General features: G+C 64.2%; 48 protein-coding genes, 2 tRNA genes and 5 pseudogenes (2 of these 55 running past the window's edge). 30 read left to right on the top strand and 25 right to left on the bottom strand.

The window, feature by feature from the left end:
• From BMIN_RS02095 to BMIN_RS09150, 4 genes are all read left to right on the top strand, one after another.
• Positions 1–1,444, top strand: the 3' portion of a protein-coding gene (locus BMIN_RS02095; RefSeq protein WP_022861293.1) for a PucR family transcriptional regulator. The gene continues 245 nt to the left of window position 1, outside the view; only the last 1,444 of its 1,689 coding nucleotides appear in the window; its start codon lies off the left edge, out of view; its stop codon occupies positions 1,442–1,444.
• Between the two features lie 399 nt (positions 1,445–1,843).
• On the top strand, positions 1,844–3,328 hold the full coding sequence (locus BMIN_RS02090; RefSeq protein WP_202961040.1) for a purine-cytosine permease family protein: 1,485 nt from the start codon (positions 1,844–1,846) through the stop codon (positions 3,326–3,328).
• 123 nt (positions 3,329–3,451) lie between these two features.
• Positions 3,452–4,702 (top strand): cytosine deaminase, encoded by a 1,251-nt coding sequence (gene codA / locus BMIN_RS02085; RefSeq protein WP_022861291.1) that lies wholly within the window; start codon positions 3,452–3,454, stop codon positions 4,700–4,702.
• 911 nt (positions 4,703–5,613) lie between these two features.
• Positions 5,614–5,997: a hypothetical protein gene (locus BMIN_RS09150; RefSeq protein WP_022861290.1), complete on the top strand. Its 384-nt coding sequence runs from the start codon at positions 5,614–5,616 to the stop codon at positions 5,995–5,997.
• A 169-nt stretch (positions 5,998–6,166) separates the two neighbouring features.
• On the opposite strand, the gene pgi is transcribed toward BMIN_RS09150, so the two are convergent.
• Both pgi and BMIN_RS02070 read right to left on the bottom strand, forming a co-directional pair.
• Positions 6,167–7,864 (bottom strand): glucose-6-phosphate isomerase, encoded by a 1,698-nt coding sequence (gene pgi / locus BMIN_RS02075; RefSeq protein ID WP_022861289.1) that lies wholly within the window; start codon positions 7,862–7,864, stop codon positions 6,167–6,169.
• Between the two features lie 198 nt (positions 7,865–8,062).
• Entirely contained in the window at positions 8,063–9,304 is a 1,242-nt protein-coding gene (locus BMIN_RS02070) for a mannose-1-phosphate guanylyltransferase (RefSeq protein WP_420796709.1), read from the bottom strand.
• Positions 9,305–9,496: 192 nt separating this feature from the next.
• On the opposite strand from BMIN_RS02070, the gene BMIN_RS02060 reads away from it, so the two are divergent.
• Both BMIN_RS02060 and BMIN_RS02055 read left to right on the top strand, forming a co-directional pair.
• Positions 9,497–9,572 (top strand) — tRNA-Thr (locus tag BMIN_RS02060).
• Between the two features lie 243 nt (positions 9,573–9,815).
• Positions 9,816–10,562 (top strand): TetR/AcrR family transcriptional regulator, encoded by a 747-nt coding sequence (locus BMIN_RS02055; RefSeq protein ID WP_022861287.1) that lies wholly within the window; start codon positions 9,816–9,818, stop codon positions 10,560–10,562.
• 226 nt (positions 10,563–10,788) lie between these two features.
• On the opposite strand, the gene BMIN_RS02050 is transcribed toward BMIN_RS02055, so the two are convergent.
• A tRNA-Leu gene (locus BMIN_RS02050) sits at positions 10,789–10,870 on the bottom strand.
• A 307-nt stretch (positions 10,871–11,177) separates the two neighbouring features.
• On the opposite strand from BMIN_RS02050, the gene BMIN_RS02045 reads away from it, so the two are divergent.
• Entirely contained in the window at positions 11,178–11,579 is a 402-nt protein-coding gene (locus BMIN_RS02045; protein ID WP_022861286.1) for an AEC family transporter, read from the top strand.
• Positions 11,580–11,657: 78 nt separating this feature from the next.
• Here BMIN_RS02045 and BMIN_RS02040 read toward each other — a convergent pair whose 3' ends face one another.
• The 3 genes from BMIN_RS02040 to BMIN_RS02030 are packed head-to-tail and all read right to left on the bottom strand — an operon-like array spanning position 11,658 to position 13,869.
• Positions 11,658–12,368, bottom strand: coding sequence for a non-canonical purine NTP pyrophosphatase (locus tag BMIN_RS02040; RefSeq protein ID WP_022861285.1), 711 nt, complete (start codon positions 12,366–12,368; stop codon positions 11,658–11,660).
• A 35-nt stretch (positions 12,369–12,403) separates the two neighbouring features.
• Positions 12,404–13,168: a ribonuclease PH gene (gene rph, locus BMIN_RS02035; RefSeq protein WP_022861284.1), complete on the bottom strand. Its 765-nt coding sequence runs from the start codon at positions 13,166–13,168 to the stop codon at positions 12,404–12,406.
• Between the two features lie 38 nt (positions 13,169–13,206).
• Complete coding sequence (locus BMIN_RS02030) at positions 13,207–13,869, bottom strand: Pr6Pr family membrane protein (RefSeq protein ID WP_022861283.1); 663 nt, start codon at positions 13,867–13,869, stop codon at positions 13,207–13,209.
• 181 nt (positions 13,870–14,050) lie between these two features.
• Here BMIN_RS02030 and BMIN_RS02025 point away from each other — a divergent pair, with 181 nt between their 5' ends.
• Complete coding sequence (locus BMIN_RS02025) at positions 14,051–15,373, top strand: nicotinate phosphoribosyltransferase (protein WP_022861282.1); 1,323 nt, start codon at positions 14,051–14,053, stop codon at positions 15,371–15,373.
• A gap of 84 nt (positions 15,374–15,457) precedes the next feature.
• On the opposite strand, the gene BMIN_RS02020 is transcribed toward BMIN_RS02025, so the two are convergent.
• On the bottom strand, positions 15,458–15,742 hold the full coding sequence (locus BMIN_RS02020) for a DUF3039 domain-containing protein (protein ID WP_193345789.1): 285 nt from the start codon (positions 15,740–15,742) through the stop codon (positions 15,458–15,460).
• A gap of 255 nt (positions 15,743–15,997) precedes the next feature.
• Here BMIN_RS02020 and coaD point away from each other — a divergent pair, with 255 nt between their 5' ends.
• The 7 genes from coaD to ilvN all read left to right on the top strand — a co-directional run bounded on the left by coaD (position 15,998) and on the right by ilvN (position 22,242).
• Positions 15,998–16,510, top strand: coding sequence for a pantetheine-phosphate adenylyltransferase (gene coaD, locus BMIN_RS02015; protein ID WP_022861280.1), 513 nt, complete (start codon positions 15,998–16,000; stop codon positions 16,508–16,510).
• On the top strand, positions 16,503–17,201 hold the full coding sequence (locus BMIN_RS02010; protein ID WP_022861279.1) for an ATP synthase subunit B family protein: 699 nt from the start codon (positions 16,503–16,505) through the stop codon (positions 17,199–17,201). The genes coaD and BMIN_RS02010 overlap by 8 nt, the downstream gene beginning before the upstream one ends.
• A gap of 163 nt (positions 17,202–17,364) precedes the next feature.
• Positions 17,365–18,006: a YceD family protein gene (locus tag BMIN_RS02005; RefSeq protein WP_022861278.1), complete on the top strand. Its 642-nt coding sequence runs from the start codon at positions 17,365–17,367 to the stop codon at positions 18,004–18,006.
• Positions 18,007–18,171: 165 nt separating this feature from the next.
• Positions 18,172–18,366, top strand: coding sequence for a 50S ribosomal protein L32 (rpmF, locus tag BMIN_RS02000; RefSeq protein ID WP_022861277.1), 195 nt, complete (start codon positions 18,172–18,174; stop codon positions 18,364–18,366).
• A 378-nt stretch (positions 18,367–18,744) separates the two neighbouring features.
• Entirely contained in the window at positions 18,745–19,404 is a 660-nt protein-coding gene (gene rnc, locus BMIN_RS01995) for a ribonuclease III (RefSeq protein WP_238565586.1), read from the top strand.
• Between the two features lie 313 nt (positions 19,405–19,717).
• On the top strand, positions 19,718–21,667 hold the full coding sequence (locus tag BMIN_RS01990) for an acetolactate synthase large subunit (protein WP_022861275.1): 1,950 nt from the start codon (positions 19,718–19,720) through the stop codon (positions 21,665–21,667).
• 20 nt (positions 21,668–21,687) lie between these two features.
• A complete protein-coding gene (gene ilvN, locus BMIN_RS01985; RefSeq protein ID WP_022861274.1) occupies positions 21,688–22,242 on the top strand; it encodes an acetolactate synthase small subunit in 555 nt (184 codons plus the stop codon).
• 51 nt (positions 22,243–22,293) lie between these two features.
• On the opposite strand, the pseudogene BMIN_RS09145 reads toward ilvN, so the two are convergent.
• The 3 genes and pseudogenes from BMIN_RS09145 to BMIN_RS01975 form a co-directional block, all read right to left on the bottom strand.
• Positions 22,294–22,479 (bottom strand): annotated as a pseudogene (locus tag BMIN_RS09145) (hypothetical protein); the annotation flags it as partial.
• 156 nt (positions 22,480–22,635) lie between these two features.
• A pseudogene (locus tag BMIN_RS01980) lies at positions 22,636–24,462 on the bottom strand (ABC-F family ATP-binding cassette domain-containing protein); the annotation flags it as partial.
• Positions 24,463–24,598: 136 nt separating this feature from the next.
• Positions 24,599–25,321 (bottom strand): type 1 glutamine amidotransferase, encoded by a 723-nt coding sequence (locus BMIN_RS01975; protein WP_026647489.1) that lies wholly within the window; start codon positions 25,319–25,321, stop codon positions 24,599–24,601.
• 91 nt (positions 25,322–25,412) lie between these two features.
• Here BMIN_RS01975 and cysS point away from each other — a divergent pair, with 91 nt between their 5' ends.
• The 10 genes and pseudogenes from cysS (at position 25,413) to BMIN_RS01930 (ending at position 36,278) form a co-directional block, all read left to right on the top strand.
• The gene (cysS, locus tag BMIN_RS01970) at positions 25,413–27,047 is read left to right on the top strand and encodes a cysteine--tRNA ligase (RefSeq protein ID WP_022861271.1); all 1,635 of its coding nucleotides are present in this window, start codon (positions 25,413–25,415) and stop codon (positions 27,045–27,047) included.
• Positions 27,048–27,134: 87 nt separating this feature from the next.
• On the top strand, positions 27,135–28,775 hold the full coding sequence (gene ffh / locus BMIN_RS01965) for a signal recognition particle protein (protein WP_022861270.1): 1,641 nt from the start codon (positions 27,135–27,137) through the stop codon (positions 28,773–28,775).
• Positions 28,776–28,793: 18 nt separating this feature from the next.
• Positions 28,794–29,999 (top strand): endonuclease/exonuclease/phosphatase family protein, encoded by a 1,206-nt coding sequence (locus BMIN_RS01960; RefSeq protein WP_022861269.1) that lies wholly within the window; start codon positions 28,794–28,796, stop codon positions 29,997–29,999.
• A gap of 132 nt (positions 30,000–30,131) precedes the next feature.
• Positions 30,132–30,545 carry a 30S ribosomal protein S16 gene (gene rpsP, locus BMIN_RS01955; protein WP_022861268.1) on the top strand — a complete coding sequence of 138 codons (414 nt, stop codon included), beginning with the start codon at positions 30,132–30,134 and terminating at the stop codon, positions 30,543–30,545.
• A gap of 2 nt (positions 30,546–30,547) precedes the next feature.
• On the top strand, positions 30,548–30,781 hold the full coding sequence (locus tag BMIN_RS01950; RefSeq protein WP_026647488.1) for an RNA-binding protein: 234 nt from the start codon (positions 30,548–30,550) through the stop codon (positions 30,779–30,781).
• A gap of 9 nt (positions 30,782–30,790) precedes the next feature.
• A pseudogene (gene rimM / locus BMIN_RS01945) lies at positions 30,791–31,366 on the top strand (ribosome maturation factor RimM); the annotation flags it as partial.
• A 155-nt stretch (positions 31,367–31,521) separates the two neighbouring features.
• Positions 31,522–32,424, top strand: a complete 903-nt coding sequence (gene trmD, locus BMIN_RS01940) for a tRNA (guanosine(37)-N1)-methyltransferase TrmD (RefSeq protein WP_026647487.1) — start codon at positions 31,522–31,524, stop codon at positions 32,422–32,424.
• Between the two features lie 243 nt (positions 32,425–32,667).
• The gene (locus BMIN_RS08505) at positions 32,668–32,832 is read left to right on the top strand and encodes a hypothetical protein (RefSeq protein ID WP_155522363.1); all 165 of its coding nucleotides are present in this window, start codon (positions 32,668–32,670) and stop codon (positions 32,830–32,832) included.
• Between the two features lie 27 nt (positions 32,833–32,859).
• Complete coding sequence (locus BMIN_RS07960; protein ID WP_338010521.1) at positions 32,860–35,649, top strand: MFS transporter; 2,790 nt, start codon at positions 32,860–32,862, stop codon at positions 35,647–35,649.
• Positions 35,650–35,654: 5 nt separating this feature from the next.
• Entirely contained in the window at positions 35,655–36,278 is a 624-nt protein-coding gene (locus tag BMIN_RS01930; RefSeq protein ID WP_238565584.1) for a response regulator, read from the top strand.
• 105 nt (positions 36,279–36,383) lie between these two features.
• Here BMIN_RS01930 and rsmD read toward each other — a convergent pair whose 3' ends face one another.
• The 4 genes and pseudogenes from rsmD to rpmB form a co-directional block, all read right to left on the bottom strand.
• Positions 36,384–37,037: a 16S rRNA (guanine(966)-N(2))-methyltransferase RsmD gene (gene rsmD, locus BMIN_RS01925; RefSeq protein ID WP_051126340.1), complete on the bottom strand. Its 654-nt coding sequence runs from the start codon at positions 37,035–37,037 to the stop codon at positions 36,384–36,386.
• Between the two features lie 159 nt (positions 37,038–37,196).
• Entirely contained in the window at positions 37,197–37,787 is a 591-nt protein-coding gene (locus tag BMIN_RS09140; RefSeq protein ID WP_420796710.1) for a helicase-related protein, read from the bottom strand.
• Between the two features lie 360 nt (positions 37,788–38,147).
• A pseudogene (locus BMIN_RS09135) lies at positions 38,148–38,738 on the bottom strand (DEAD/DEAH box helicase); the annotation flags it as partial.
• A 924-nt stretch (positions 38,739–39,662) separates the two neighbouring features.
• Complete coding sequence (rpmB, locus tag BMIN_RS01915) at positions 39,663–39,857, bottom strand: 50S ribosomal protein L28 (protein WP_022861261.1); 195 nt, start codon at positions 39,855–39,857, stop codon at positions 39,663–39,665.
• Positions 39,858–40,169: 312 nt separating this feature from the next.
• Between rpmB and BMIN_RS01910 the strand changes: the two genes are divergently transcribed.
• Positions 40,170–41,216 carry a PfkB family carbohydrate kinase gene (locus BMIN_RS01910; RefSeq protein WP_051126326.1) on the top strand — a complete coding sequence of 349 codons (1,047 nt, stop codon included), beginning with the start codon at positions 40,170–40,172 and terminating at the stop codon, positions 41,214–41,216.
• A gap of 37 nt (positions 41,217–41,253) precedes the next feature.
• On the opposite strand, the gene BMIN_RS01905 is transcribed toward BMIN_RS01910, so the two are convergent.
• Positions 41,254–42,552: a lactonase family protein gene (locus BMIN_RS01905; RefSeq protein WP_022861259.1), complete on the bottom strand. Its 1,299-nt coding sequence runs from the start codon at positions 42,550–42,552 to the stop codon at positions 41,254–41,256.
• Positions 42,553–42,708: 156 nt separating this feature from the next.
• Here BMIN_RS01905 and BMIN_RS01900 point away from each other — a divergent pair, with 156 nt between their 5' ends.
• The 3 genes from BMIN_RS01900 (at position 42,709) to BMIN_RS01890 (ending at position 45,992) form a co-directional block, all read left to right on the top strand.
• On the top strand, positions 42,709–43,983 hold the full coding sequence (locus BMIN_RS01900) for a DUF2974 domain-containing protein (RefSeq protein WP_081648016.1): 1,275 nt from the start codon (positions 42,709–42,711) through the stop codon (positions 43,981–43,983).
• 75 nt (positions 43,984–44,058) lie between these two features.
• Positions 44,059–45,207 carry an adenosine deaminase gene (locus BMIN_RS01895; RefSeq protein ID WP_081928444.1) on the top strand — a complete coding sequence of 383 codons (1,149 nt, stop codon included), beginning with the start codon at positions 44,059–44,061 and terminating at the stop codon, positions 45,205–45,207.
• Positions 45,204–45,992 (top strand): mechanosensitive ion channel family protein, encoded by a 789-nt coding sequence (locus BMIN_RS01890; protein WP_022861256.1) that lies wholly within the window; start codon positions 45,204–45,206, stop codon positions 45,990–45,992. Before BMIN_RS01895 ends, BMIN_RS01890 begins: the two co-directional genes overlap by 4 nt.
• A gap of 115 nt (positions 45,993–46,107) precedes the next feature.
• On the opposite strand, the gene BMIN_RS01885 is transcribed toward BMIN_RS01890, so the two are convergent.
• The 9 genes and pseudogenes from BMIN_RS01885 to leuC all read right to left on the bottom strand — a co-directional run bounded on the left by BMIN_RS01885 (position 46,108) and on the right by leuC (position 56,471).
• Complete coding sequence (locus BMIN_RS01885; RefSeq protein WP_152595228.1) at positions 46,108–47,214, bottom strand: CPBP family intramembrane glutamic endopeptidase; 1,107 nt, start codon at positions 47,212–47,214, stop codon at positions 46,108–46,110.
• Positions 47,215–47,313: 99 nt separating this feature from the next.
• A pseudogene (locus BMIN_RS01880) lies at positions 47,314–48,482 on the bottom strand (D-alanine--D-alanine ligase family protein).
• A 225-nt stretch (positions 48,483–48,707) separates the two neighbouring features.
• The gene (locus tag BMIN_RS01875; RefSeq protein ID WP_022861253.1) at positions 48,708–49,703 is read right to left on the bottom strand and encodes an NAD(P)H-dependent glycerol-3-phosphate dehydrogenase; all 996 of its coding nucleotides are present in this window, start codon (positions 49,701–49,703) and stop codon (positions 48,708–48,710) included.
• Between the two features lie 157 nt (positions 49,704–49,860).
• Positions 49,861–50,757, bottom strand: a complete 897-nt coding sequence (locus tag BMIN_RS01870; RefSeq protein ID WP_022861252.1) for a lysophospholipid acyltransferase family protein — start codon at positions 50,755–50,757, stop codon at positions 49,861–49,863.
• Between the two features lie 140 nt (positions 50,758–50,897).
• Positions 50,898–52,223 carry a UDP-N-acetylglucosamine 1-carboxyvinyltransferase gene (gene murA / locus BMIN_RS01865; RefSeq protein ID WP_022861251.1) on the bottom strand — a complete coding sequence of 442 codons (1,326 nt, stop codon included), beginning with the start codon at positions 52,221–52,223 and terminating at the stop codon, positions 50,898–50,900.
• Positions 52,224–52,454: 231 nt separating this feature from the next.
• Positions 52,455–53,576 carry a beta/alpha barrel domain-containing protein gene (locus tag BMIN_RS01860; RefSeq protein ID WP_022861250.1) on the bottom strand — a complete coding sequence of 374 codons (1,122 nt, stop codon included), beginning with the start codon at positions 53,574–53,576 and terminating at the stop codon, positions 52,455–52,457.
• The gene (locus BMIN_RS01855; protein WP_022861249.1) at positions 53,576–53,854 is read right to left on the bottom strand and encodes an Lrp/AsnC ligand binding domain-containing protein; all 279 of its coding nucleotides are present in this window, start codon (positions 53,852–53,854) and stop codon (positions 53,576–53,578) included. Before BMIN_RS01855 ends, BMIN_RS01860 begins: the two co-directional genes overlap by 1 nt.
• A 404-nt stretch (positions 53,855–54,258) precedes the next feature.
• On the bottom strand, positions 54,259–54,954 hold the full coding sequence (leuD, locus tag BMIN_RS01850) for a 3-isopropylmalate dehydratase small subunit (RefSeq protein WP_022861248.1): 696 nt from the start codon (positions 54,952–54,954) through the stop codon (positions 54,259–54,261).
• Positions 54,955–55,067: 113 nt separating this feature from the next.
• Entirely contained in the window at positions 55,068–56,471 is a 1,404-nt protein-coding gene (leuC, locus tag BMIN_RS01845; RefSeq protein WP_022861247.1) for a 3-isopropylmalate dehydratase large subunit, read from the bottom strand.
• A 136-nt stretch (positions 56,472–56,607) separates the two neighbouring features.
• Here leuC and BMIN_RS01840 point away from each other — a divergent pair, with 136 nt between their 5' ends.
• Positions 56,608–57,471, top strand: coding sequence for an IclR family transcriptional regulator (locus tag BMIN_RS01840; protein ID WP_022861246.1), 864 nt, complete (start codon positions 56,608–56,610; stop codon positions 57,469–57,471).
• A 25-nt stretch (positions 57,472–57,496) separates the two neighbouring features.
• Here BMIN_RS01840 and BMIN_RS01835 read toward each other — a convergent pair whose 3' ends face one another.
• A protein-coding gene (locus tag BMIN_RS01835; protein WP_026647483.1) for a metallophosphoesterase family protein crosses the window boundary here: on the bottom strand, positions 57,497–57,671 show its 3' end. The gene runs 1,301 nt beyond the window's last position; 175 of the gene's 1,476 nt are visible here — the last part of the coding sequence; its start codon lies off the right edge, out of view; its stop codon occupies positions 57,497–57,499.

The following is a 57,671-nucleotide window of genomic DNA, read 5'->3' as shown; positions in this document are numbered from 1 at the left end:
AGGTCTTGCCATCGAACTCGTGGAGGGCGTGCGCACCGTGCCAAAGGCGATGATTGCTCGCGCGGACGAGCGTGGCCTGCCCGTCATCGGTATGCATCGGCGCATGCCGTTCGTCGACTTGTGCCAGTCCATCAACACCTCAATCGTCAAGGATCAGCTGCTGGTGCAGGTGCGCACCGACACACTCGCCACGACGATGCGCACCCGGCTCGCCACTGCCCGTTCCGCGCAGGATGTCGCGAAAATCCTCAACGAGATTTTCGGCGAATCCGTGGCGATTTTTGATTCCGACGGTCTGGTGATCGCGCATTGCGGACCGTCGATTCGCCCGGCGGACGCCGATTATCCCGCGGAACGGACGCTGGTGCTGGACGTGCGCAAGAACGGCGGCCCGCTCGCAAGCATCGAAATCACCCAGCGCAATCGTCTCGCAGACGGAAGGATCGCAGACCGGGTCGATGAAGTGATCAAGCAGGTACTGCCCGCATTCGTGCAGACGCAGCCTCGCAACGCGATGCTTGCCCACGTGCTGCGGGGACCGACGAACGGCTATCGGGCGGGAGAACAGGAGATCAACGATGCAGCCACCATGTTGCAGGCGATTGGCCTGAGCGACGTGAAACACCTGATTCCGTTTGCTATCGCCATGGATTCGGTTTCGTCGTCAATCGACGCCGTCTCCCGGTGCCTGTCCGGCGACGAAGAGGAGGATGCTTCAGACGAGGACACCATCGCGGATGTACTGGAGGGGAACATGCTGTTCGGGCTGTATGCGGCGGCTGACGGCGGCGATGACAAGGGGCCTGGTTCGGGCGCGGAATTCGGCTCGGGCTTGGATACGGGCACGAATCCGGGCTCGGCCTCAGATGCAAATCCGGACCCTGCCCAAGGCGGCGGTACTGGCAAGGCCGGCAATCGCGGCGACGCGGTGATGCGACTCAAACGGCGGCTCGCAGATGTGGCCGCGCTGCCTGGAACATGGTGCATATATGGCAGGGCGGTGCCGAGCGTCAGCATGCTGCTTGATGAATGCGGTCTGCTTCAGTTCGCCGCGCACGATGCCGCAGGCCTGCCCGGCACCGGTACGGTTACGAATCTGCTGGCCGCCGCGCCGCAACGACTGCTCGGCATCGGACACACGAGGGACGCGGCCGGCGCGTTGCAGTCACTGATGCTGGGGGACGCGCTGCCGAATCAGGAATCGCTGATGCGCACTTTGGGAGCCTGTTTTGACGCAGGCGGCAATATTTCCAAGGCGTGCGAACTGCTGGAGATTCATCGTCAGACGCTGTACAACCGGCTGGCAAAAATCACCGAATTGACCGGCATCAGCAAAGAGGACAGCATGGCTTGGCCGCTGCTGCTGTGCGCCGCGAAACTCAAAGTCGCGGAACTCCAAGCCACGGAATTTCAAGCCGCGGAGCCGGCGGACGGCGGGCAATAACCGGCGCACTCCGCGTAATGGCGAGCCGAGACAACGGGCATAAGCACGGCAACGCGCGATCGCTGCACCAGCCAATCGCCCGGAAGCCCGCGATAGCCGCGGACCTAGCAATAGTCACTGGCCTAACAACCAACGCACACACATCAGTCAAGGCGCCCAGCAAATCAGCGGTCCGAATCAATCAGCACGCTTCACCCACGCTCAACAACTAGACAATTCGTCCATTTGTCGCTCCGACACCGTAATCACCGGTTCACCATCGCGCAAATCACTCCGGCGATAGTACGAGGCAACCACTCATTGTCACGCATGTCATGAATTCAGTGATCCATGACCGACGGTTCCTCCAAGACGCCGGAACAACTCCGGCAGCGGCAAATGATAGAAAGGCGGTGCCCGATGACGCAGAGGATTACATTGGCTTCAACCAACGAAATGCCATCACAAACACCCACGGCTGAACATGCCACGGCAAGCAGCAATGAAAATTACGAAGACTTCCTCTCAGTAGTACCCGAACAGGCAAAGACCAAAAGCCTGTGGGGCCAGTTCTGGGTATGGTTCGGCGCGAACGTTGCCCCCATCAACTGGCTGCTTGGCGCTCTCGGCGTCCAGATGGGTCTGGGCCTATGGGAGACTTTCGCCGTCATCCTTGCCGGCAACGCCATTGGCATGTCCGTTTTCGGCTGCATGGTGCTGCTCGGGCAGCGCACAGGCCTGACCGGCATGCTGCTCGGTCGGCGCGTTTTCGGCCGGTACGGCAACTACATTCCGACGGCTATCCAGGCGATCGTAGTCATCGGCTGGTGTGCCATCAACACTTGGGTGGTGCTGGACTTGATCACCGCACTGCTCATGAAAATCGGCCTGGTTGACTCCATCGAAGGCCATTTCGTGCTCAAGGCTTGCATCGGCGCCGTGGTCATGATCATTCAGGTCATCGTGTCTCTCTTCGGATATAAGGCGATATCGACGTTCGAAAAGTGGACTGTGCCGCCCACCGTCGCCATTCTTCTGGCCATGACCATCGCCGCATGGGGCTTCATGGGCATCGATTGGAATTATGCGGGCAACCTCACCGGCACCGGTACCGACAAGATCGCCGCCATCTCTTCCATCATGACCGCCATCGGCATTGGCTGGGGCTTCACCTGGCTTACCTACGCCTGCGATTATTCACGTTTTGTCAGCCGTTCCGTTCCCCGCCGCAAACTGTTCGGCGCGAGCGCACTCGGACAGCTCATCCCCGTGGTGTGGCTTGGCCTGCTTGGCGCGACGCTCGCCACGAAATCCGGCAGCATTGACCCCGGCCAGCTTATTGTCGACAACTTCGGCGCGCTTGCCATTCCCGTACTGCTGCTGGTCGTGCATGGCCCGATTGCGACGAATATCCTGAACATCTACAGCTTCACGCTGTCGGTGCAATGCCTGGATCTCAAGATCAACCGTCGTGCCATCAATATCGCGGTCGGATTCTTCGCGTGGCTTGGCGTGTGCCTGTTCCTCAGCCTGTCCGACATGGGCAACACCCTTGACAGCTGGCTGTCCAGCGTCGCCGGATGGACATCGGTCTGGGGCGGCATCATGTTCGTTCACTTCTATGTCATCGAACGCCATCGTGACGACTTCTCCTCGGTTCTCGACGAACCCGGCAGCGACGGCATCCCCGTGGTTCGCTGGCAGGCCATGGTCGCGTTCGTTCTCGGCCTGCTCATGACCTGGATGTTCAGCTATGGCGGACTTCCCATCTTCCAGGGTCCGATTTCCGCCGCTATCGGAGGCATCGACCTGTCATGGCTCGCGGGAATCGTCACCTCGGGCGGCGTGTACTATCTGCTCGCCCGCGCCACCAATCTGCGGGAACGCAACGCGTCCCTCGCCTGACCGCTCCAGGCGGCGCGCCTTCGGCAAGTCAACCGGGGCGCGCCGCCTCATTGTCGTCCCATGCTGTCATCCCTCATTGTCATCCCTAATTTTGTCATCGCATGATTTGTTGAAAGAAGCATCATGATTATCCATAACGTGCATGTCGAAAACTCTCCCGAAACGTCAGACGTCAAGATCACGGACGGAGTCATCACCGCCATCGGAGCATCGCTGCAACCAACCGGGGATGACGAGGTGATTGATGCCCGAGGCGGGCTGCTGATCCCACCATTCGTAGACCCTCACGTGCACCTCGATGCGGCACTCACCGCGGGCGACCCGGAATGGAATGAGACCGGAACGCTCTTCGACGGTATCCGCATCTGGTCGGAGCGCAAGAAGACCTTGACCGTCGAGGATGTCAAAGACCGCGCGAGACGGACACTGCTGATGATGGCGAAACGTGGAATCCAGTACGTCCGCACCCATGTGGATGTGACCGACCCGAGTCTCACCGCGTTGCACGCACTGCTTGAGCTTCGCGACGAAATCGAACCGTATGTGACACTGCAGATCGTCGCATTCCCGCAAGAGGGAATTCTCTCGTTCCCGCACGGCAAAGACCTCATGCGCGAAGCCGTCGAAGAAGGAGCCGACGTCGTAGGCGGCATTCCACACTTCGAGTTCACGGCCGATTATGGCGCGCAATCGCTACGATTCCTGATGGATCTCGCCGAACGTAACGACCGTTTGGTCGATGTGCATTGCGATGAAATTGACGACCCGGCATCGCGCAACCTCGAAACGCTCGCCACGCTCGCCTACGAGAGCGGCATGGGCGACCGGGTGACCGCAAGCCACACCACGGCGATGGGATCGTACAATGACGCGTACACCTACAAGCTGTTCCGTTTGCTGGGAATGTCACGCATCAACTTCGTTTCCAACCCGCTGGTCAACATACATCTGGGCGGGCGCTTCGATACGTATCCGAAGCGTCGCGGCTTGACTCGCGTAAAAGAGCTTTCCGAAGCGGGAATCAACGTCGCATTCGGCGAAGACGATATCCAGGATCCGTGGAGTCCGCTGGGAGCCGGCAACATGTTCGATGTGGTTCGCATGGGGTTGTATGCGGCGCAGCTCATGGGGTACGGACAGATCATGGATTCTTTCCGATATGTGACGTACAACGGCGCCAGCACGCTGCATCTGGCACCCGCTGATTACGGCATCGCCGTCGGGAAGCCGGCGAACTGCATCGTGCTGAATGCCCCAGACTTCTACCATGCGCTCAACGAGAACGTCGAGGTGCTCTACAGCATCCGACACGGTCGCGTCATTGCGCGGACGACGCCGCATGAAACGCATCTTTTCAATCCGGAACATCACTGATGATGCCGTCGTCATCGCTTTTGCCGGCCCGCGCTGGGTGATTACTCGGCGCGGGCTGGCCGTTGTGTGAGCCGGGACTCGCATTGCCATCTGCAGGCAGAGCAATACGGCGGATTTCAGCCGACCGGCCCCCATTGTGTGAACGAATCCTCACACGACGACGCCCGCAACCTGCCAGGCACCAGCTCGAGACCATGGAACCGATCATTGTGTGAGCCAGAACTCACACAATCACCCTCTGACGCAGTAACACAGCAGATCACGGCCAGCCAGACAGTCATTGTGTGAGCCAATCCTCACACAATGACGCCCAACACCACTCGCTGGAAGGAATCGGAGCACGCCAACCGGCATCGTGCGAGCCAATCCTCACAAAGTCACGGCTCGAGCCTCTCAAAAGTGGCTGGCACAACAGCGACGCCTCTAGCCGCCCAGCATCCGCCCAATCACGTATGTCTGGCCATACGCGGGACGGCGGACCTGCCAATCGAGCTGGAGTATCAGCTGACATCTGACACCTTGCGCATCCCGTGATATACGTAACCAGCCAATTGCCGGACATCCCCGCCGCATCGACCCACATCCATCAACTTACGTATGCCCACACATACGCACGATGACAGACCCACCGTCCGGGCTGAGACATCTCCCGGCATCTGTCACCTCGCGTATGTCCACGCACACTCACAACGACAAACCCACCGCACGAACCGAGGGTTAAATGACAAAATGTGTGTTTTATTTTGCCACTTATCCCTACTGCCGTAAGGCGTGTCGCGGGGTGATTTTGGGTCCGGGGCATTATCGAGGTCCCCGCTTGACTTTTCCGGAAAACGTGATCCTGCTGTGCTTGACGGATGGGCAGAAGAAAATCATCCACAGCGAGACCGTGCACGATATGCGGCGAGCCGATGCGCAGGAACGGGACGACATCATCGGCCAACGCACCACCGCACGCGACGACCCCGGCAACCCCAAAGCCCGCCTCCGCAGGCAGCGTCCCGTCCACCACCAACCGTCTCGAGGGCGGCGTCAACGCCGACATCAAGCGCGTCCTCGACACCCACCGCGGCCTGACGGAGGAACACATGAAACGCTGCGAACGGGTCTTGCACATGAAGACGCACAACCCCGACCCCGCGTCGTTCATCACCGCCGCACACGACGAAACCACCGAGCCGCCCACCACGAGCACCGGCCTGCCCGCCGGCAGCATACAAGAGGCCGCACCCGGCGTTGACGCCTACGAATCAGGATTCGACATCAGGAAAGGCCGGGCAGGCAAGACCCGATGACGCCACCTCGACACACCGGAATAAAACACACATTATGTCATTTAACCCCCGAACCCACCAACACAAAAATCCCGCCATCCGTAACGGTAACGGATGGCGGGATCCTGTTGTTGGCTTGGTCTACCGGCAGGTCAGGCTACGTTCTGGCCGCCGTACACCACGCAGCGAATCAGAACTCGCGGTTGGCGCGGTAGAACCTGATCAGGCTCTGCGTGGAGGCATCCTGCTCGGACAAGGCCCCGTCATCCTGCGAGATGGCCGGGGTGATCTGCTTGGCCAGCTGCTTGCCAAGCTCGACTCCCCACTGATCATAGGAATCCAGCCCCCAGACGGTTCCCTCGACGAAGGTGATGTGCTCGTAGAGGGCGATCAGCTCACCGACGGCGAACGGAGTCAGTGCCACGCCGAAAATCGAGGTGGTCGGGCGGTTGCCTGCGAACACGCGGGCGGGGACGATCTCCTCGGCGGTTCCCTCGGCACGCACCTCATCAGCGGTCTTGCCGAAGGCGAGCGCCTTCGTCTGCGCGAGATAGTTGCCCAGGAACAGCTCGTGCACGTCCTGATCGCCGTCCTTGGTGGGGTTCGGCGTGTTGGCGAACGCGATGAAATCGGCCGGAATCAGCTGGGTGCCCTGGTGAATGAGCTGGTAGAAGGCATGCTGGCCGTTGGTGCCGGGCTCGCCCCAGAAGATCTCACCGGTCTCGGAGGTGACGGGAGTGCCGTCCCAGCGCACGGATTTGCCGTTGGACTCCATGGTCAGCTGCTGCAGATACGCGGGGAAGCGGTGCAGATACTGGTCGTAGGGCAGAACAGCATGCGACGCGGCCTTGAAGAAGTTGCGGTACCAGACGTTCATCATGCCCATGAGGACCACGACGTTCTTCTCGAACGGGGTGGCCGCGAAGTACTCGTCGATCTCATGGAACCCGTGGAGGAACTCCTCGAAGCGCGCGGGACCGAACACCACGGCCAGCGAGGTGCCGACGGCGGAGTCGACGGAGTAGCGTCCACCGACCCAGTTCCAGAAGCCGAAGGCGTTGGCCGGGTCGATGCCGAACTCCGCGACCTTCTCCAGATTGGTGGAGACGGCGACGAAATGCCTGCGGATCGCGTCGGCCTTCTGCTCGTCGGATCCGTCGATGGCACCGGACGCGGTGAGCTCCTGAAGAAGCCATGTGCGGGCCTCGCGGGCGTTGGTCAGCGTCTCGAGGGTGGTGAAGGTCTTCGAGACGATGATGAACAGCGTGGTCTCGGGATCCAGACCCTTGGTCTTCTCAGCCAGATCGTTGGGATCGATGTTGGAGATGTAGCGAGCGCTGATGCCGGCATCAGCGTAGGCCTTGAGCGCCTCGTACACCATGACGGGACCGAGGTCGGACCCACCGATGCCGATGTTGACGACGGTCGTGATCTTCTTGCCCGTCACGCCCTTCCACTCACCCGAACGGACCTTGTCCGCGAAGGCGTAGATGCGGTCAAGGGTTTCGCGAACGTCCTTGACGACGTCCTGCCCGTCGACGATGTACTTGCCCTCGTCCTCGACGGGACGGCGAAGCGCGGTGTGCAGAACGGCACGGTCCTCGGTGTTGTTGATGTGGACCCCGGTGTACATGGCCTTGGTGCGCTCGTCCAGCTTGACGGCCTTGGCGAGATCGGCGAACAGGGCAAGCGTCTCGGGCTTGATGAGATTCTTCGACAGATCGAAGTGCAGATCGCCGGCCTCGAAGGTCAGCTTGTCCACACGCTCGGGATCCTCAGCGAACCACTTCTTGAGGCTGACGCCCTCCTTCTGGAGCTCGTCGAAATGCTTCTGCAGCGCCGCCCACTCAGGGGTCGTGGTGGCGTCGACAGGCGGATTGATGGCCATAGTCGATTGGTCCTTTCATCATCGGGACAACATCGGGACAACGCGGTAGAACCAGCACGAACAGGTGCCACCGCGTTATTGACTTCGTCTCACAAGATACTCACAAAAGAGGACAGAACCGAACGGAGCCGCAACGGCAGCGCACATACGCGAACCCGACCGGACGATCCGATTCACAGGACGCGCCACGGGACGTCATCACAGGACGTCGCCGTGTCCACGTGCGCGGAGAAAGTCGACGAGACGCCTCACGTCCTGGCTACGGGCACGGGGCGCCACCATCAGCGCATCAGGGGTGTCCGCCACGATGAGGTCATCGACGCCGAGAAGCGCCACCACACGGCCGCCTCTCGACACCACCACGTCCTGCGCGCAATCAAGCGCCACGACGTTGCCGTGATCCCCCAGAATCCGTATGTTTCCCGAGGCCGACCCGGGAAGAAGCGTCGCCACGGAGGAGAAGTCGCCGACGTCGTCCCATCCGAAATCCCCCGACACCACGGCCACTCCGCCCTGAAGGCTCATGGGTTCGGCCACGGCGTAGTCGAAGGCGATCTTCTCCACCCCCGGCCACAGTCCGGCGATGACCTCGTCCATCTCGCCATGGGAATCCACACGCGCCTCGGCTATCCGGCTCACCGTCTCATACATATGCGGCCTCGTGTCGCGCAGCCATCTCAGAAGAACATCGGCCCGCATGACGAACATGCCGGCGTTCCACCGATACTCGCCCGTGGCGAGATAGCGTTGGGCGGTGACGGCGTCGGGCTTCTCGACGAAGCGTTCCACCATCCGCGCCGACGGAGCTCCGTCGATAAGACGCGCCAGGGACTCCCCCTGTCTGATGTAGCCGAACGCGGTCGAGGGACGGGACGCCGCGATGCCTATCGTCGCCACGTACCCGGCCCGAGCGACTGCGGCGGCCTCGCGCACGGAACGCCCAAAACCGTCAAGTCCATGAATCACCTGATCGGCCGCAAAGGATGCGACTATGGCATCAGGCCCGTGCCGGCGCGCGATAATCGCCGCGGCCAGAGCGATGGCCGGGCCGGAATCACGTGCCACGGGTTCCGCGATGACGCTGCCCGCCGGCAATTCGGGGAGCTGCTCAAGGATGGGGTCTACGTGACGGGCACCCACGACCATGGAGATATGGCCGGCGCCGAACAACGCCGACACCCGGTCATACGTCGATTGGATGAGGGTGCGACCCTGCCCCAGCAGATCGAAAAGATACTTGGGACGGTCGCCCCGGCTCAGCGGCCACAGGCGCGAACCCACACCTCCCGCCGGAATGATGGCGTAGCAGTCCTCCAGACCGGCCGCGGGCCCCGCACCCACCGCGGCCGAACCTACCGCCGCGTCCGCATCTACCGCCGCGTCCGAACCCGCGTCCGAGGACGGAGACCTGCGCGCATCACCGTTATCCATATGGCACATGCCTCCCATCAAACCCCATGACGGCGATGTCCGGCGAAGACGTTCCGAAACGGCGCGTTGCAGGGGGCATCGACACGCATGACACCGGCACGGCAGCCGTCACGACACCGCCACGACCACGATGTGACAAAATCCACGACGTCCGGTATCATAATCATCTTGTGCGCGGGTAGCGAATGCTGCTCGGGCAACGCCACTTTAGCTCAGTTGGCAGAGCGGCTCACTCGTAATGAGCAGGTCGACAGTTCGATTCTGTCAAGTGGCTCCACAGGAGCAGTTCCCGATGGGGACGCCACCGGCATTCCATCTCCGCGTCCCTTTTTCCCGGCATTCCTATCTTCCGGCATTCCCTCCTTCCTTCCGGGCATCCAGATCGTGGGGCTTCATCATTCGGTCGTCTTCATCATTCGGCTACCGCATGCGTTTTTGGCAAAACCACCGTCTACTATTGGTTGCGTTTATTGGTTGCGTTCGATTGCTATCGCGTAAGACACCGACGGAGGATGACTATATGGAGACACATCCGCGGCTGTACGCCAAGGGGGTGCGCAAGAGACAGGAGATCCTCGACAAATCCCTCGACGTCATAGCGCAGCGGGGATTCGGGGAGACCGTCCTGCGGGACATAGCCGACGCGGTGAACCTCTCCCAGGCCGGAGTGCTCCACTACTTCCCCTCGTCTGAAGACCTCTATCTGCAGATCGTCGACGCCCGCGAGCGGCGGCGCATGGAGACGGCGCTCCGGCAAGTCGGCGATTCGGGAGTCATCCGCATCGTCGACGGTGCACCCGCCATCGGACCCGAAGACCCCGATTCAGCCATATACACCCTGATCAGCATCTTCCTGCGCAACATTCACCACGCGCAGCAGACACCCGGACTCATCGAGCTTTTCGTTCGGATGCAGGCCCTGGCCAGCTCACCGTCGAATCCCGCTTATGAATACTTCCGGCGCAGGACGGACATCATCCACGCGAGCTTCGAGCCCTTCGTCGCCGAGGTCAACCGCCGCGGCCTCCTTATGCGCGATTGGGATCCCGGCAAGGCCATATCCATCATCGTGGCCATGGCGGACGGGCTGGAACTCCAGTGGGTGCGCGACCACGGCATCGACATCACCGGGACCCTGACCCTCTTCTTCGATCTGACGCTTTCCGGATTCGAGGAATGGCGTCGCGGCGAAGAGATCATCACACCGATTCCCGACGATGGAACACCTTCCGGAAACGACTCGGCCGCGACGACCGCCAAGAAATGAAAAATACAGGGGAATAAGCAGCCCGCCGGCGGCTCGCGCCGGATACCTGCCGGTCGATACCTGCCGCACGATATCCGATACCACACGATACCGGAAAAGTGGAATATCCCCGTATACCCGCCGCACTTTACCCGCCGCACTTTCAGGCCTCGGAATGCGGAAGAGGATATGCGAAAGGTCTTCAAAAACGGTTTCATAACGCCATTTCCGAAGACCTCCGACATCGTGCGCACAGGGGGAATCGAACCCCCACGGCCGAAGCCACAGGAACCTAAATCCTGCGCGTCTACCAATTCCGCCATGCGCGCGGCGACAGACCTCAACCTAACACACCCCTAGACCAACAATCCGAAGTATGGCGCACTCGCCACGCCCGGTGGGAAACGATCGCGCGCCCAAAGAGCCACGGTCAAAGCACTCGGGAGGACCGAAACATGAGCACAAGGTATGTGGGGACGCAGAGAGATAGGCGGCGCGTTCTATGATGTGGGAGGCAGGTCGGGGACATGGAAAGGACGCGCATGGACGCGTTGATCAGGCCGCCGACTGGCGCGCAGAGCGAGAGCCATAGGCATTGCCAGGGGATTCGCCTCCTCCGCCGCGTTCGACACCTATATGATCATGGTCGCGCTGCTCGTCGCCGGGGTGAGGATGCCCTCGTGGATCGCGGTCGCCAGCGCCCCCTTCTCGGACGCCAACGCCTTCTGCTCGATGATCATGGTGGGCATGCTCACCGAACTCCCCGCCTCCACACGCGACTCCAAGGCCGTGGCCCAGGTTCTGGCGTGGAGGATTCCCTGCGGGATTCTTCTGGCCGCCGCCGCATGGTTCCTGCTTCCCTTCGACGCCGTCATCCGCGAGGCCGTCGCCCTGTGCTGTCTGGCACCCACCGCCATCTTCGCCACGATGTTCACCGACAAGGTTCTCAGGAACGCCACACTGGCGGGTTTCACATTGTCGGTGACGGCCGTGACGTCGCTGGTGACGATGACGGGCTTCCATCTTCTCGTCTCATAAGGCCTCTAAAATCTCCGGAATCAAGTGGGCCTCCTGAATCGGGCGGGGATCCGGAATCGAGTGGAGGTCCTGAAGCCCCTAGCCCAGATCGAGGAGGGCCACCACCGCGGGCGCCAGCGCGACGAAGGCCTTGCCGCGGTGCGATATGGCGTTCTTCCGCGCCGAGGTCATCTGCGCGCTCGTCAACGCGGTCCCGCCCGAATCGACCTCCTGCTCGTCCGGAACGAACAGGGGATCATAACCGAATCCGTTCGTTCCTCGGGGTTCGGTCGTCACGCGCCCCGTCATGTCACCCATCGCGACGATCTGGCAGGGGAGAGAGAATCCGGGGTGCACAAGATACGACGGAGGTGACACCGGATCCGACGCAGAAGGAACATTCCCCTGGGCGTCGGGAACGACCAGCGCCGCCGCGCAACGGAATCTGGCCGTTCGCCGGTCGTCCGGGATGTCGCCGAGCTGCGCGAGAAGCAGACGGTTGTTCGCGGCGTCGTCACCATGGACGCCCGACCAGCGCGCCGACAGGATCCCGGGTGCGCCGCCCATGACGTCCACGATAAGCCCCGAGTCGTCGGCCATCGCGGGGAGTCCCGTCCGTGCGGCGACATCACGCGCCTTGAGAAGCGCGTTCTCCTGGAATGTGGTGCCCGTCTCCACCGGGTCCGGGAGACCCAGCGACCCGGCCGAGACCAGATCGATCCCGCCGGACCGCAATCCCACATGATCGGCGATGATACGGCGGATCTCCACCAGCTTGCCCTCGTTATGGGTGGCGACGACAATCCTCATCCCATGTCCTCCATCCCGCGTCCTCCCGGAATCCTTCAGTTCTCGGACAGAGCGATGCGCTGGGCCTTCTGCAGTTCCCTGTTGCCCTTCTGGGCCAGATCGAGCAGAACACCCAGTTCGTCGCGGCTGAACGGACGGTGCTCGGCGGTGCCCTGGATCTCGATGAACTCCCCCGAACCGGTCATGGCGACGTTCATGTCGGTCATGGCGCGGCTGTCCTCCACGTAGGGAAGATCAAGCATCGGGGTTCCGTCGATGATTCCGACGGACACCGCGGATACGCAATCCTTCAGCACCTTCGCCGCGGAACGGATGTGGTGGTTCTCCTCCGCCCACGACAGCGCGTCCGCGAGCGCCACATAGGCACCGGTGATCGACGCCGTCCGGGTGCCGCCATCGGCCTGCAGGACATCGCAATCCAGCTGGATCTGGTTCTCCCCCAGCGCCTTCATATCGACGACGCCTCGAAGGCACCGTCCGATCAGGCGGCTGATCTCGTGGGTGCGCCCACCGATCCGTCCACGCACGGACTCACGGTCGGTGCGTTCCGAAGTGGCACGCGGAAGCATCGCGTATTCGGCGGTCACCCATCCCGAGCCGCTGTCCCGCCGCCACCGGGGAACGCCCGTCGTGAAGGTCGCCGTGCACATCACCCGCGTGTTGCCGCATTCGATGAGAACAGACCCTTCGGGGGCATCCGTGAAACGCCGTGTGATGCGTGTGGGCCGCAGCTCGTCCGCCGCCCGTCCATCCACTCTGACAACCGTTCGTCCTGCGATGATGTCCTTGATCTCTGCCATGCCTTCACGGTAACACCCGGACTCCACGGCTGGATCCGTCAACGTCGCGAACGCGACGAGCGCCCTCTGCCTGCGACGCCCATAATCGACGAGGACGGAAGCATCCGATCGACGATGAACACGGCGAGCGCCACGCCCAGAAGGACCACGACCAGCTCCAGGCAGTTGATCCCCAACTGGATCCATCCCACCGACGAGGGATCGATGACGGCATAGGGATAGGGGCTGCCTCCCGCCGCCGGACCCGAATGGGGCCATAGCGCGCCACGGATGAGGACGAAAGCCAGATAAGGCGGAAGATACGACATCCAGACCAGAACATGCTCCCAGCGGCTCCGCCGATGAGCGTCCACAAGAAGAAAATCCGCAACCGCCATCAGCGGCACCACACGATGGAGAACGATAGCGCCGGACGCCCCCGGAAGCAGCGGTGAGCCCGACGGCTCCGAAGACGGAAGGAGGAACGCCATAAGGGCGACGATGACGACGTACACGGTGACGCCGTTCTTCATCCACGCCGGCGGCTGGATCCCATCGAGAATCGTCGCGGCCCCCGCCCACACCATCACCAGCCCCATGAGGAAACCGGCCTGAAAGGTGAAGTACACCCATCTGTTGGGTATGCTCCACGCCTCGGCGGTCGCCGCGAAGCACAGCCCGGCGATGGCCAGACGCCACACTCCGGCGATGATCCTCGTCAATCCCATACCATGACAGCTTAGACGACCGGCAGGGCACCAACAGACCGTCCGGGAATCCCATCGAAGGGGCACTTCGCGTGGCGCGATTACAGTGGAGGCAAGTCGTGACAGCAGCGCCGCGCGCGCGGTTCTGCGGCCGATCGCCATACCGGCGCAAGAACGATTGAGAGAGGGGTTCCTGATGGTCGACTACTCACCAGCACTGATGACCGATATGTATGAGTACACCATGCTCGACGCCGCCCTGCGCGACGGAACCGCCAACCGCAGATGCGTGTTCGAGGTCTATACGCGCCATCTTCCGGCGGGACGCCGATACGGCGTCGTAGCCGGAAGCGGACGCATTCTGGACGCCTTGGAACGTTTCCATCTGGATGACGAGGACCTCCGCTTCCTCACGGACCGTCGCATCGTCGGCGCCGACACCATCCACTGGCTGGAGGACTTCCGTTTCTCGGGCACGATTCGCGGCTACCGCGAGGGCGAGATGTTCTTCCCGAACTCCCCGATCCTGCAGGTCGAGGGAACGTTCGGCGAATGCACCCTGCTGGAGACGCTCGTCCTCTCGATCCTCAACTACGATTCGGCCGTCGCGTCGGCGGCATCCCGCATGGTGTCGGCAGCGAAGGACCGCCCCTGCATGGACATGGGGGGACGCCGGACCAACGAGTGGGCGGCGGTGGCCGCAGCACGCGCCGCCGTGGTCGGAGGATTCCAGGGCACCGCCAACCTTCTGGCCGCCCAGCTGTATGGGCTCAAGGCCATCGGCACCGCGGCCCACTGCTTCACGCTGGTGCACGACGGGGAGGAGGACGCCTTCCGCTCCCAGATTGAGGCGCTGGGACGTGACACGACGCTGCTCGTCGACACCTACAACATCGAGGAGGCCGTGCGGACCGCCGTGCGCGTCGCCGGCCCCCAGCTCGGAGGCGTGCGCATCGACTCCGGCGACCTCGCCGCCCTCGCCCAGCGCGTGAGGAACCAGCTGGACGCGTTGGGCGCCACCTCGACGCGGATCACCGTCACCAACGATCTTGACGAGTACGCCCTCGCCGCCCTGCAAACGGCCCCCGTCGACTCCTACGGCATCGGCACGCAGCTCGTGACCGGCTCGGGCGCCCCGACCTGCGCGATGGTCTACAAGCTCACCGAGCGCCAGGGCGCGGATGGAACGATGCAGCCCGTCGCGAAGAAATCGAAGGACAAGGCCAGCATCCCCGGACGCAAACTCGCCTACCGCTCCTACGAGTACAGTCTCGCGGACGGCGAACACGTCGTGTCCGGCTCCGAAAGGAGTCTCGCCGCCTTCGCACCGCAATCCGATTGGCGCGATCTTCTGGTCACGTACATGGATCACGGCGTGGCCGATTCGACAAGGCAGGGGCATGACGCCATAGTGCGGGCGCACGAACACCGCGCCAAGGCGCTGGAGGAGCTGCCGATAACCGCCCAATCGCTTATGCGGGGAGATCCCGCCATCCCGACCACCGTGCACCTTCTCTAGCTGCTTCTCCAGCTGCGGGAGACGCACCACGGCTCCGGGAGCGCGACCGGACACGCGATGGATCCGATGAACCATCTCAATGAATCAGGATCTGCCGCCGGTCATGCTCTCATAGATGCGCCGGCAGTCGGGGCAGACGGGATACTGGGAGGGGTCGCGCTTGGGAACCCAGATCTTGCCGCACAGCGCGACCACCGGACGCCCGGTGATGCGGGATTCCATGATCCTGTCCTTGGAGACATAGTGGGCGAACCGATCGGCGTCTCCATCATCGGTGGACTGCGGCTGCTCCTTGGTCTCCGGACGTTCGAGAACCGCGGTTCCGACACCGCCCTCCTCCTGTTCGTCGGGCCGCTCGTCCTCCGACATCACCGCGCCCAGCTCCGTCATGTCCTTCAGTCCCATGATCCGGTTTCCTCCCTGCGGCACCGGCGCCATCGTCGCCGGTCCGGCCTCGACTCCACACACAGCATCGGCACACACCATCGAGGAAAGGCACCGTCTCCGAACTGGCAACCCCATGCCGCGACCCGGCGACGGGACAATCCTCGATCGGGCACCATCATAGACGCCACACCACAATCCATGTCGATTCACCGCATCCGACGGGGTACTGTGTAAACCATGACTATCGCCGTGTGCCCCGGATCATACGATCCCGTCACATCCGGCCACTTGGACGTGATCAAGCGTTGTTCACAGCTGTTCGACGCGGTTCATGTGGTGGTGGCCGTCAACGCCGCAAAAACACCGCTCTTCCCCGAGGACGTTCGCGTGCGCATCATCCGCGAGGCGCTCCGCCACGATGGATACGAATCGGTCGTCGTCGCGTCGACGAGCGGGCTCATCACCGACTACTGCACCAGCGTGGGTGCAACGGTCATCGTCAAGGGTCTTCGGCAGAACGGCGACTACGAGGCCGAGCTGGGAATGGCCCTGGTCAACCGTAAACTGGCCAATATCGAGACCATGTTCCTTCCCGCCGACCCGGTTCTTGAACATATCTCCAGCTCCATCGTCAAGGATGTGGCCCGGCATGGCGGGGATGTGACCGGAATGGTCCCGGATGAGGTGGTTCCGTTGCTGGTCCAGGCGGTGAAGAACGACGACCAGGGAAAGAGAGCGATATATGACTGACGACATGTCCACCGGCGAGCAACCACGCTCCGACGCTGACGGGCGTGGCACGACGCCGCTGTTCACCAACGACGATCTTCCCGACATGCGGGAGCATACCGGCGAACGGCGGGATCCGTCCGGCGCCCCCGAATCCACACGCAGCCGGGAGGAGTTCACCACCGTCTACGACATTCTCGACGATCTTGAGGAGACGCTCGACAACGCCAAGGGGTTCCTTTTCGCCCCGGGAATGGTGCGTGTCGACCACGACGAGGTCGCGGAGCAGCTCCTTAAGCTCAAAGGGCTTCTCCCCGTCCAGCTGGAACGGGCCTCCGCGCTGATGCGCGAGGCTGAACGTCGCCTGGACAACGCGCAGAACCAGGCCAACTCGATTATCAGCACCGCGCAGGGGCAGGCACAGCGCATCGTGGCCGACGCACAGGAGCAGGCGGAGTTCCTCACCAGTCAACAGAACGTGACGGATATGGCACGGGCCAAGGCCCGCGACATGATCGCCTCCGCCCAGGCACAGTCGGATCATCTTGTCCGGGGCGCCGACGAATACTGCACGACGGTTATGACCGAGCTACGCGCCCAGACCGACAAATTCGGCAAGGACATCGAGGCGGGGCTGCGCGTCCTTCAGGAACGGCAAAGGGCGGCGGCCCAGCAGGTGCCCCACGCCGACGACAACCCTCCCCAGAACTAGCCTCACAGGGAACTGGCCGCACAGGGAACTAACCGCACAGGGACAACAGGAGCGGCAAAGGCAGGATACGGGCGCCCGGGCGGCGTCCAAACCGGTGAGCCCGAAACGACCGGGGAAGCCGGAACGAAGAGCCGTGGAGATCCGGAGAGAAGGATACAGAATCATGCCACACAACACCCCAACGCCATGGACGGTACCTTTGGCCTCATTGTCGATCGCGCCCGGGCATACCCGTGACCTCGACGCGACCGTGCCGGCACCCAGTGGAATAGGAGACGAGGTCATCGGCGTAGACGAGGGCGACGACGTCACCGTCGTTGGAACCCTGGACTCCGTGGTCGACGGAGTGCTTCTCACCGGACGGATAACAGCCCCCGTGCACGCCTCGTGCTCACGCTGTCTGACGCCGCTCGACCGTGACTGGACCATCCCCATCACGACGTTCTTCCCCTATGACGGGCCTGCAGGCAATGACCACGACGGCAACGACGAGATCGAGATCATCGCGGGAGAGGAGGAGTCCGGCGACGTCTACCCATTGTCGAGCGACGGGAAAACCCTCGACCTTGAGGCACCCCTCCGCGACACGCTCACCGAGGCCCTTCCGCTGCAACCACTGTGCCACGAGAACTGCCGCGGATTATGCCCGCAATGCGGAGTGAACCTCAACGAGCATCCGGACCACCACCACGACGTCACCGACATCCGCTTCGCCGAGCTGCAGCGGCTCCGCGACCAGCTGGCCGGCTCTCACGGCGACGGGAACGACGCGAACGAGGAAAACGACGGGAGCAAGCGAAACTGACAGAGCACGGGAACTGAGAGAGCAGGGGGAACGACGCGAACGCCTCCCGGTGATCCGTCCCGCACCGCATGCGCCCTCGCACACCCGTGGATGGACTTTGTTCGGGGAGTGCGCTATCATTCAGAACGCTTAAGCACCAATCGTTTAAACGAAACAGAGGAAATCATGGCACTGCCCAAGTACAAGACCTCGCGCGCCAACACGCACTCGCGCCGCGCGAATTGGAAGGCCACGGCCGCTCAGACGGTCTCCTGCCCCAACTGCGGAGCACCGAGCCTTCCCCATATGGCCTGCCCGAGCTGCGGATCATTCCGTGGACGCATCTACCGCGACGCCATTCAGCCCGGCCACACCAAGTAGGCATCATCGGCGTAGCTACGGAGGGGCCGTTCGAAGCATTTCGAGACGACCACCCGAAAGGCCGCGAATGAGGGCCCTGCCATCGACGGGTGGCGGGGTCTTCGTCGTATATGAGCCGTATATGAGCCTTGTACGAGCCGCGTACGGACGGCCACGCCCCACTCCGATCGGTTCCCGTACACCACCGATCGCCCCATTCACACAAGCGCTCCCGCAGCGCACGAGGAAGGTCCCACAATGGCCATCACGCCCGACAGCACATCGACCGCCAACCATTCCAACCCCAACGGCCGCAACCGGCAGGACCCGGAGACCGCTCATCTCGAGGCTTCCTCCGGCGATCCGCAGAAGGCCCTCCTTGACGCCCTGGGGACGACGATGGAACCCGATCTGCTGGTCCAGGCGTTAACGCATCGGTCGTTCTCGCACGAGCATCCCGGGGCGCCGAACTACGAGCGCCTCGAATTCCTGGGTGACGCCGTGCTTGAGCTCGTGGCCACCGAAACCCTCTACCGAACGCATCCGGACATGACGGAGGGGCAGCTCGCGAAGATGAGGGCGCAGGCGGTCAGCGAGGCAGCCCTCTCACGGATCGCGCGCACCAAGCTCCGCGTCGGCCCCTACATCCTTCTGGGACATGGCGAGTCCACGCAGGGGGGATCGCAGAAGAGCTCGATCCTGTGTGACATCGTGGAGTCCCTGATCGGGGCGACCTTCATCTCGCATGGAATAGACGAGGCCCGCAAGGTCATCCATCATCTCCTCGACGACACTCTGGCGGAAGTCGCCACCGAAGGGCCCGCTCTGGATTGGAAGACATCGCTCACGGTGAAGGCCCACGCCAAGGGCTATGAGGATCCCCTCTACCGCATGGCCGTCGCAGGCCCGGAATACGCACCGGAATTCACCGCGCGTGCCGTTCTCGGCGAGGACGGCACGGTGCTGGGAACAGGCCGGGGACCGTCCAAGCGCAAGGCGCAGCTGGCCGCCGCCGAAGAGGCCTGGCACAGACTCGACGAGATTTCCGCGCGTCATTGACGCCGTTGACGCCATCACGCCCCACCGATTCCGCCGACGCCGCACGACGTCCGCGCCGCGATATGGTCGTCGGTTCGAAGGCGGCGCGGGTGTGTCCTACACTGAAACACAGATAACCGCGATTATGATGCGCTTCACGGCAGTGGCCACAAGCGACGCCACCACGCATCAACGCCCACTCGAATCCACCCCCGGAAAAGACATCCCAACCGGACGTGACGAAGGGCGAGCCAACAGGATGCCGGCGCACAGCCGCATCCACGGCGACGATCGACGGTATTGACGACGACCACACACGAACGAGGGGAAACGAATGGTATTGCCAACGCCTCTTCAGGCTTTCAGCGGAATGCCCAAAACATCCACGACGCCGAATCAACCGGCCGACGTGGGCGGAGAGAAAATGACCGGTGCCCAGGCGCTGATCCGGTCACTTGAGGATCTGGGGGTCACCGATGTGTTCGGGATTCCCGGAGGCGCGATCCTCCCCGTCTACCATGCGATCGATGACGCCACGAAATTCCGATTCATCCTCACCCGGCATGAGCAGGGGGCCGGGCATGCCGCCGAGGGCTATGCCATCGCGACAGGGCGGGTCGGCGTATGCATCGTCACCTCCGGACCGGGGGCGACCAACACCGTGACGGCCATCGCGGACGCGAGCATGGACTCCGTCCCCCTGGTCGTCATCACCGGGCAGGTGGGGGTGAACGCCATCGGGACCGACGCCTTCCAGGAGGCCGACATCGTGGGGATCACCTACCCGATCTCCAAGCATTCGTTCCTCGTCACCCGCGCGCAGGACATTCCCCGCGTGCTCACCGAGGCCTACTACATCGCGCAGTCCGGACGGCCGGGACCCGTGGTGGTGGATCTGACGAAGACCGCGCAGAAGGAGGACATGTACTACTCCTGGCCGCAGCGCATGATCCTCCCCGGATACAATCCCACCACCCGCGCCCATGGGCGCGTCCTTTCGGATGCGGCGAAACTGTTCGCGCATTCCTATCGTCCCGTCCTCTACGTCGGCGGCGGGGCCGTCCGGTCCAACGCCGGAGCCCAGATCAAACGACTCGCCGACCTCACCGACGCCCCCATAGTCACGACGCTTCCGGCGCGCGGAATCGTTCCCGATTCCGATCCGAAGGTCCTCGGAATGCTGGGAATGCACGGCACCATCGCGGCGACGGGAGCGGTCCAGAGAAGCGACCTTCTGGTGGCGATCGGCGCGCGGTTCGATGACCGCGTCACCGGCAAGCTGGAGGCGTTCGCACCCACGGCGCATGTGATCCACATCGACATCGATCCCGCCGAGATCAGCAAGAACCGCGTGGTGGACGTTCCCATCGTGGGCGACGTGGCGGCGGTGATCGACGATCTCATCCCCGAGATAGAGCGCATCCAGGCCATCCAGGGCCGCCCCGACCTGCATCTGTGGTGGGAGCAGATCAAGGAATGGCGCTCCGCCTATCCCCTGACCTTCGAGGAGCCCCCGGATGGCACTCTGGCGCCCCAGTGGGTCGTCAGCAAGCTCTCCGAGCTGGCCGATCCCCACACCATCTGGGTGTCGGGAGTGGGACAGCACCAGATGTGGGCGTCGCAGTTCATCGATTTCGAGAATCCGCATTCATGGATATCCTCCTGCGGCCTGGGAACCATGGGCTATGGGCTGCCCGCCGCCATCGGCGCGGCCGTGGGCTCCACGCGCAAGTTCGACGGCAAACGGCCGGTCTGGCTCATAGACGGCGACGGGAGCTTCCAGATGACCTCGGAGGAGCTCGCCACGGCGCGGCTCGATCACGCCCCCGTCAAGGTCGCCATTCTCAACAACTCCGTCTACGGAATGGTCCGGCAATGGCAGACCCTGTTCTACGGGCAGCATTATTCCCAGACCGATCTTATGGACGGCGAGGCGGCGAACTCCGGCGCCGAGCCGAAGGACGCCGGAACCGGCGCGGACATGGACATCCCCGACTTCGTGACACTGGCCGCCGCCTATGGCTGCGTCGGACTGCGGGCACGCACGAAGCAGGAGGCCGTGGACGCCATAACGAAGGCGAACTCCATCAACGACCGTCCCGTGATCATCGACTTCCGCGTCTGGAAGGATGCGATGGTCTGGCCGATGGTCTCCGCCGGCGCATCCAACGACACCGTCGTATATGAACCGGGTGTCACGCCGCTGCTCGGCGAACGCGCGGGGACCCACAACGACGCCTCTCCATCCGTCGGGACATCCCCTTCGGACGATTCGTCACGCTGACAGGGAAGGGGAAACACACCATGGCCAATTATCCCGCATCGCAACCCGGATCGCAGCGTCACACACTGTCGGTCCTCGTGGAGAACCGACCCGGCGTCCTCGCACGGATCGCCGGTCTTTTCGCACGCCGCGCGTTCAACATCAACTCCCTGTCGGTCTCCCCCACCGAGCGTCCCGACATCTCCCGCGTGACGGTAACCGCGGATGTCGAGGCCGTTCCGTTGGAGCAGATCATCAAGCAGCTCAACAAGCTGCTCCATGTTCTGAAGATCGTCGACCTTGATCCCGGCACCACGGTCGAGCGCGAACTTGTCCTGATCAAGGTGGCCGCCAACCAATCCAACAGATCCGATGTTCTCGAGATCGTGCGGCTGTTCCGCGTGCGCGTGGTCGATGTGCACCCGGAGTCGCTCACCATCGAGGCCACCGGCGCCGAAGGGAAAATCGACGCGCTTCTGGGCCTTCTCGACCATTACGGCATCATCGAGCTTGTGCGTTCGGGCGCCGTGGCCGTCAGCCGCGGGCCGCGGGCCCTCAGCGAGCGCGTGGTGGGTTCGGAGATCACCGGTCGCTGAGGGTGCGCGGCGTTCTCCGATGGCAGGCGCTTGGACGTCAGGCGCCTGCCATCACTCCACCTGAGATCCCAGCTCCATCCATTCCGCCTCCAAACCGGCGGACTCGTCGTCGGTGGCCTTCAAGCGCTCATTGAGGCTGGCCAGACCCTCATAATCGCTGGGATCGTGCACCGCCATCTCCTCCTCGATACGCCCATGCTCATCCTCGAGCTTCGCCAGCCGTCGCTCAATCGCGGACATCCGGCGCTTCGCATCATGAAAGGCTTTGCCCGACAGTTTGGCCCCATCCCCGTCGTCGCCGCTTCCGTCATCGGATTCTTCGGAATCATGCGCCCAACGGGATGGCTGCGACGACGATCCCGCCGACGTATCCGCCGAACCGGACTCCCGTCTGGCCTCCACCATCGACAGATAGTCGTCCACGCCTCCGGGAAGATGCCGGATCTTGCCACCGATCAACGCATACTGATCGTCGGTGACTCGTTCAAGAAGATATCGATCATGGGACACGACGATGAGCGTCCCCGGCCAGCTGTCCAGCAGATCCTCCATCACGGCTAGCATGTCGGTATCCAGATCGTTGCCGGGCTCATCCATGATCAGCACATTGGGCTCGTCCAGCAGAATGAGCAGCAGCTGCATCCGCCGCTTCTGACCTCCGGAGAGGTCCGCCACCGGGGTCATGAGCTGGGCAGACGAGAATCCCAGCCTCTCCATAAGCTGTCCGACGCTCACCTCCTTGCCGTCGACGACATAGGTGGGCTTGTATCTGCTCAGAATCTCGCTGATCCGATAGGATCCCAGCTTCTCCAGCTCATCGAGCCGCTGCGACAGCACCGCGAACTTGACGGTTTTGCCTATTTTCACCCTGCCCGCAGTGGGGTGAAGGCTTCCGTCAAGAATGCTGAGAAGAGTGGTTTTCCCCGCCCCGTTGGCTCCGACGATGCCAACGCGATCGCCTGGGCCGATCAGCCAGGTGACGTCATCGAGGATCTTGCGGCCGGACACGACCACATGATGCGCAGCGGCCGTGTCACGACCGACGGCATTCCCTTCGGCCCCGGCACCGGTTTTGACGTCGGCCTCGGCGTCGTCACTCGGATTATCATGATCCGGATCGACGTCACGCGCCACCGATCCGATCACCACGGGTTCGGCGTAGGCGGAGGGAACCACGTCAATCAGGCCGTGGGCGGATTGACGGGAACCCTCCGTATTCCCCTCGACGTTCCCCTCGGTCGACGCGGCGTCCGGTTTCCCCATCGACGTGGATGACGAATCCATGGACGGCGCGGACGACGTGGACGACGTGGACGACGAATCGTCGGGATATATCTGGGTGACATCGACAAGATCGACGACCTGCTTGCCCAGACGCGCCGTGGCCATCTGCTTGAGTTCTAGGGCGTTGCGCATGGGAGGGACATCCGCGATGAGATCCCGGGCCTGTTTCACGTGAAACTTCTGTTTCGTCGCCCGCGCCCGGGCGCCACGCGACAGCCAGGCGAGCTCCTTGCGGGCAAGATTGCGGCGACGCTCCTCGCGGACTCCCGCCTGACGGTCACGCTCCACCCGCTGAAGCATATAGGCGCTGTACCCCCCTTCAAAGGGGTCGATCACACCGTCATGGACCTCCCACATGGAATCGCAGACCTCATCGAGGAACCACCGATCATGGGTGACGAGCAGCAGCGCCCCCTGTCCCTGAGACCAGCGGTTGCGCAAATGCTCGGCGAGCCAGTGAATGGTCAGAATATCCAGATGGTTCGTAGGCTCATCCAACGCAAGGATGTCCCAATCATGGAGAAGCAGACGCGCCAGATCCGCACGACGACGCTGTCCTCCGGACAACGTTCCCACGGTGGCCTCAAGGTTGATCCCGCCCAGAAGGAACTCGACGATCTCGCGCGATTTCGAATCCGCGGCCCATTCATAGTCGGCTCGGCCTTCGAGGGCGGCCTGACGGACCGTCATCGCGTCGTTCAGAGGATCACGCTGGTCGAGAACGCCGAAGGTGAGTCCCCCGCGTCGCGTCACACGGCCCGAGTCGGGCTCCTGATCGCCGGAAAGCAGCCGCAGCAGGGTGGATTTTCCATCACCGTTGCGACCGACGATGCCGATGCGGTCCCCTTCGAACACCCCCTGCGTCACGTCGGTGAAGACGGTTTTCGTGGCGTACGCGAGTGAGACGTGTTCCAATCCCAAGTCATATATCGGCATGATCCTCTAATCTAGCCCCCGGCATGGAGCCCGATCGCAACCCATATGAAGCTTGGCACGTCATCCGCCGACGGGCAGAGGCACAGTACAGACAAGAGGCGCGGACCGCACCCACCCCGTCACGACATAACCGCCGTCACGCCGTCAGGCTGCGGGCATACGTGTCGCATCGCGCGGCGAAACCGGAGAACACCTGCTCCGCCAAAGGCATCAGCTGCGGGTTGTCCACCGCGAAATCATCGCGAATCCGGGATATCTGCGACTTCTTCAGCTTCTTCGTCATCACCGGCTCGGACAGCCATTCCTCCATCAGCGGAGCGGTGACCTCGAGATGGAACTGCAGGCACAACGCCGATCCGACACGGAAGGCCTGATTCTCCGTGTCCTGCGAACTCGCCAGCAGCTGCGCGCCAACGGGCAACGACACATGGTCACGGTGCCAGTGCAGAACGTCGATCTGCTTGTTCCACATGGAGAAATAGTCATGCTTCCCGACGCGTTTGATCGGCGCGAAGCCTATCTCGTCGTGGGTTCCCTCGCTGAGCTTGGCTCCCAATGCCGTGGCGATTATCTGGTGTCCGAGGCAGACGCCGAGAACGGGCTTGCCCACCGCTATCGCCGCCTTGGCGAGCTTCGCCTCCGCCTTCAGCCCCGGATGCCGGTCGTAGTCGAGAGCCCCCATGGGGCCTCCCATGATGACGAGTCCGGCCACATCGGAGAAATCGGGAAGATCGGGCTTGCGCTCGTCGAGAATGGTCAGCGTCCGCGTGGGCAGCATCGTGTCCTCGAGGCTTTCGAGTATGCGCCCCGGCTTCTCCCACGGAACATGCTGGATGATAAGCACTTGTGGCGATGTCATGGTTCCTATTGTGGCATCGCTCACGTTAACATGCATACGTCCGACGTCGGAGGGATGGCTTTTGTCGCGCAAACCACCTACTCTCTGGGATATGAGCAAAGTCGAGGAACCCCGGAATTCCAGCCCTTCCGAGCACCCCACGCTCGCCACGGCGGCCGAGGGACTGGCCCTGTATGACACCGCATCCCACCGGGTGTCGCCTTTCGTCCCCCTCGTCCCCGGGCACGTGGGGATCTATGTCTGCGGCGCGACGGTGCAGAGTTCGCCCCACATCGGACACATCCGCGCCGCGGTCGCCTTCGATATCGTACGACGGTGGATGATGCGGCTCGGCTATGACGTCACCTTCGTGCGCAACGTCACCGACATCGACGACAAAATCCTCGACAAGGCCGCTGCCGCGGGGGAACAGTGGTGGGCACGCGCATACCGGTTCGAACGCGAGTTCACGCGCGCGTACGACGCTCTGGGGGTTCTCCCGCCCACCGTCGAGCCCCGGGCCACCGGCCATATACCGGAGATGATCGAGCTCATCACCCGCATCATCGACCGTGGACATGGGTATGTGATCCGCGATGCCAAGGGCGAGCCGACCGGGGACGTGTACTTTGACGTCGCCAGCTGGCCCCACTACGGTGAGCTGACTCACCAGAAACAGGGGTCCCCCTCCGATGCCGCCGCAGCGGTCGCCGACCGCATGGGCCCGAGCGTCGATTCCACGGGGAGGGACCGATACAATCCCACGGACCCGGCCGACGCCTCAGACGCCAAGCACGACCCCCGTGATTTCGCCTTATGGAAATCCTCGAAGGACACCGATCCCGCGGACGCCCGCTGGACGACGCCCTTCGGTGAGGGTCGTCCGGGATGGCATATCGAATGCTCGGCGATGAGCCACCGCTATCTGGGTGGGATGTTCGACATCCATGGCGGCGGATTGGATCTGCGGTTCCCCCATCATGAGAACGAGATGGCCCAGACCCGCGCCGCGGGCTGGACGTCGGCCGCCCGCTGGATGCATTCGGCGTGGGTGACCGCCAAGGGCGAGAAGATGTCGAAATCGCTGGGCAACGGCCTGTCCGTCCCCGCCGTGCTGTCGCAAAACTCCGCTTGGATCGTCCGGTACGCCCTGGGCTCCGTCCAATACCGATCCATGCTGGAATGGTCCGACCAGACGCTGGTGGAGGCCCGGTCGGCGTACGCCCGCGTGACCAACTTCATCGACCGCGCCCAGACCATCGTCGGAGAACAGCCCGCACGCGACGAGATCGTCCATGTCTCCGCGGACTCCCTGCCGGACGATTTCATCACGGCAATGAACGATGACGTGAACGTCTCAGGAGCGACCGCGGCGATATTCACCGCCATCCGCAACGGCAACGCCCTGATGTCGGATCGACAGGACCGGGCCGTGGATCCCCGAACCCGGACCTCCGTGCGCGCCTCCCTCGTCTCGGTGCGCGCCATGCTGGACACTCTGGGGCTGGATCCGCTGGCCTCGCCCTGGCTCATCGGGGGGGAACCGGACGGCACGACCGACCGGACGGCCACGGCGCTGGACGCCCTGGTGCGAGCCCAGCTCGATGAACGGTCCAGGGCCCGGTCGAATCGTGATTTCGCCACCGCGGACGCCATTCGGGACACCCTGTCGCGGGCCGGAATCGACATCGAGGACGGGCCGCAGGGATCGTCCTGGAGCCTGTCGACGCAGGAGACGCGGCACTGAGCCGACGACCAACCACCATCACGTGACTCCGGCCCTCCGCCGCACGAATATGGACGGACTCCGGACTCGGCTAGACTTGAGGACATTATGGCAGCATTCAGTTCTTTGACCGATAGGCTTTCCTCGGCGTTCCGTCACCTGCGCAGCAAGGGACGTCTGACCGACGCCGACATCGACGGCACCATCCGTGAGATACGACGCGCGTTGCTTGACGCCGATGTGGCGCTGGAGGTGGTCCGCCCCTTCACGGCCCGGATCCGCGAACGCGCCCTGGGCGAGGAGGTGTCCCAGGCCCTCAACCCCGCCCAGCAGGTGGTGAGGATCGTCAATGAGGAACTGACGACCATCCTGGGCGCCGGAGTCGACCGCCCCCTGAACGTCGCGAAGAACCCGCCGACGGTTATCATGCTCGCCGGTCTTCAGGGCGCAGGCAAGACCACGCTCGCCGGCAAGCTCGGATATTGGCTGCGCGATGCGGGCCACACGCCGATTCTCGTGGCGGCCGACCTGCAGCGACCCAATGCGGTGACGCAGCTCCAGGTTGTGGGCGAACGCGCCGGGGTTCCCGTCTATGCACCCCAGAAGGGCGTGCAGTCCGATGGCGGCGAGGCCGTGGCATCCCCGGGGATGACCTCGGGGGATCCCGTCGCCGTGGCTCGCGACGCCGTGGAGCTGGCCCGCACCAAGCTGTATGACACCGTCATCATCGACACCGCGGGACGTCTGGGCGTCGACGAGGATCTGATGCGTCAGGCGAGGGACATCCGCGATGCCGTGCATCCCGATGAGATCCTTTTCGTCATCGACGCGATGATCGGGCAGGATGCCGTGCGCACCGCCGAGGCCTTCGACAAGGGCGTGGACTTCACCGGAGTCGTGCTCTCCAAACTCGATGGCGACGCGCGTGGCGGAGCCGCGCTATCCGTGGCCAGCGTCACGGGCAAGCCGATACTCTTCGCCTCGACGGGAGAGGGCCTGAAGGACTTCGAGGTCTTCCATCCCGATCGCATGGCGTCGCGCATCCTCGACATGGGCGACATCCTCACCCTCATCGAGCAGGCGCAACGCCAGTTCGACGAGGAGGAGGCGCGCAAGGCCACCCGGAAGATGTCCGAGGGGACCTTCGGACTGGACGACTTCATGGACCAGCTGCAGCAGGTACGCAAACTGGGGTCCATGAAAAGCCTTCTGGGAATGATTCCCGGCATGGCGCAGCATCGACGCGAGCTGGAGCAGTTCGACGAGAAGGAGATCGACCGCACCGAGGCCATCATCCAGTCGATGACGCCCGAGGAACGCCGCAATCCGGACATCATCGACGGATCCAGACGCGCGAGAATCGCCTACGGCGCGGGAACGACGGTATCCGCGGTGAACGGGCTCCTCCAACGCTTCGAGCAGGCCGCGACCATGATGAGGCGCATGGCCAACCGTGGCATGAACGGCGTGATACCCGGATTCGGCGGTCCCGGAGGCAGGAAGAACCGCAAGGGGAAGTCCAAGAAGAAGGGCGGATCCAAATCAGGAAATCCGATGAAGCGCGAGGCCGAGGAGAAGGCCCTGCGCGAGCGGTTGTCGCAGAATCCCACGACGGGCGGATCGGCCTTCTCCAAGAAACCGCAGAACCCCGCACTTCCACAGGGGCTGGATGGACTTCTGGGGGCCGATGGAGCACCCGATCTGCCGCCCAACCTCGGGGGAGGGCTATCGGGCCTTCTGGGCCGATAGCCGTTATACGAACCGATCATGCCCGGCATAACGTGGATAACTCCCATAGCGGTCATACTGCTGCTATGGTCTCTTCTCCGCGTGCTTCCCGCAGGCGCGGACGGCCGATCCCCGTTCCCGTATCTCATATCCCTCGGTCATCTGCTGTGGATCCCGCTCGTCATAGTCGCCGTCGTGGCGGTGGCATCGCATGATCCGGTGTCGGCCGGGCTGGCCATGGCCACGGCCATCGGCATAGGGATCAACTCACTGCTCACGTATCGTCCATGGCGACGCCCGCAGCCGCCGATGCCAACGACGTTCAACGGATCCGCGGACGCGGCAAAGACCATCACCGTGATGACCCTGAACTGCCGCAGGGGGCTTGCCGATGCGGGCAGCGTCGTGGGGGCCGTCCGCGAGCGTGGGGTGCAGGTTCTGGCATTGCAGGAGCTCACCGACGACGCCGTGGCCGCCCTGTCCGCCGCCGGATTGGATGCGCTGCTCCCCCACCACCAGTCCGGAGTCCAGCATCGCGACGACAACGGCGGATTCAATGCGATATGGTCCCTGGCGCGCCCGGTGTCATCACGAAGCGACGCCGTCGCCATATCGGCCGCCGAGACGCCGTGCATATCCCTTCGAATGGGCCCGCAGACCGTGCGTTTCGTCTCCGCGCACACCAAATCCCCGCAGCGTGGATGCCGTGAATGGTCACGGGGAATCATCGGGCTGGGTGTTTTGGCTTCGGAACCCGCGTCATCGGAACCCGCGTCATCGGAACCCGCGGCTTCGGAACCAGTGGTATCAGACACTACGGCATCGGACAGCGCGGTATCGGACAGCGCGGCCCCAAACCCCTCCGACCGCGGAAACGCCGGTTCGCGTCGGCGATCCCGCACCGGAACCGTTCTGATGGGTGATCTCAATTCCAGCCCCGATCATCCCAGCTTCCGGGCACTGCTGGATCAGGGATTCCATGACGCCGGACTGTCGATCGCCCGTCGGCCCGTCGCCAGCTTCCCCTCCTGGATGCCATGGCCTCGTCTGGATATCGACCATATTCTTCTCACCAAGGGGATAGAGGCGTTGCACATCACATCCTTCCCCGTTCCCGGAACGGACCATCTCGCGGTCTGCGCGACGCTGCGGGTGGAAGCCTATCCACCGGAGGCAGCGACGGACACGCCCATAACGCCCGCGAACGCGGGGGCGAACGACGGCTTGGCATTATCCAGTCGCTGAGCTATACTTTTCCAGTTATTCGTGAGTCCGGGGCCCTCTCATTCCCGCGGCCCATGAGGAACGCGTTGGTTCGAGGCGTCATGCCCCACATGGAGCCGACAACCGACAAACACAGCACCAAGGAGAGCCATTTTGGCAACCAAGATTCGTCTCAAGCGCATGGGCAAGAAGTTCTACGCCTTCTACCGTGTGGTCATCAGCGACTCACGCAACAAGCGCGGCGGCAAGTCCATCGAGGAGATCGGTCTGTACGATCCGAACAAGCAGCCGTCCCTCATCCAGATCGATTCCGAGCGCGTCCAGTACTGGCTCGGCGTCGGCGCCCAGCCGACCGAGCCCGTTCTGCGGCTGCTCACCATCACCGGAGACTGGCAGAAGTTCAAGGGACTCGAGGGTGCCGAAGGCACTCTGAAGACCCCCGAGGACGGACCGGATGCCGCCGCCCGCATCGAGGCCATCGACGCCCAGGCCCAGAAGCTCAAGGCCGCCCACTCCGCCGATGCGGCGAAGACGGCCAAGGCCGATGAGCAGAGCCAGGCTGAGTGACCATGCTTGCCGAAGCCGTCGAACACCTCATCAAGAACATCGTGGACTTCCCCGATGACGTGTCCGTGAAATCGCACGAGAACCCGCGTGGCGAGCTGCTGCGCGTGCGCGTGAACCCCGAGGACATCGGGCGCGTCATCGGGAGAAACGGCAGGACGGCCAACGCCATCCGCACCGTCATCCAGGCGTTGTCCGACCACAGCGTCCGCGTGGACATCATGGACATACGGCGGTGATCCGGTAGCGTGGCACACCAACAGCACGCCGACGACCCTCAGCACGATCTGCTGAGGGTCTGTCGTATCGGACGCGCCCAGGGCCTCAGAGGCGAGGTCACCGTCCAGAGCTTCACCTCCGAACCCGATATCCGCTTCGCCCCGGAATCACGGCTTATCGATGACGACGGGAACGTCCTGACCGTCGACTCCTCGAGAACGTTCCGCAACCATTGGATCCTCCACTTTGCGGGGGTGAACGACCGCGATGCGGCCGAAGACCTCAACGGCACGGTTCTTTTCACCCATCCCGACACCGCCGAGCAGCTGGCCCGGGAGGATGCGTTCTATCCACGCGACCTCATCGGGCTGACCGTCATCCCCGCCGCAGGCAACTCCCTGGGCCTTCCCGCCGATATGACGATCGGAACCGTCGTCGACGTCAGTGACGCCACAGCGCAGGCGCTGCTGACCATCCGCCTTCGGAAGCCCGTCGACGGGCAGCGCACCGCACTGGTGCCATTCGTCGAGCAGATCGTCCCCGACGTGGACACCGAGGCCGGCATCATCACGATCGACCCGCCTGGCGGTCTGATGCCCGGACTGTCAGCCGACGACGACAACGACATGGACGACGACGACAACGGCACGAACGACAGCATGGACGACGACGTAGCCACGGATGCCACGAATGACGGAGAAGCCCCTGAGTCCGCCGCCATCACGGATGACGCCGAGGACACCGCCGCATGAGCGCGACGATGCTCATCGACATCGTGTCGGTGTTCCCGGAATACTTCGACGTCGTGGGCCTCAGTCTGATGGGAAAGGCCCGGGACAAAGGCCTGCTGTCCATCACCACCCACAATCTGCGTGATTGGACGCACGACGTCCACCACTCGGTTGACGACACTCCCGTGGGCGGCGGCGCCGGAATGGTGATGAAACCGGAGGTCTGGGCCGATTGCCTCGATGATCTACTGAATCTGACTGGTCCCGATGATTCGGACGCGTCGCCGTCCGCCGAGGATATCAACGGAACGACGCCCTCCTCAGCGCCGTCCTCCGCGGCGTCGCCCTCCTCAGCGACGTCGACCGCAGAAGCTCGGGCCACGGCGACTCCGATCCTCATCTTCCCCAATCCCTCCGCCCCTCTTTTCACGCAGTCGGAGGCGACTCGCCTCTCTCACGCCGGGCATCTGGTCTTCGGATGCGGCCGGTATGAGGGCTATGACGCCCGCGTCCCCGAGTACTACCGCGGACGGGGGCTGGACGTCCGCGAGTACTCCATCGGTGACTATGTGCTCAACGGAGGCGAGGTGGCGGTCGCGGTGATGATGGAGGCGATAGTCCGTCTCCTTCCCGGCTTCATGGGCAATCCCGAATCCATCGTGGAGGAGTCCTATACCGGTCGCGATCCCCTGCTGGAGCATCGCCAGTACACCAGGCCCGCACTATGGAGAGGTCTTGAGGTTCCTCCCGTCCTCCTCAGCGGCGATCACGGACGGGTCGACAGATACCGCCGGGACGAGGCGCTGAGCCGGACCAGCCGGATACGTCCTGATCTGATCGAGCGCCTGACATGCGCCGATCTTGACAAAAAGGACAGGGCCACGCTGCGCGACCTGGGATGGGACGTCTCCGGAGACCGGCCTCGTCGGTGACGTCCGACTCGTCGGTGACATTCGGTGGCATTCGGTGGCATTCGGTGACATTCGGTGACATTCGGTGGCATTCGCCTCGTCGGTGACGTCCTCCAGAGCGGTGATGTCCACCATAAGGAGGACACGTCCGCGCCCGGGTGGGCTACGGATATCCCCTTCCACCCCTTCTAGTCCTGGAACCGTTCCCGGCCGCCGTGCGTGGCGGTAAGGCACCCCACTGGACCCGGCTGGAAGGCTCATGACATGACACCACCTGACGTATCGGACGACGTGACGCGATCCGAATCCGACCGGGCGCGGCGAACCGTGCGAAGTCCGCAGAATCGACCCGACCGGGCACGAAACCGTTCGGTCGGCATCATCCTCACGGGGCTTATCGTGGCGGTGTCGATGAGTTCGATTGATTAGACCATCGTGTCCCTGTCCTCATAGACGATTCAGACGGGCCTCTCGCTGGACTCCCGGGGAATCGAATGGATCGTGAACTCCTACCAGCTGGCCGCCGCGGCCCTGTTCCCCGTTGCGGGAAAACTCGCCGACGTGCTGGGGTACAAGCGCATGATGCTGGCCGGGACCATCGCGTTCGCCATAGGCAGCCTTCTGTGCGGGCTCACCCCGCAGGGTTCTCTCGCGCTGGCGTGGATGATCGTATCCCGCGTGGTGCAGGGGGCGGGACTGGCTCTGATGTTCCCCTCGGCCATCGGCATACTATTCAGCCACGCGCCACAGGAGAAGCGCGCCAAATACATGGCCATGTTCTTCGCCATCACCGGTGGCATGACCGCGATAGGCCCCATAGCGGGGTCCTATCTCATCACCTTCTTCTGGCGTGCCGTGTTCTTCATCAATCTGCCTCTGGCCATCGCCGCCGTATCCCTGATATGGGCGCTCACTCCGGCCGACGGCAGCACCGGCCTGGCAGCGGGACTCGCCTCCATGGATTGGCCGGGAGCCGTGCTGGTGGCATTGGCGATGGCGTCGCTGATCATCCCCCTGCAGCAGGGCGGAACCGTGGGATGGACCAACGTCCGCATCATCGGCGGTCTCCTCTGCAGCGTCATCCTGTTCCTGGCGTTCGGAATCCATGAGAGCCGAACCACCCGCCCCATCATCACCATCGGAGTGTTCCGCAGCGCTCGGTTCTCGCTGTCCGCTCTGGCGACGTTGGCGGCCTCCATGGCATTCATCCCCGTCATGTACTTCGTCAGCGTGTACGGCGAGCTGGCGCTGGACCAGAATGTCCTGCACGCCAGCGAATTCATTCTGTACTTCTTCATCGGCTTCATGGTGGCGGCCCAGATCGGCGCCAGGATCTTCGACGCGCACGGCATCCGCAGAGTGCTGCTCGTCGCGGGACTCCTGTCCATCATCGGGTTCGGACGGCTGCATGCCATCGCGGGCGGCCTCGACGCGGGAGTTCCTCCGGTGTCGGCCCTGACCGTCCCTCTGATGCTCAGCGGAGCCGGAATCGGCAAGCGGAACCGTCTTCCTCACGATGGCCGCGGTGGGACTGGCGTTCCTTCTCATCGCGGCGTTCTACGGGCCAGGCGATGCCCACCGTGCGGCGGCGCAGAGCCACAGTCGTGCGGCACTGCCGGACCACAGCGCGGAGCCATCGGACGTTGCCACGGACTGACTCCGGTCTTTGGCGGTAGTCTAAGGGAACGCCCGCCCCCGGACGCCGCCCGATGCGGGCCATCCGGTCGCGATGTCCGGCGCATGGCCGATCCCATGGAAAGCGCGGACCCGCCCGGCGAAAAAGCAAGAAAGGAACGCGCCGTGGATGAGGACATCAGTGCGATGGATGCGGTTCCCGGACCGCCGTCCACCGTGCCACGACGTTCCATGCGCGGCCGGTGGAATGGCTATCTCATCATCAGCACGCCGTTGATCGCGCTGCTGATCGTGACGTCCGGCTCCGCCGCGGTCTCGTCACGAATCGTCGCGGCGTGTCTGGTCGCCGTCCCCAGCGTGATGTTCCTGGTGAGCGTCAGTCCCCGCACCAGGGGAGTATCGAACGAACGGTTCATGACGAGCAAAAGCGGGGCGTGGGGCTGGATATTCGCGGGGCTGACGGCGGCATCCCAACTGGCGGCCTATTGTCTGGAGCATCAGGCGATGTTCGCGCAGGTGTTCCTGATCCCCGAGCTCTTCATAGCCTTCACCTACGGATCGGCGATGTGGCTGATCACGACGATGAACATCGGCCTCGTCGCCATCTCCATCGCCCAAGCCTGGCCGCCCACGACGGTTACCGTCATGAACGCGATCGCCCAATCCGGCGGCTCCATACTCTTCAGCGCCATGATCGGCGGCGCCATCGATCAGATCGTTCAGGTGAGCAACCACAACCAGCATCTGGTGACGCAGCTCCTCGACCAGCAGGGACAGATCCGGGCATTGAGCCATGACGAGGGCATCATGGCCGAAAGGCAGCGTGTGGCCGGCGAAGTTCACGACACGCTGGCCCAATCCCTGGCGTCGATGCTGGCTCTGGGAAGAACCGCACGCGAGGAGGCGCAGTCCGGGGAGCTCGAGAATCTCGACGCGCATCTCTCCATGATCACCATGATGGCCCAGGAGGGTCTGGACGACGCCCGGCAGCTGGTCGCCGCCGGCATGCCGACGTCGCTGCGGGGAGGGCGCGGACTCCATGATTCCGTGCATCGCACGGTCCGGAGGTTCTCCGAGCAGACGGGAATCGACGCGACCATCGACTGCGACGACGACGGAACCCTCGCGATCGGCGACCAGCAGCTACAGGTCGTGATACTGCGCATCACCCAGGAATCGTTGGCGAACATCCGCGGCCACGCCTTCGCGCATAACGTCGAGGTAACCGTCATGCGCATGCGCGATGAGCCCGAGGATGACAGGATCGTCGTCACCATCACCGACGACGGCGCGGGGTTCGACGTCGACGCGCAGGAGCGCGAGCGCCGCAATGGTTGCCGGGCACCGGGGCACGGATACGGATTGACGGACATGCGCCGTCGCGTGGACCGGTTCGGAGGAACGTTGCGCATCGATTCGGCGCCCGGATCGGGAACCACAGTACAGGCGTCGCTGCCGATCCGCGGCAGCAATGCCGCATCCGACGACGACGGCATCATGAGGGGCGCCAGGTCGGAGGTCGCCACGTCGGGCACCATCCAAGTCGCCACGTCGAACGCCACGTCGGGGGTCGCCATCGACGAGGTTCTCCACGGACGGGGATCACGATGATACGCATGGTCATAGCTGACGATCACCGCATGGTTCGCGAGGGCATCAAAAGCATGCTGATGAAGCATGCCGATCTGGAGGTCGTCGGTGAGGCGTCGAACGGAGAGGAGGCCGTGGGACTAGTGAGGGCGACCAGCCCCGACCTTCTTCTGCTGGACCTGCGCATGCCGGACATGAACGGCCCCGAGGTCAGCGAGAGAGTGCTGTCATTCGCCCCCACGACGAAGATCGTGATTCTGACCACGTATGATTCCGATGCGGACATCCTGCCGGCAATCGAAGCCGGCGCGAACAGCTATCTTCTCAAGGACGTCCGTCCCGCCGCCCTTGCCGATGCGATACGCGACACCATGGCCGGACGCACCGTCCTCGACTCCCACGCCATTCAGGCTGTCACTGTGCAGTTGCGACGACCACCGTCCAGGCGCCAGGGACTCTCCGCGCAGGAGCTCAGAGTGCTGCGTCTGGCCGCCGACGGCATGACCAACCGGCAGATCGCCAGAAGCCTGTTCATCGGGGAGACGACGGTAAAAACCTATTTCACTCGCATTTTCGCCAAACTCGAGGTCAACGATCGAACGTCGGCCGTCGCACGCATGATGGCCGACCATCCCGACGATATGGATTGAGACATAAGTGAGACATAAGGATCGGGGCCCGATGGCCGCGCTCCCGCTATCGTTCCCCGAGGCTGTTGTTCCGGCTGTCGTTCCGGCTGTCGTTCCCCGAGCCAGTCATGCATGCTCAGTGGTCTCGCCATGCTCCGCGAGGCCGCCGTTCGCTATGAGCCCGTCGTTCCCCACAGTCCCGTCGTCCCCCGTGATCTCGTAGTACAGCACCGCGGTCTCGCCGTAGGTCCTCCGGTCGACCAGATTCCATCGGTCGTCATCCCGCGGCATGACGGAACGCGTCGAACGCTCCAGCACGATGATCCCTTCGGGCGGGAGCATCCTGTGATCCGCCAGAGTGGCCAGAAGCTCCTCGCAATGCGCCGTGGGGTAGTCATAGGGCGGATCGATGAAGACGACGTCGAACCGCTCGGAGACCGCCGACCGCAGATAACGCTCCACGGGACTTCTGACCGCGTGGATGTCCGCACGATCCGTCGACCGCATGCGCGCGCGGATCCGCCTTGCGACGTCGTTCACCGCGGCGATGGCGGCGGGAGACGAATCCACGCAGACCAGGCTCGCCGCGCCCCGGGACAGTGCTTCGACGCCCAGGGCGCCGGTACCCGCGAACAGGTCGAGCACGCGGGAGTCCTCCACCATGTTCCACGCCTCGAGATGCGAGAAGATGGCCTCCTTCGTCCTATCGGTGGTCGGCCGCGTTCCGGAGGGGGCCGACGCCAGAGGGGTGCCTTTGAACCGTCCTGCGATCACATGCATGGCCACCACTGTAGCCATCCCCGTCCACGATGCCGCGCGTGCAGCGCCGCCACGGTTATGAGCCACCGCACGGTCACGGTCCACCGCACGGTCACGGTCCACCGCACGGTCACAATCACGGCCGCAGCCACCGCGCGGCCAGATCGACCATGGCCACGGTTACGCCCCGAGCAGCGCGGTCTCGCTGGCGCGGGAGAAATCCACCACCGCTCCGGCCAGCTGGACATGCGATTCCAGTCCGGGATCGTCGTCAAGAAGCCGTTCCGCGTCCTTCCGGGCATCGCGAATCGTCTGGGCGTCGGCTACGACGCGAAGAAGCTTGAATCCCGACCGAAGGCCCGACTGCGCGTCGCCCACCACGTCGCCCGCTCCGCGCATCTCCAGATCCGCGCTGGCGATGCGCGCGCCATCCATCGTCGCGCGCACCACGTCAAGACGCCGTTCCGCGACGCTGCCCGGATCGGCCCGTGATATAAGAAAGGCCCATGCCGGAGTCCCCCCACGTCCAACGCGACCACGCAGCTGATGCAGCTGCGACAGTCCGAATCGGTCGGCGTCGAAAACCACAATGCAACTCGCCTGGGGGACGTCCACACCGACCTCGATCACGGTCGTGGAAACCAGAAGCGGAGCCTCTCCGGAGGCGAACCGCGCCATCACCGCATCCTTGGTCGCGTCATCATCACGCCCGGTCAACGTGACGATGTCGATTCCCGCGAACTGCGGAAGCGAGGCAAGACGATCCGCCATCTGCCTGACCGCGTGAAGCGGCGGGCGACCCCCATCGCGGCCCCCGTCATCGTGGTTCGCCTCGCCATCGGCCGAGGACTCGACATCCGCATAAGGCTCTTCGAAGCCATCATCATCCTCGACTTCGGCGGAATTCCCGGAGGACGCGCGTACGCCCTGATCGTCATCGATGCGCGGGCAGACGACATACGCCCTCTCCCCCGCGTCGATACGCGCCCGCACATGGGCGAACATCCGCGCCATAGTGGCTCCGTCCTCCTCGCGGACGACCACCGTCGTCACCGGTCTGCGCCCCTGCGGAAGCTCGGTGAGCTCGGAGACGTCCAGATCGCCGAACCAGGTCATCGCCGCGGTGCGTGGGATAGGCGTCGCCGTCATAACCAGAAGATGCGGGCGACGACCCTCGCAATCCCGGCCCAGCGACCCCCGCTGCTCCACGCCGAAGCGGTGCTGCTCGTCGATCACCACGACGGCCACGTCGGGAGCCTGGAAGGTGCGGGAGAACACCGCATGAGTCGCCACGATCAACGCCGGTTCGCCCGACGCCACGGCCGCCAGAACACGGCGACGGCGCGCCAGCCGCATTCCCCCGGTGACGAGATGGATGGGCACATCCAATCCTGCATCGTCGATCATCCGACGAAGCGACCGCACGTGCTGTCCCGCCAGAACTTGGGTCGGCGCGACGAGAACCGCCTGATGCCCCGATCCGACCGCCTGGAGCATCGCGGCCAGGGCCACCACCGTCTTCCCCGATCCGACCTCGCCCTGCAGAAGGCGACGCATGGGATGCCCGGATGCCATGTCGCGGGCGATGACATCAATCACCCGACGCTGTCCATCGGTCAACGAGAACGGGAGGGCCTTCAGATAACCCTCGACCATCGACCGGTTCCCGCACACGAACGTCCGGCCCGCGCGGGCCTGCTCACGCTGTCGGAGGACGGCGATCTGGGACACCAACGCCTCCTCATAGCGCAGAGCGCCGATGGCGCGATGGAAATCCTCCACGCTCGCGGGGTCATGAACCATCGCCAGGGCCTCGCGACGATGGGGGAATCCACGGCTCTCGAGTATCGGCTCGGGAATCCGGTCGGGCACCCCGGTCCCGTCGACGCGAGACAGCAGCTGGAGGATGGTCTCGTGCAGATGCTCGGCGGAGATGCGGGAATTCGCGTGGTACACGGGTCGAGGACGCGTCACCCTCTCCACCACGCCATCGAGGGACGCGGAATCCGCCACGACGTCCACGTCGGGATGCACGAACTGAAGGTCGGCGTTGAACGTGCCCGCCATGCCCCTGATCACGACCGTGGAACCGTCATGAAGGCGCTGTTCCATCCACGCGATATACGGACGTTTTCCGGAAAAGAAGACCAGCGTGGCCATGGGCCCCGTCACCGGGGCGACGCCCGGACGCGCATCGACGACACTGACCTCCAGACGCCACCCGCGACGGGATGACATCGGCCGCACCCGCGACTCCACGACGGTGACCACGCAGGCGGACGCCTGACCCGGGACGATCCCGGAAAGCGTCCGCAGCGGAACCGGATCGACGACTCTGAAAGGGTAATAGGTCACGGCGTCGCCGACGGTGACGATCCCCAATGACTTCAGCGCCGAGACACGACGCTTGTTGGTCAGCAGCGCCGAAACACGGGTGTCAAGCGATACCGCGGACGAATCCACGCCCGCGTCGGACGGCACGGATGCGCCGCCCGGGAGGGATGTGTCCGATGAAGCGCTCATATCACCGCATTGTCCCCGACCACCCCGACCGGCATGCCCATGCCCGACGCCGACGCACCCTCCGCAAACGAATGGCCCCGAAGACCTGGGGGTCTTCGGGGCCAGACATCACTCCGCTGGGATTCACGCGGCCACGCGCTGAACCTTGCCAGCCTTGAGGCACTTGACGCATACGCGAACGCGGACGTTCTCTCCGTCAACGGTGGTGCGAACCGGCTGCAGGTTCGGGCGGAAGGCGCGCTTATTGCGGATATGCGAATGCGATACGGTGTAACCGGTCTGCGGTCCCTTGCCGCACACTGCGCAACGAGCTGCCATGATGGACTCCCTTAAACGTTGTCTTGCAAGACATCATCACGCCCACCCGACGATTCCCGACGTAAAGCGTCACGACGCCGAACGAGCACACAACTTGTCTACTATATCCCATGCTTCTCAGGAATGCAACTGCGGAATGCGCGGCATGCCCTCCCGGTCGACGGACTACGATGAACACCCTGACCACCGTCGATTGGCCAGAGCGGCAAACGACGTTCAGAATATCATCAGGATGCACTGCTAAGCCCAAATCATCCGCCCGATATCCATGCGGGTGGCCGCTTCAGCCGCACCGACGCGAAGGAGGTCATTATGGCATCATCGCCAGCCCAACAGATGGACGCCATCGTCCATGAACCCTCCGTGATCTCCCTCGGGCAGATCTGGATGGACATCATGATGGATGTGGCCGACGTCCCGCCATCCGGCGGGTTTGCCGTCGCGGCGGACGCCGAACCCGCCCTGGGAGGGAGCTTCCGGGTTCTGCAGGCCGTCCAGCGGATGGGCTCGCCCAGCATGCATGCCGGAATCATCGGAACCGGGATATGGGGCACCGCGATCCGCACCGCTATGGCCACCCACGGCATCGACCACATAGGGCAGGACCGCATCGATTCCGACACCGGATTCCGCATCGTCCTCAATGACGGCGACAGGAAGACCTTCATCGCCCGGTACGGGGCGGAGGCCCAGGGGGCGGACGACATATTCGACGACATCGAGCCGAAGCCCTCGGACATCGTCCACATCAGCGGCAACAGCCTGATGGACCACTCCGCATCAGGACTCGACGCGTTTCTCCGGCGTCCCGAATCGAACCCGCTGCACCGCGAGTATGGGATCGTCATCAATCCCACCCGCTCGTTGGATCTCGTCAGCGACCATCTCATCGAGGACACCGTCCTGGCACGCCCATTGTGGTCATGCAACCGTCAGGAGGCGGAGAAACTGACCCAAAGGCTCGGAGTCGACATCGACTACAGCAGCGCCATGACCGTCGGGGGCTCCTTCGACAAATCCATGGGCATACTGTGCACGGAACTCGGAGCGGCGCTCCACGCGCCCCTTGTGCTTCGCGCCGGGTCCCGCGGCGCATGGGTGCGGGAGCCGGGCGGAATACTCACCCACGTCGAGGGCTTCCCCACCGAGCCCATCCACACGCGGTCGGCGGGCTCCTGTCATACCGGCACTCTATGCGCCATGCTGGCACAGGGATGGTCTCTCATCGACTCCGTCCGCATCGCGAACGCGGCCGCATCACTCGCCATCGCCCACAGCCAGGGCGGCGTCCCGCAATGTCCGGGGAGGGACGACGCTCTGGCCTTGGCCCGGATCACGCCGGACGGGGACCCCGCGTAGGGACGAGGCCCCCGTAGGGAGGAGGCCCCTCACGCGATCACCGCGCGACGCCGGGCTCCCCGATGGGCAGCGTGACGGTCGGTGATCCCACGGACACGACGTCACGGGCGACGGGGCGACCATCATCGGCGATGCCGAAGACGTCCAGATGATTCGACGTCTCGTTGGACACGACCAGCATCCGCCCATACGCCAGAATGTGACGCGGGCGTCCGCCGCCGCTGGAGACTCCACGCTCACGCCATGAACGATCGGCGGATGGGTCGTCCGGGAAGCCACTCCGACCACCGCCGTCATGCCCACCCCATGCCGGTACATAGGACAGCCTTCCCTGCGACCACCGCAGCGCCATGATTCTGTCCGACCCTCGCAGTCCCACGTAGGCCATGCCGTCCGATGACGCCGACGAAGTCCGCTCCCGGACGGGACGCCACGCGGCATCGGGCACGAAGGCCAGCGACGCGGCCTGATCGCCCGGCGCCGCCGACAGAGAGATGCGCTGGACGCAACGCCCGGACCGGCCGTCGTCAGCGGAGGCATCGTCGTCGGAACCGGGAGCGGGGACGGAGGCGGCGTGGCCCGCCCCCAGATCGAGGACCGTCACGTCCCCGCCCCATTCGCCGACGACGGCCACGCGCCAGCCGCCATCCGGCATGGGCAGCAGATGCATATCGCGCGGGCCCGTCCCCGCCGGCAGCACGATCGATCCGACGCGTCGCAGAACGCCATCGTCCCACTCATGGACATGCACGCGGTCGGCGCCCAGATCCGTGGTCAGCACACGCCCATCCGGAAGCGGAAGGATCCAATGCGCATGCGGTCCTTCCTGAGCGGGAAGCGGGCCATGACCGGCCGGAGCCGGAATGGATTGCTTCGATTCGCAGATCCTTCCCGCCTCGTCAAGCCCATGCACCGCGATGGTCCCATCGCCGTAGTCGGCCACCAGCACGACGGCCGAACCCCGGTCGTCATGCGTCGCCACCGCATGCGTGGGCCCCTCGCCGGGAACCGCGACCCTGGAAAGCATCATCAGCGAGGGACGCCCCCCGTGCAAGGACAGCCGCATGGACGCCAGCTCGCCGGTGTTCTCCAGAACCGCCACGATGACGTCCCTCCATCGCAGCAGCCATGTCGGTGAGGGAAGGTCGGCGACCAGCCCACGCGCCACGGAGCCGACCTCACGCCCGGCATCGCCACCCTCATCTCCGGCACGGGAACCACCACCCTCGTCGCCGGCAACCGTAACCCATTCGATTCCACGGCACGATTCACCGTTGAGCGGACCAAATCCACCCACCAGCACATCGACGCCACCATCACCAATCTCATCGGACATGCGTCCCACTCTACGAGAAGGACGTCACCACGCCACCACGGCATAACCGGCGTTCCACGCGAAAAGCAATACGATAGGACCTATAACCGGCATGAACCGGCTGATCACAGGGCGCGCGCCACCATGGCCGGCACGGGATCAAGGGGATCGACACTCATGGGCAGCATCATCGACTACGTCACCTCCACCACCGAGGACTTCGACTCCCGTCCATTCGGGGAGATCGACGCCCTTGTGCTCGCCTGCCTGTCATACGAGCGTCTCCCGCCGTCCGTACCGAGGCTCGACGATCAGGAGCCGCGTCTATCCACCTGGTGGAGGCGGGCGGGACGGGCCGATCTCCGGCATCCCTGGACATCCCTGACGACCATGCTGCGGGCGCCGTTCGATGGCCCGACGATCGCGGAGACGTCCGCCATGCTTCTGGAAGCCGACTTCGATTTCGCCGGCAACCACACCGGACTGGGACGCCCCGACAACACGCGCCGGCTCGTCGAGGCCGTCGGCGCAAGCCCGCGCTTCTCTCCGATCCGAATCGGAGCCGTGCAGGAGCATGTAAGCTGCGAGCACCAGACCCAGTTCGCCGCCCAGACGATGATGCTTCCCGACGGAACCCTTGTGGTGGCGTACCGTGGAACGGACGAATCCTTCACGGGGTGGCGCGAGGATTTCAACATGACCTTCCAATATCCGGTGCCGGCCCAGGAGTCCGCCGTCCGATACCTCACCCGCGTGGCCGGGATCTGGCCACGGGGACGGATCGTCACCACCGGCCATTCCAAAGGCGGGAACCTGGCCGTCTACGCCGCGATCGAGGCGCCGAAGGCCGTTCAGGAAAGGATCTCACTCGCCTATAGTCTGGACGGCCCGGGATTCCCCAGCGACGTCGTGTGCGGACCCCGATACCGGAACGTCATCGGACGGATCCGCAAGATCATCCCCGATTCCTCCATCGTCGGCATGATCTTCGACACTCCGGAACCCTGCACCGTGGTCGAATCGGACCAGAAAGGACTGATGCAGCACGACGCGTTCTCCTGGCAGATCAACGATGGGATTCTCGTCCGCATGCCGGCGGTATCGCCAAGCTCGCAATACTTCAACAAGACGCTGAACTCGTGGATCGAGGGCCTCTCCGTCGAGCAACGGCGACGGACCGTGGATGCGCTCTTCTCGACGCTCGAGTCCAGCGGCGCCGACACCATGCGCGGGATGCTGGGAGTTATCCCGAGGGCCCTTCCGGACATGATCTCCTCGTTCGCGGGACTATCCTCTCAAGATAGGCGCAACATCCTCGCCGCGGTCAACCTGTTCGCCAAAGCCGCATTGATGCGCAACAGGATCCGCGGCCTGACACCGGAACCGACGATCCCCTCCCATCCGGCACGGGACAGCGGCATCGCATCGACCTCTGAAGGAGAATCCGCATGACATCGTCATCCCCCCACGTTCCCCACACCCCCTGTATCCCCCGTATCCCCGCTATCCTCCGCATTCCCCGCCGATATTCTCGGACGGCCGAACGCCTCCATCGCGACGGAGGCCGCCGATCCGCTGACGTCACTCCCCAAGGCGGAGCTTCACCTGCATATCGAGGGGACGCTGGAGCCGGATCTGGCCCTTGAGCTGGCACGAAGGAATTCCGTGGCCCTTCCATGGACGGATCTGGCGACGCTGCGGCGTCAATACCAGTTCGACGACCTGCAGTCGTTCCTCGATCTGTACTATCGGCTCATGGCCGTCCTGCGCACGGCGGACGACTTCCGCGACCTCATGCTGGCCTATCTTGAACGCGCCTCCCATGACGGCGTTCTGCACAGCGAGATCTTCTTCGACCCTCAGGTCCATATGGGCAACGGACTGTCCATCGACACCGTCATGGACGGTCTTCTGGAGGGGATGCGTCTGGGACGCGAGCGCTGGGGCATCACCAGCTCCCTCATCCTGTGCATCGTGCGCGATCTCCCCGTCGAATCGGCCGAGCGGACGCTGGACGCCGTGGAGCACCGCGTGGGGGACCTCGTCGGCATCGGGCTGGACTCCGCCGAAGTGGGATACCCACCTTCGCTGTTCACGGGGGTGTTCGACAGGGCCGGCCGCATGGGTCTGCATCGCGTGGCGCACGCCGGGGAGGAGGGACCCGCCGGATATGTGTCGCAGGCGCTGGACCTGCTTCACGTGGAACGCATCGACCACGGCGTCCACAGCGCCGACGACGCCGGCGTGGTCAGGCGTCTGGCGGCCGACGACATCCCGCTGACCATGTGCCCCCTATCGAACACGCGCCTCCACGTGGCGTCCTCGGTGCGTGATCTTCCCATCGCCGCCCTTCTGGACGCAGGGGTGAAGGTCACGCTCAACTCCGACGATCCCGCCTATTTCGGCGGTTACATCGCCGACAACTACCGTGCGTTGGAGCGGGACGCGGGAATCGCGTTGAAGGATCTGGCGACCATGGCGCGCAACTCCATAGAGGCGTCGTTCGTCGACGAGGACGAGAGACGACGGATGCTTGCCATGCATGACGCATGGCTCAGGCTCCGTCTTCACGACGATGACGAGGGGAAGGCGAAAGTGGCAGGCATGAAGGGGACGGACGCGGACGGGACTAATACGGAAGGGACGGACGCGGAAGGGACGAACACGGGCGCATGAACGACGAGCTGATCATCACCATCGGAAACTGGTTCACGACGAACGCCAACCGCATCGCGCTCCTTCTGGTCGTGGTGGTGGCGGCGGCCATCGCCACCAAGGTGCTGGTGTCGATTCTTCGGCACGCGCTCGATCGCTCGCACATACCCAGCGTATCCATATTCGTCAATCTCGCACGCGTTCTGATATGGACGGTGGCCGCCGCCATCGTGCTTCAGCCGGTTTTCGGCATCAATCCGACGACGCTGGTCACCGCGCTCGGCATCGGAGGCCTGGCCCTGTCCCTGGGTCTCAAGGACACCATCGCCAACATCGTCGGCGGCTTCGGTCTGATGATGGGGCACGTCATCCATCCCGGCGATCTCATCGCCATCGCCGGAACCACGGGAACGGTCACCGACATCACCTGGCGGCAGACCGTGATGCTCGAACGCAACGGGAACAAGCTCGTCATCCCGAACTCCGTGCTCAACACGTCCGCGCTCGAACGAATCGTCCCCGCGAACGAATCCTGCGTGGACGTCCCCTTCACCATCAAGGCGGGAACCCCGGTGGACGACGCCGAACGATGGATCATCACGCGGGTCCGGTCCGCAACCGCGGACATGGCGACGCCATCCGGCTCGGTTCTGGTGAGATTCTCCGGGTTCTCCCCCTACGGAATCGAGGGAAGCGTTCTGGTGTTCGCGGCGCCCGGCGTCCTCGCCTCGACGATCCGCGACGCGACGGTAAGGGCGTTGGCCAGCGCGGACTTCATCGAACAAAGGGCCGCCATAGGGCAGTGACGGAGGGCCGTGACGGAGGACAGTGACGGCCGCGGAGGGGCCGCGGTATCGGCACCGCGAGGGCGGAGGTGAATACGGGGGCGAATACGGGAGAATACGGAGGCGGATGCGGGAATCACATGATCATGGTGATGACCATAACCGACAGGCACAGCACGGCATAGACGACCATCCCGGGATTCAGGAACGCGGCCCTGGCCCGCACGCCACGGCCAAGCTCATAGGGAGCCACGTAGAATTCGATACGCCGGCGATCCCGGACAAGGATGACCACGCCGAGGATGATCACGGCCATCAGCGCGAAGGCATAGACGAGATATATGGCGACGCCCACCCCCGCCGACGCGACGGCGCTTTCCACGGCCTGGATGGAGCCGGAGTCGATGGCATCCAGAGTGTCCTTCCCCAGCAACGACAGAACCCACGGGGCTATGACCGAACCGTTGAGGTTGATGATCATATGCATCGCCACGCTGTATCTCAGCCGGGAGGTGCGCATGTAGGCGTAGCCGAACACCAGCCCCAGCCCGAAGGCGTAGAAGAACTGGTAGATGTTCAGATGGAACAGCGCGAAGGCGAGGGCCGATATCAGGATCGCCGTCCGCTCGCCGTAGGCCCTGAGACGATCGATGATCTGCTTGCGGAACATCCACTCCTCGAAGATCGGGGCGAGGATGACCACGAACAGCACCATGGTGGGCGTATCGGATCCGAGAAGAAGATCGTCCAACCCGTTGGACGCGGTGCCGCCCGACAGCAGCGCGGCCAGAACGGAACCGATGATGCTGCCGGCGTACATCAACGGGACGCAGACGACAAGAAGCCTGACGAACTCCCCCGCGCCCATGGAGAACCGGCGCGTCGGCAGCCGGGGGACCGCGGTCAGAACGACCAGCGACAGCGGCATCGCCACGAGGTACAGCGGGCCGCTGGATGACAGCAGCGTCATCCAGGTGGGAAACGATCCATCCGAGGACCGCGGAACGACGAGGGCCAGCAGCGCATAGACGATCAGCTGCAGCGAGATCCACAGCAGCAGCATGACGGACAGGCCCGCCCCCACATGGGAGAACCTCCGCCGAACGACCGTCCAGTCACGCGGGGCGAACGGCCATGGCCGCCGATCGTCGGATTCGCGCGGAGGTTCCGGCCCGGAACCGGCGGGGCCGGTCGGCGGCGTTCCGGCACCAGAACCATACGACCCGTCATCCCAGCCACTCATATCAGCCTCCTGCCATTGCGTGTTCTCCGTATGTCCAGACCGCGTCATTGCCGCCGCGTCGGTAACCACCGCGTCATTCAACCGCGTCATTCAACCGCGTCAGCGGCCTGCGCCATCGATCAGCGTCCCGATCAGTTCGGCATAGCTCACACCGGTCGCCTCCCAGGCCTGGGGATACATCGAGATCGGAGTGAAGCCGGGCATCGTGTTGATCTCGTTGACCGTCACCCGTCCATCGGCGGTGACGAAGGTGTCGACGCGGCTCAGCCCCGTGCCGTCGACCGCGGTGAACGCCCTGGCCGCGACGTCCCGCACGCGGTCGAGAACCTCCCGGGGGAGCTTGGCGGGAACCTCGACATGGGACGCCTGCGAATCGGTGTACTTGCTGTCGAAATCGTAGAACTGCTCATCGCCCTCGGCCCGTCGATCGAGGACGATCTCGCCAGGCCAGCTCACCCGCGGCCTATCGGTGGGACGGGCGGCCAGAACAGCGCACTCGATCTCCCGGCCGTCGATCCCCTCCTCGATCAGAACCTTCCAATCATGGCGGGAGGCCTCGGCCAGCGCCGCGGACAGGACCTTCTCGTCCGGCGAATCCACACGCGTCACGCCGAAGCTCGACCCCGCCCTCGACGGCTTGACGAAAACCGGGTACCGAAGACCCGCGGCATCGATCCGCGCCAGAACACCGTTGACGCCCATGGCATCGACGGCATGGCTATTCCCCGGGTCGCGCCCTGGCCGGACGCCAGATCCACCCGGCGCATGTCCACGGTGATCCCGGGAGCCACGGGAATCCCCGCCGACGAGAGCACGAGCTTCGTGTAGTGCTTGTCCATGCACACCGCGGAGGTCAGCACGCCGCATCCCACGTATGGGACGGACATCATCTCCAGCAGTCCCTGCACCGTCCCGTCCTCGCCGTACGGACCATGCAGCACGGGAAAGACGACATCGATGTGGCCCAGGGACTCGACGGTCCCATCCGGGTTCCTCACCAGGAAGCCGTCGCCACCCCGCGACGGGTCGAGGACGACGTCACGCGACCGCGCGGTTCGCTCCACGGTGGGCAGAGCATCAGCATCCAGCCGGAAACCACGCGGATCGTCCCCTCCCACGATCCAGCGCCCATCCTTCGTGATGCCCACGGGAACGGGATCGAACCGTTCACGGTCCATCGCCCCCAGAACGCCCGCGGTGGACACGCACGAGATCGAATGCTCGTCCGCGCGCCCACCATACAGCACCGCCACACGTTTTCTCACCATATCGGACCTCGTTTCCTTCACCACGTTCCCGTCACCACACGTCATACCCGCGTCACCGCACGCCCACACGCCTCACCGGCCGGCCGCGCGGCCGTCACGCCGACTCCATACACCGCCGATCGGGTCTCGCGCAGCACTCGTCGGGTCGTACAACACGCGTCGGGTCGTGCAGCACGCGCCCCTGGTCCGCCGACGATCCGGCCTCCGCAGGAGCACGCGTCAATCCTATTCTTCGACGATATCCTCCCCGAAAAGCGCCGAAAGCATCTGTGAGCACGAAATCCCCTCACGAAGAACACGATCCATCGCCGACGCCAGCGGGGTCTCCACCCCGAGGCGCCTGCCCAGACCGACGACGGCCGCCGTGGTCGGGACTCCCTCCGCGACCCCGTTGCTCACCCGCGTGGCCTCATCGACGCTCATCCCCTTGCCCAGATTCGCACCGAACGTGTAGTTGCGGCTCAGGGAGGACCCGCATGTGGCGATGAGATCGCCCACGCCGGCAAGGCCCGAGAAGGTCCTCGCATCGGCTCCGGCGGCGGAGCCCAGTGACGCGAGCTCCGCCAGCCCTCTGGTCTCCACCATCGCCGCCGTGTTCTCGCCGAAGCCCGCCCCGCGGACCATACCCACGGCCAGGGCGACGACGTTCTTCAGGGAGCCGCACATCTCCACGCCGATCACGTCGGAACTCACGAAGGCGCGGAAATAGTCGGTCGTGCAGGCGCGCGCGACCTTTCGGGCGACATCCATATCAGCGCATGCAACCACGGTGGCGGCGGGCTGACGATCGGCTATCTCGCGGCTGAGGTTCGGCCCCGAAATCGCGACGAACCTATCCTCAGGCAGCCCAAGCGTCTCGCGCACGACCTCATCCATGCGCTTGTCCGTCCCGCGCTCGATCCCCTTCATCAGGGAGACCACCACCGCGTCGTCGGGAACAAGGCTGCGAAACGGCTCCAACGCGACCCGGGCGAACTGCGCCGCGATCGCGACCACGACGACGTCCGCGGACCGCATCGCCTCACCACGGTCACCGGTCGCGCGCATGGCGTCGGGAAGACGCTCGACGCTGGGAAGCCGCACGGGATTGCGGTGCGATCCCTCGATCGCATCGACGATGTCCGGCTCCTTGGCCCACATGGTGACATCGTTGCCCGCATCGGCCAGAACCTGACCGAAAGCAGTGCCCCACGCGCCCGCGCCCAAAACCGTGACCTTCATATCCGAGCACTCTCCTTGCCCTGTCGTGCGATGCGCCAATCCACATCCGCCGTCCATATGTCCCATGCCATCGTCTTCCGCCGCATCCTACCGTCACGCCCGAGCGATCCGCCGGGGATCGACGGACGACGGCCTCGGCTACCGAGCAATGCTACGCTTATGCCTTTGTCCCACGCGGAACACGACTCATCGTCCGGTAATCCCAGTACCCCTCCGACGGCGGACGCTCACCCCGAATCTCGGCCATGACGTCCTCCATCCGGTTCCTGATCCTCTCGGTCAGCGCGGCGACCGCCTTGCGGGGAGGCTCCTGTCCCCAGCCTTCCATCCCCGACAGCAGATCGGCATAGTCCAGCTGGGCGTCAAAGCACATGACCACGTTCTTCCGCGGCCACGGCCACCAATGGTTGATGCTGGCGGCACCCCACGTGATCGAGCAGAAAAGAGGGATCTGACGTCCCATACGCCTGGACGCCTCAAGAGCGATATAAGCGGCGCCATCCTTGAGGCTCATCGGCCATTTCTTCGGGTCGCGCGTCACCGTGCCCTCCGGCCAGACCGTCAACGGCCGACCCGACGTGAGGATCCGGACCGACTCCTCCTCGATGGCCTTCGCCTTCCCGCTTCTCCGCGGCACGGGCTGCATGCCGACCAGCCGGAACCAGCGGCCGATAACCGGCCAGGAGGCCAGCTCGGCCTTGGCCATGAACCGTGGACGGCGACCCATATGGAACAGGGCCATCATGGGCACGAACACGTCATACATCGTGACATGGGTGGCCGCCGTGATGAAGGGGCCGTCAAGCGGGACGTTCTCCAGTCCCCAGGCGCGGATCCTGCTATGCGTGCGAAGAACCACCGACACCCCGCCCAGAAGAATCCTCGTGGCGCGGGGATTCTGAGCGTCGATCTCCGCGGTGTTGGGTTCGCGCGGGCCGGTGGGGAAATACCGGGTCGGATCGACGAGATGATGATGGGACGCCACGATCCTGACCCGATCGTCCGACAGCGGATCGACGGCCGAACGAGGCGACGGCTTTCCTTTGGATGTCATAACCACCATTGTGCCGCAGATGGGCGGACAGCCGCGAACCACCTCCGGAAACGGCGGTCGCGGACACTCACACCAGCCTTCCGTCAACCTTCCGGCAGCCTGCCGCCAAACCCCACCGAGGCCGCGGCGGACGGCCGACGTCAGTCGATATCGGCCCCCAGCGCCAGCAGCTTGCCACGGAAATCGGCGTATCCCCGATCGATCAGGCTGATGCCATGAACGTCGGACGGCCCGGTGGCCGCAAGCGCCGCGATGAGGTGACTGAATCCTCCGCGCAGATCGGGCACGTCGATGTCGCGGCCGGTAAGAGGAGTGGGCCCGAAGATCACCGCGGAGTGCTTGTAGTTGCGCTGCTGGAAACGGCAGGGAAGGGATCCGAGGCATTCACGATACAGCTGGATGGTGGCGCCCATGTCGACAAGCGGCTCGGTGAAGCCGAAGCGGTTCTCGTAGACGGTCTCATGCACGATCGACAGCCCGTTCGCCTGGGTCAGGGCCACGACCAGAGGCTGCTGCCAATCGGTCATGAAGCCGGGATGCACATCCGTCTCGATCGCCACGGGCCTGAGATCGCCGCCCGGATGCCAGAATCGGATGCCGGAATCCGTGATGTCGAACTCGCCGCCGACCTTTCTGAACACGTTCAGGAAGGTCATCATGTCCTGCTGCTGCGCCCCCTTCACGAAGATGTCCCCGTGGGTCGCCAGAGCCGCGGAGGCCCACGACGCCGCCTCGATCCTGTCGGTGAGCGCCGTGTGCACATAGCCCTTGAGATGCTCGACGCCCTCAACGCGGAACGTGCGGTCGACGTCGACGGAGATCATCGCGCCCATCTTCTGCAGCACCGCGACCAGATCCATGATCTCCGGCTCGATGGCGGCGCCTGACAGCTCGGTGCGCCCATCCGCAAGCACCGCCGCCAGCAGGGTCTGCTCGGTGGCCCCCACCGACGGGTACGGCAGATGGATCTTCGCGCCGTGCAGACCATTGGGCGCGGTGATGTGGATACCGTCGCGATGCTCCTTGTCCACGGTGGCGCCCAGCTTGCGCAGCGTCTCGAGATGGAAGTCGATGGGTCTGCCACCGATGTTGCAGCCGCCCAGGGCCGGGATGAACGCCTCCCCAAGACGATGCACCAACGGGCCCGAGAAAAGGATCGGTATGCGGGACGACCCCGACAGGGTATCGACATCCGCCACATCGGCCAGACGCACGTTCGACGCGTCGATGGTCACCACCCCCGCGGAACCGTCCACGTTCACGTCGACGCCGTGGAGCCCGAGCAGATCCGACACCACATGCACGTCACGGATTTCGGGAACGTTCTTGAGCACGGACACGCCGGGGGCGAGAAGCGCGGCGACCATCGCCTTGCTGACGAAGTTCTTCGCGCCACGCACCTTGATGACGCCGTTCAGCGGCTTGCCACCCTCGACATGAAGAACGTCCTCCCTGATCTCGGCCATCGTCCGAATCCCTTCGTCTAATTCCTCCGCCCCGCCGGCGATGTGGCGGTCCGGGAACCGTCGGGCATCACGACGCGAGCCATCCTTGCGTAACGTCTCCTGCCACAGAGCGTCTCCTGCCATAGTGCCACATCGGTTGTGGTGGCCCCGTGAAATGCGCCGCTGGCGGACCCGCGCGCGACCTCGTCGGGTCGGACACGCAGGCGGGAAGGAGACGGGAGGACGGAAGCGCTAATCGGCGAGCGCGCGCACGCTCATGGCGAGATCGGGGTCCCACATCGCCCCGGTGGCGCTCATCACCGCATCGGCGCCCAACCGCCGATACTCGCGATAGTCCCGGGCGGTGGTCACTCCCCCGACCCCGACGATGACGAAATCCACGCCACGCCGACGGCGGATCGCGGCAAGCCGACGGACCATGTCCTGCCCCGCCGCGCGAATGGCCGCCCCACACACGCCGCTTCGCTCACGTCCCTGGCCGGGCAGGGCCTGACGCCCCCGGGAGTCCACCAGCCGCGCCGATATCGTGTTGATCACCGAGAATCCCTGAGCCAGCCCGCGCGCCGCCGTCCGGCCCACGATCTCGTCAAGCATCGCATCGTCCGCGAGGAAACCGAGCTTGACGAGCAGAGGCCTGTCGCCGATCTCGTCCTTCACGGCCTGCGCGATATCCCCCACGAGCTTCGGATCATGGCAGAGAAGCCGATTGCGGCCTTCGTTGGGGCAGCTGGTGTTCATCTCCATCATCCTCGCGCCGGTCTCGCACACCAGCCGCGCCGTACGGACATGGTCGGCCACATAGTCGTGGACGTCCATGCCGGGGACGCGCGATCCCTGGAAGCTGGGCAGAAGCAGCTGGCCCGGCCCGGCCGCCGCCATGGCGTCCCGCATATCGGGCTGCCAGACGTCCGGATCCCGTGAGGGGACGCCGAAGGAATTCGATATGGATATCGGGTCGGAGAAGCGCGTGTCGGCAAGCACGCCCTCGTCGGGCTCATCCCCCCGGGGATCAAGCTGTCCGTCATCCGACCGGGGATGCACCGACACCACGTTGGGGAAGGGATTGCATGGCCATGCGCGCGACCGCACCGTCTTGTACACGGCGATGTCGTATCCGCGGCGGAAGGCGGCGGTCGTGAAACGCGAGTTCAGAAGCGGCCCCGCGGGAATCCCGAAGGGCACGCCGACTGGCTCACCCAGAAAGGTCGGGCCATCGGCCCTCCGACCGGCGTCCGATCCATCATGCGGGTCGTAGCACGGCCGGGCGAACTCGCCGAACGGCCCATGGGCGTAGTTGTCCTCGAACGATCGGCTGACGTCGTACAACGGCTCTCCGGTATCGGCGACCGCCATCAGTCCACACCGAGATCGAACGCGGCGGCCTCGTCCCTGGTCGAGTACTGGCGGAACGCCATAAGCGTCTGCGTCGAGACCACGCCGTCGACCTTGGCTATTCCCTCGGGAATGATGGAGGCGAGGTCGCCGAAATCCGGCGTGGAGACGATCGCCACCAGATCGACGTCACCCGCGACGGAATACACGTCGCTTACGCCCTTGAGCTCGACGATGCTCTGGGCCGCCTGTGAGATCTTGTCGGCCTCGGTAGTGATGAGAACAACCGCATCAGCCATATCTGCGCTCCTTAAGACCACGGGACCCCTGTCGGCCGGTTGGATCGCGAAAAGACCAAAAGCCCCGGCAAATGCCCCTATTCAATGTTCCTATCAATCGATGTTCCTATCAATCGATGTTCCTATTACCGGTTCCGACCCGCATGGCCCGCTTCGGACCCTTCCGAAGGTCCCGGGAACCCGCCGACGCCGGACGCCGCATACCGCGCACCATTATAGAAGCCCCGGCGCCGCTCGGCCCGTCGACGTCCATCGGGCGGGCGGCGGGAAGGTGGCGGGAAGGACTGCGCCGCCATCGGGCGCCGGAACCGCGCCGAAGCCCGCGTATGGGATCACGGAAACGTCGCGGGATCACGGGAACGTCGCGGATGAGCCGCGCGCGCCGACACCGTGGTCGCGCCGGGTCAGACCGTGCCCGTGGAGCGTTCGGACAACGGGCCGTCCCAGCTCGTGTCCCGGGGCGACCGGGCGGAGGACACCTCCTCCTCGGGAAGATGCCTGGCGGGAAGCGTCGTCGGCTTGAAGGGGAACCGCTCGGCGCGCATGCGCTCATAGGCGGCGATGTCGTCCTCATGGCGAAGCGTGAGATCGATGTCGTCATAGCCGTTCATCAGGCGCCACCGCGTGTAGTCGTTGACCTCGAAGGGCAGCGTCACGTCCCCGCAGGTCACGGTCCGAGATCCCAGATCCACAGTCATGGAGCGTCCTGGCTCCTCCTCAAGGATCTTCCAGAGCAGCTCGACGCTCTCCTGGGGCATGATCGCCGCCAGAACGCCGTTCTTCGCGGTGTTTCCATAGAAGATGTCGGCGAAGCGCGGGCTGATCACGACACGGAACCCATAGTCGTGCAACGCCCACACCGCATGCTCCCGCGAGGATCCGATGCCGAAGTCGGGTCCGGCCACGAGAACCCTCGCCCCGGAGTACTCCGGACGGTTGAGGATGAACTCGGGATTGCGTCGCCATGCATAGAACAGCGCGTCCTCGAATCCGGACTTCGTGACCCTTTTGAGGAACACCGCCGGGATGATCTGGTCCGTGTCGACGTTCGAACGACGAAGCGGCACTCCGACTCCGGTGACCACTGTCAGCTTTTCCATAAATCAGGTCCTTCTTCGGCTTTCCGCCGATCGTCAATCCACCATGGACGCCCGGTCCGCACGACTGCCGCATCCACGTTCATGTCAGCCTTCACGTCAGCCTTCACGCCCGCTCACAGATCCTCGGGGCTGCTGATGGTGCCCCGGATGGCCGTGGCCGCCGCCACGGCGGGAGAAGCCAGATGGGTACGGGACCCCTTGCCCTGACGCCCCTCGAAATTGCGGTTGGAGGTCGAAATGGAACGCTCGCCGGGAACCATCTTGTCAGGGTTCATGCCCAGGCACATCGAGCATCCCGCGTTGCGCCACTCGGCCCCGAAGTCGCGGAACACGCGGTCCAGTCCCTCGCGTTCGGCCTGAAGCCTGATGCGGGACGAAGCGGGGACGACAAGCACGCGATGGATGGATTTGGCCTTATGGTGGCCCTTCATGATGGCCGCCGCGGCCCGGAGATCCTCGATCCGCCCGTTGGTGCACGAACCGATGAAAACCGTGTCGACGGCGATGTCCTTGATGGGCATTCCGGGTTTGAGTCCCATATACCGGATGGCGGAATCCGTGGCGGACCTTCTGCCTTCGTCGGCGATGGCCTCCGGGACGGGCACCGTGGCCGTGATGGGCGAACCCTGACCGGGGTTCGTCCCCCAGGTGACGAAGGGCGCGAGCTCCCGGGCGTCGATCGTCACCGATTTGTCGAAGACGGCGTCGTCGTCCGTGCGCAGCGTCTTCCAATAGTCCAGGGCGTGATCCCACATCTCCCCCTCGGGCGCGTGGGGACGACCGCGAAGATAGTCGAAGGTGGTCTGGTCGGGGGCGATCATGCCGGCCCGCGCCCCGGCCTCGATGGACATGTTGCAGATCGTCATGCGCTCATCCATCGACATGCGGCGAATGGCTTCCCCGCGGTATTCGATGACATGCCCCTGCCCTCCGCCGGTGCCGATCTTCGCGATGATGGCGAGTATGACGTCCTTGGCGGTCACCCCGCAGGGAAGTTCGCCCTCGACGTTCACCGCCATGGTCTTGAAGGGTTTGAGCGACAGCGTCTGCGTCGCCATCACATGCTCGACCTCGGATGTCCCGATGCCGAACGCGAGCGCGCCGAAGGCCCCGTGCGTGGAGGTGTGCGAGTCCCCGCACACTATGGTCATTCCGGGCTGCGTCAGTCCCAGAACCGGAGCGAACGCATGCACGATCCCCTGATCGGCGTCGCCCAGTCCGTGAAGGCGGATGCCGAACTCCCTGCAGTTTCTTTCGAGCGTGGAGAGCTGGACCGCGGACGTCTTGTCGGGATTGGGCAGATCGATATCCACCGTGGGGGTGTTGTGGTCCTCGGTGGCGATGAGCAGATCCCGTCGTCGGGGCCGGCGCCCGGCCAGACGAAGCCCTTCGAAGGCCTGCGGGCTCGTGACCTCATGCATCAGCATCAGGTCGATGTACAGGAGGTCGGGGGCCCCGTCCTCCCCCCGACGCACCAGATGATCATTCCAGACCTTCTCGGCAAGCGTGATTCCCAATACACTCACTCCTTAGCGGGAATTCGACCCGTGGACGACGTCAGCCACATCATTGCGTGACCCGTCTCCAGAATATGAGCGGCTTCGCCATTCCCGGACTTTTGCGTTTCACCATGTGAGATGCAATAATCCCCTTATGACCTCACAGAAACCACGTACGACAACGGACGAGCGCCCGCAGCACACTTCGGACGGCAGTTTCTCCGACTCGGCCTCCGCCACCGACCCAGGCTCCGCCGCCGCTACCGCAGCGACGGCATCGGAAACACCCAACGATGACATCCATTCGGGTGTCGGGGTGCTTGACAAAACGGTCAAGATCCTGGACGCCCTCGAGTTCGGGCCCACCACCCTCGGCCAGCTGGTCACGGCCACCGGACTCGCCCGGCCGACGGCGCATCGTCTGGCCATCGCCCTGGAACGGCACAGGTTCGTCATCCGCGACCAGCATGGCCGGTTCATGCTTGGATCGCGATTCGCGGAGCTGTCCGCCGCCGCCGGCGAGGACCGGCTTCTGAACGCCGCGGGGCCCGTGCTTCAGACGCTTCTCGACAGGACCGGGGAATCGGCCCAGATATATCGGCGTCAGGGGGACCAGCGCATATGCATCGCGGCCGTGGAGCGCGCCAGCGGACTCAGGGACTCGATACCCGTGGGGGCGCTGCTGTCGATGGAGGCCGGCTCAGCCGCGCAGATACTCCTGGCGTGGGCGGATTCCGAACGGCTGCATATGGGGCTCCGTCAGGCCAAGTTCACCGCGGCCCAGCTTGCCGCCGTGCGCCGCCGCGGATGGGCGGAATCCATCAACGAACGCGAGAAGGGGGTGGCTTCGATTTCGGCCCCCATCCGCAATGCGAGCGGACAGGTCATCGCGGCCGTGTCGATCTCCGGTCCGACCGGACGAATGGGTACCATGCCGGGACGCCGCTATGCGCCCCTGGTCATGGCGGCGGGCAAATACCTCACCGACACCCTCATCAAGGCCGGATCCTCGATCTAAGCCGGACATCAGACCCGGCCGGACATCAGACCAGACCCAGAGCCCGAAGCACCCGCGCCAGCCTCCCCGGCCGATGCAGAAGATCGATCGTCTCGCCGCCCGACGCCCTGACGTCGTTCAGGGCATAGGTGTAGGTCTTCTTCGTCGAGGACGGCTTGCCCACCAGATCGCCGAAGCTCAGCAGCTGGGTCCGCGGATGA

This window comes from Bifidobacterium minimum, assembly GCF_000741645.1.
In the GTDB taxonomy this organism is placed as follows: Bacteria; Actinomycetota; Actinomycetes; order Actinomycetales; family Bifidobacteriaceae; genus Bifidobacterium; species Bifidobacterium minimum.
Note: the sequence above shows the minus strand (reverse complement) of the source record. Positions and strands in the feature narration are given on the sequence as shown.

Bases quoted from the DNA above. Each gene is read 5' to 3' on its own strand.
- BMIN_RS02090 (WP_202961040.1), top strand. From the start codon at position 1,844: ATGACGCAGAGGATTACATTGGCTTCAACCAACGAAATGCCATCACAA.
- codA (WP_022861291.1), top strand. From the start codon at position 3,452: ATGATTATCCATAACGTGCATGTCGAAAACTCTCCCGAAACGTCAGAC.
- BMIN_RS09150 (WP_022861290.1), top strand. From the start codon at position 5,614: ATGCGCAGGAACGGGACGACATCATCGGCCAACGCACCACCGCACGCG.
- pgi (WP_022861289.1), bottom strand. From the start codon at position 7,864: ATGGCCATCAATCCGCCTGTCGACGCCACCACGACCCCTGAGTGGGCG.
- BMIN_RS02070 (WP_420796709.1), bottom strand. From the start codon at position 9,304: ATGTGCCATATGGATAACGGTGATGCGCGCAGGTCTCCGTCCTCGGAC.
- BMIN_RS02055 (WP_022861287.1), top strand. From the start codon at position 9,816: ATGGAGACACATCCGCGGCTGTACGCCAAGGGGGTGCGCAAGAGACAG.
- BMIN_RS02045 (WP_022861286.1), top strand. From the start codon at position 11,178: ATGATCATGGTCGCGCTGCTCGTCGCCGGGGTGAGGATGCCCTCGTGG.
- BMIN_RS02040 (WP_022861285.1), bottom strand. From the start codon at position 12,368: ATGAGGATTGTCGTCGCCACCCATAACGAGGGCAAGCTGGTGGAGATC.
- rph (WP_022861284.1), bottom strand. From the start codon at position 13,168: ATGGCAGAGATCAAGGACATCATCGCAGGACGAACGGTTGTCAGAGTG.
- BMIN_RS02025 (WP_022861282.1), top strand. From the start codon at position 14,051: ATGGTCGACTACTCACCAGCACTGATGACCGATATGTATGAGTACACC.
- BMIN_RS02020 (WP_193345789.1), bottom strand. From the start codon at position 15,742: ATGTCGGAGGACGAGCGGCCCGACGAACAGGAGGAGGGCGGTGTCGGA.
- coaD (WP_022861280.1), top strand. From the start codon at position 15,998: ATGACTATCGCCGTGTGCCCCGGATCATACGATCCCGTCACATCCGGC.
- BMIN_RS02010 (WP_022861279.1), top strand. From the start codon at position 16,503: ATGACTGACGACATGTCCACCGGCGAGCAACCACGCTCCGACGCTGAC.
- BMIN_RS02005 (WP_022861278.1), top strand. From the start codon at position 17,365: ATGCCACACAACACCCCAACGCCATGGACGGTACCTTTGGCCTCATTG.
- rpmF (WP_022861277.1), top strand. From the start codon at position 18,172: ATGGCACTGCCCAAGTACAAGACCTCGCGCGCCAACACGCACTCGCGC.
- rnc (WP_238565586.1), top strand. From the start codon at position 18,745: ATGGAACCCGATCTGCTGGTCCAGGCGTTAACGCATCGGTCGTTCTCG.
- BMIN_RS01990 (WP_022861275.1), top strand. From the start codon at position 19,718: ATGGTATTGCCAACGCCTCTTCAGGCTTTCAGCGGAATGCCCAAAACA.
- ilvN (WP_022861274.1), top strand. From the start codon at position 21,688: ATGGCCAATTATCCCGCATCGCAACCCGGATCGCAGCGTCACACACTG.
- BMIN_RS01975 (WP_026647489.1), bottom strand. From the start codon at position 25,321: ATGACATCGCCACAAGTGCTTATCATCCAGCATGTTCCGTGGGAGAAG.
- cysS (WP_022861271.1), top strand. From the start codon at position 25,413: ATGAGCAAAGTCGAGGAACCCCGGAATTCCAGCCCTTCCGAGCACCCC.
- ffh (WP_022861270.1), top strand. From the start codon at position 27,135: ATGGCAGCATTCAGTTCTTTGACCGATAGGCTTTCCTCGGCGTTCCGT.
- BMIN_RS01960 (WP_022861269.1), top strand. From the start codon at position 28,794: ATGCCCGGCATAACGTGGATAACTCCCATAGCGGTCATACTGCTGCTA.
- BMIN_RS01950 (WP_026647488.1), top strand. From the start codon at position 30,548: ATGCTTGCCGAAGCCGTCGAACACCTCATCAAGAACATCGTGGACTTC.
- trmD (WP_026647487.1), top strand. From the start codon at position 31,522: ATGCTCATCGACATCGTGTCGGTGTTCCCGGAATACTTCGACGTCGTG.
- BMIN_RS08505 (WP_155522363.1), top strand. From the start codon at position 32,668: ATGACACCACCTGACGTATCGGACGACGTGACGCGATCCGAATCCGAC.
- BMIN_RS01930 (WP_238565584.1), top strand. From the start codon at position 35,655: ATGGTCATAGCTGACGATCACCGCATGGTTCGCGAGGGCATCAAAAGC.
- rsmD (WP_051126340.1), bottom strand. From the start codon at position 37,037: ATGCATGTGATCGCAGGACGGTTCAAAGGCACCCCTCTGGCGTCGGCC.
- BMIN_RS09140 (WP_420796710.1), bottom strand. From the start codon at position 37,787: ATGGCGGATCGTCTTGCCTCGCTTCCGCAGTTCGCGGGAATCGACATC.
- rpmB (WP_022861261.1), bottom strand. From the start codon at position 39,857: ATGGCAGCTCGTTGCGCAGTGTGCGGCAAGGGACCGCAGACCGGTTAC.
- BMIN_RS01910 (WP_051126326.1), top strand. From the start codon at position 40,170: ATGGCATCATCGCCAGCCCAACAGATGGACGCCATCGTCCATGAACCC.
- BMIN_RS01905 (WP_022861259.1), bottom strand. From the start codon at position 42,552: ATGTCCGATGAGATTGGTGATGGTGGCGTCGATGTGCTGGTGGGTGGA.
- BMIN_RS01900 (WP_081648016.1), top strand. From the start codon at position 42,709: ATGGGCAGCATCATCGACTACGTCACCTCCACCACCGAGGACTTCGAC.
- BMIN_RS01890 (WP_022861256.1), top strand. From the start codon at position 45,204: ATGAACGACGAGCTGATCATCACCATCGGAAACTGGTTCACGACGAAC.
- BMIN_RS01885 (WP_152595228.1), bottom strand. From the start codon at position 47,214: ATGAGTGGCTGGGATGACGGGTCGTATGGTTCTGGTGCCGGAACGCCG.
- BMIN_RS01875 (WP_022861253.1), bottom strand. From the start codon at position 49,703: ATGAAGGTCACGGTTTTGGGCGCGGGCGCGTGGGGCACTGCTTTCGGT.
- BMIN_RS01870 (WP_022861252.1), bottom strand. From the start codon at position 50,757: ATGACATCCAAAGGAAAGCCGTCGCCTCGTTCGGCCGTCGATCCGCTG.
- murA (WP_022861251.1), bottom strand. From the start codon at position 52,223: ATGGCCGAGATCAGGGAGGACGTTCTTCATGTCGAGGGTGGCAAGCCG.
- BMIN_RS01860 (WP_022861250.1), bottom strand. From the start codon at position 53,576: ATGGCGGTCGCCGATACCGGAGAGCCGTTGTACGACGTCAGCCGATCG.
- BMIN_RS01855 (WP_022861249.1), bottom strand. From the start codon at position 53,854: ATGGCTGATGCGGTTGTTCTCATCACTACCGAGGCCGACAAGATCTCA.
- leuD (WP_022861248.1), bottom strand. From the start codon at position 54,954: ATGGAAAAGCTGACAGTGGTCACCGGAGTCGGAGTGCCGCTTCGTCGT.
- BMIN_RS01840 (WP_022861246.1), top strand. From the start codon at position 56,608: ATGACCTCACAGAAACCACGTACGACAACGGACGAGCGCCCGCAGCAC.